The following is a 53,869-nucleotide window of genomic DNA, read 5'->3' as shown; positions in this document are numbered from 1 at the left end:
AAGATGCAGGCGGACTGACGCCGCCGGCAACAAAAAGCCACCCCTTGGGGTGGCTTTTCTTGCATGGGATTCCGGGCTGTCCTGGCCCGGGGCCTCAGAACGATTCCCAGTCGTCGCGGCTGCCGGCCGCCCCGGCGGCCTTGAGCTTGGGCGATTGCAGCTGGGCCGGGGCCTTGGCTGCGGGCTTGTCGGCGCGCCTTTCCGCGCGCCCGGCGGCCGGCTTGGACGTGTGCTTCAGTTCGGGCGCGCGCGGGGCGCGGTCCAGCACGGGTTGCGCCGCCACGTCGATCACGTCCGCGCCCTGGCGAAGTTTGAATACGGAGACGGCCTGGGCCAGCTGCCGGGCCTGCTCTTCCAGCGAGCCGGCCGCCGCGGCGGCTTCTTCCACCAGCGCGGCGTTCTGCTGCGTTACCTCGTCCATCTGCGACACCGCGCGGTTGACCTGGTCGATGCCGCTGGACTGTTCTTCGGACGCCGCCGAAATCTCGCCCATGATGTCGGTCACGCGCTGCACCGAGACGACGATCTCCTGCATGGTGGTGCCGGCGCGCTCCACCTGGCCGGAGCCGACCGCGACCTTGTTGACCGAGTCCTCGATCAGCACCTTGATTTCCTTGGCGGCCTGCGCGCTGCGTTGCGCCAGCGTGCGCACTTCGCCCGCGACCACCGCGAAGCCCTTGCCCTGTTCGCCCGCGCGCGCCGCTTCCACGGCGGCATTCAGCGCCAGGATGTTGGTCTGGAAGGCGATGCCGTCGATCACCGACACGATCTCGGCGATCTTGCTGGAACTGCTTGAAATGGCCTGCATGGTGTCCACGACGTCCGACACGGCGGTTCCGCCGCGCACGGCCACTTCCGACGCGCTGGCCGCCAGCTGGTTGGCCTGCCGGGCGTTGTCGGCGTTTTGCTTCACGGTCGAGGCCAGTTCTTCCATCGAGGCCGCGGTTTCCTCCAGCGAGGCCGCCTGCTGCTCGGTGCGCGACGACAGGTCGGTGTTGCCCGCGGCGATTTCCCGCGATCCCACGTTGATTTCGTCCACGCCGCGCCGCACCGAGGTTACCGTGCGGGTCAGGCCTTCCTGCATGCGATGCATCGCGTAGAGCAGGCTGGATTTGTCTTCGGGCTTGACGGAGATCGTCGCGGTCAGGTCGCCGTCGGCGATGCGCGCGGCGATGCCGGCCGCGTATTCCGGCTCGCCGCCCAGGCTGCGGTGGATGCTGCGCATCGTCCACAGGATGCAGGCCGTGATGGCCAGGCCGACCGCCAGGGTCAGGGCCAGGATGCGCCAGAGCTGGGAATAGAAGGCGGCGTCGATGTCGTCGACGTAGGCGCCCATGAACACGGCCCAGTTCCAGCCCGGGACTTCGAGGCTGTAGGTCAGCTTTTCCTGGGCTTCGGTCTGGCCGGGCTTGGGATACCAGTAGGCGCTGACGTGGCTGGCGGCCGTCGCGCGGGCGTTCTCGATGATGAGTTTGTTGATGTCCAGGCCGTTCACGTCCTTGGTGTCGGGCTTGGTGCCTTCCTTGCTGGGGTCGGGCGGCAGCAGCACCAGCGTGCGGTCCGTGGCGTAGATCCCGATGTAGCCGCTCTTGTCGGCGTTGTAGCGCATGGGGCGGAGTTGGGCGATGGCGGCCTTTTGCGCCTCCTGCGCCGGCATGGCCCCGCTCTCGGCCTTGGCCTTGTAGCTGTCGATCAGGCTGATCGCCATTTCCACCTGTTGCCGCAACGCATTTTCGCGTTCGCGGATCATCTCCGACCGGTTGATCCAGGCGTTGATGAGCACGATGCTCACGATGCCCAGCCACAACAGCGCCACGATGCTCCAAAGCTTCTTGCTTAACGTCATAGATTTACCTTTTGGTACGGCCCTTAATTCGGCGGAACGATTTGCCAGTCGGCGGCGATCCGCCATCGCCTCCATTACGGTACGAGCGGGCTGAAAACTAAGGGCTGGACGCAAGGCGGAGAAAAAAATGCTCGCGCACGGGAAGGGAGGCCGGCCATGGACCGGATCGGTTGGCCGGAATGGCTGGCGGTCCTGACGGCGTCCGGTTTACGCTGGCGCCGCGACGGGTAGAATCCGCCCTGCGTCGGCCGCGTCGCGCGGCGGGCAAGACAGGGGAAAACGAATGAGAATGTGCTTGCTTGGCGTTGCCGCCTTGGTGGCGGGCTGCGCCACGGGTTCCAGCAACCTGATCACCGAAGCCAAGGTGCAGTCGATCAAGCTGAACGTCACCACCTATGACGAGATGGTCCGCGATTACGGGCCGCCCCGCTCGCAGCATTTCGACCGGGAAGGGCTGCTGACCGCGACCTGGTTCTTTTTCTACGACGGCGACTATGGCGCCATGGACAACCAGCAGAAGCTGACCGTCGTATTCAACAAAGACCGCACGGTGAAGGATTACGACAATGCATCGGTCGGATCCGAGGGCGGAAAGGGCAAACCGCGCTAGGGATCGTGCTTGGGGGAACGCTCGGGCCGGTCTTTCACAACACCAGCTTCAGCCCGATGCCGAACATGGCCGCGGCCACGAAGGCGTCCAGGACCTGCCAGGCCCTGGGGTTGGCGAAGAGCGGCCGCAACAGGCGCGCGCCGTAGCCCAGGGTGTAGAAGAAGGTGAACGAAGCGCAGATCGCGCCCAGGGCGAAGCCGGTCTTGTGGCCGTCGTATTGGCTGGACACCGAGCCGAGCAGCACCACCGTGTCCAGGTAGACGTGCGGATTCAGCCAGGTAAACGCGAGGCAGGCTGCCAGCGTGGCCCATCGTCCCGCGGTCGCCTGGGCTGATGGCTTCAGGCTGTCGTGGTTGCGGCGCAGCGCCGATCGCAGGCTACGGGCGGCGTAAACGAACAGAAAGGCCGCGCCGCCATAGCGCAGGGCCGGTTCCAGCCAGGGCAGGGCGGCCACGGCGAGTCCGAATCCGGCCACGCCGGCCATGATCAGGAGGGCATCCGACAGGGCGCAGGTCAGGCAGACGAGGAACACGTGTTCCTGGCGCAATCCCTGGCGCAGCACGAAGGCGTTCTGGGCGCCGATCGCCATGATCAGGCTCAGGCCGAGCAGGAAGCCGGGAAAAAAGGCGGTGGTCATGGGGCACCCTTTTGAGCAGGGCGACAGACTAGCCTTTGCCGGTTAATTAGAAAAACTAAAAAACCTAATCCCTAATTAGATTCACTAATTACTGGCGTGCATACCCCGCTCATCCAGTTCTCATTCGGCCGGCCCCGGCCGACGCGAGTGGCGGCGAGCGGACGGTTGCCAGGCCGCGGCAGCCCGGACAGAGCGGGCGGTATGAGAGGAAGGGTGGTTCGCCGCGGCGGGCCTGGTCTGGCCGCCCGCCGCCGACGTGCGCCGCATCGCTGGCGCTGGGCCGCGCAGTGGATTCACCCGCGGTCAGGCAGCCGATGACGGCCAGGGACAACAAGATCGTGCTGATTGCCGCCTGGGGGACCGCGGCGCATTTCCGTACGGAGATGGCGAATACGCGACGGCCCTGGAACTGGAACGGGCGGGGCGGCGGGCCCTAGCTGCTGCCTTCGTCCGCCGCGCGCAGGATGCCGTACAGCTTGTCCTTCAGTTGCAGCTTTTCCTTCTTGAGGACTTCGACCTGGTTGCCGGAGGCCGGCTGGATGCCTGCCTCCATATTCTTGATCTCCTGGTCCAGGTCATTGTGGCGCTGAAAGAGCGCGGAGAAATGCGCATTCTCGGACTTCAGGCGGGTAATGAGTTGGCGATATTCAGGGAACATAAGGGCCTCTTGAAAGAACCGGGTTGGCGGGTACTGCGGAAGAACGATTAGCCTGATGATCCTGGTCTTGTCGGTTCCATGACACGCCAAGCCCGTGCGCTTGTCAACCGTCCGGCTCGCCGGCCCGGCCAGGCGCGTTGATGCGGCGCAAACGGAAAGCGGCGGGAATCCGCGGGGTAATTCTGTCCCTTTTAGTCACGAGTGATTACATGTGGATCCCGTCCCGGCGATACACTCGCTTCCCTGTGTCAGTCATAAGATCAAAATGAAACCGCGCGCGCCTTTCTATCGGCAAGTTTTCGAGCTTTTCAGGCAGGACGGGCGCATTCGCCCCGGCACGGGGATGATCAGCGGCGTCATCGCGCTCTTTCTGGCGATCCTCGCGGTCCTGGGCGTGCTGGCCTTCCACTTCCCGGCCTACCTCACCACGCCGGAGCTGCGCAGCTTCTATTCCGTGGACGCGATGCGCGCGCTGCTATTCGGCGCGCTGCTGGTGTCCGGCACCATCGCGCTGGCCAATACCGTGCTGGGCCGTCAGCGCTGGCTGAACATTTCCGCCTTCATCCTGGTGTGCGGCGCGGTGGCCGCGGGCGGCAGCGACGTGGTGGTGACCAGCTCCAATACGGGCAATCATCCCTACCTGGGCCTGGACTGGTTCATCCTGGACCTGCTGGCCTCCAGCACCGTGTTCATCATTTTCGAGAAGCTCTTCCCGCTGTATCCCGGCCAGCCGGTGTTCCGCGGGGAATGGCAGGTGGACATGAAGCACTTCCTGTTCAACCACCTGTCGGTGGGCGCGGTGCTGCTGTGCATCAATTTCTTCGTGCACCGCCTGTTCTCCTGGGCCGCCTACGAGCCGCTGCAGCAGGCGATCGTGTCGCTGCCCTATGTGGCCGAGCTGTTCCTGGCGGTGCTGGTGGCGGACCTGGTGCAGTATGCCGCGCACCGCGCCTATCACGAGGTGCCGTTCCTGTGGCGCATCCACGCGGTGCATCACAGCACGCGCACGCTGGACTGGCTGGCCGGATCGCGGCTGCACATCGTCGAATTGCTGATCACGCGGGTGGCGGTGCTGGGCGTGCTGTTCGCACTGGGGTTCTCGAAGTCGGTGCTCGACGCCTACATCATCATCGTGGGCTTCCAGGCGGTGCTGATCCACTCCAACGTGAAACTGCCCTGGGGCTGGCTGCGCTACATCATCGTGACGCCGGACTTCCACCACTGGCACCACTCGTCGGACACCGAGGCGATCGACCGGAACTACGCCGCCCACCTGTCCTTCATCGATTACCTGTTCGGCACCGCCGTGCGCGGCGTGCGCAACCGCCTGCCCGAGAACTACGGCATCCTGGACAACGACATGCCGGGCACCTTCCTGGCGCAGCAGGCCTATCCCTTCGCCCGCAAGAAGTAAGGCGGCGGCGGGGCCCGGCCGGCGCCACCGCCCGGGGGATGCCGGACGCCTATCTGGCGCCCTTGAGGGTGGAATACGCCGCCATCAGGTTGCGGTAGTCCGGGATGTGGTTGGCGAACAGCGTGCCCAGGCCTTCGATGTCGTTGCGCCAGTCGCGGTGCAATTCGCAGGCCACGCCGAACCAGCTCATCATCTGCGCGCCGGCCTGCTCCATGCGGCGCCATGCCGCGTCGCGGGTCACTTCGTTGAAGGTGCCCGATGCGTCCGTGACGACGAACACGTCGAAGCCTTCCTCCAGCGCCGATAGCGCCGGGAAGGCCACGCACACTTCCGTGACCACGCCCGCGATGATCAGCTGCTTCTTGCCCGTGGCCTTGACGGCCTTGACGAAGTCTTCGTTGTCCCAGGCATTGATGTTGCCGGGGCGGGCGATGTAGGGCGCCTTGGGGAATTTGTCTTTCAGTTCCTGCACCAGCGGGCCGTTGGGGCCGTCTTCGAAACTGGTGGTCAGGATGGTGGGCAGCTTGAAGTATTCGGCCAGGTCGGCCAGGGCCAGGACATTGTTCTTGAACTGGTCGGGCTGGAAATCCCGGACCAGCGACAGCAGGCCTACCTGGTGGTCGACCAGCAGCACCGCGGCCTGGGTCTTGTCGAGTTTCACATAGGGCTTGGTCATGACATGCTCCTTGGGAAATGACGGCGCCTCCCCGAAGGGGCGCGCCGGATGACGGCGGGCCTCAGCGTTGCGAGTCGAGGACCTCTCCGTTCTTGATGACGTCCTGGGCCTTGCCGTAGCTTTCGATCAGCAACTGGTAGGCGGGGAATATCTTCGTGTAGACCTCGGCCCATTTGGCGGCGTCTTCACGGTGCCAGGTCCGTTGCAGTTCGGATGCGACGGCGCCCGTGTCCATCGGGACGACGCCGGCCTGGACGACGCGCGCCAGGGTGATTTCCTGGGCCATCTTGCTGTAGGTGCCGGAGGCGTCGACCACCGCGAAGACCTTGTAGCCGTCGGCGACCGCGCTGATGGCGGGAAACGCCATGCACACGCTGGTGATGGTGCCGGCGATGATCAGGGTCTTGCGGCCGGTCGCCTTGACCGCCGCGACGAATTCGGGATTGTCCCAGGCATTGATTTCGCCTTTGCGGGCGACGTATTTCGCGTGCGGGGCGTTTTCGTGGATCTCGGGAATCAACGGCCCGTTGGGGCCCTGGGGCACGGAAGCCGTGGTGATCACGGGCAGTTTCGACAGCGTGGCCATGGTGGCCAGCGCCGCGGCGCGCGAGCGCAACTCGGTCATCGGCATGTCGCCGATGGTCTGGAACAATCCACTCTGGTGGTCGATCAGCAACATGGCGGCGTCGTCCGGATTGATGACGGGACGCTGGCCGTTGAAGTTGGCGGGGACGCTCATGAGGTGCTCCGGTTGAGGGTGGGCTCACCATGCTAGGAGCAACTCATCCCACCGGGTAGGCCCGAAAAATGGGTTTCTGCGTCCCACCCGTCGGACGATGGGCCCCGCCTATTTCGGGACGGAGCGCCCCTGGCGCATCTGCGCCTCATGCTCGCGCCGGGCGACTTCCCGGTACTCCGTGTTCATGAAATCCAGCAGGTCGCGCACGCCGGGCAAGAGGCCCCGGCGGGAGGGGAAGACGGCGTGGACGCTGCCGGACTCCGGCTGCCAGGGGGCGCCAACGTCCACCAGCGTGCCGGCTTCGAGCTCCTCGCGGATCATCAGCAGCGGCAGCGCGACCACGCCCACGCCGCGCAGCGCCGCCTGCTTGAGCGCCAGCATGTCATCCGTCACCAGACGCGGGGTGAACGGCACGATCAGGCGCGCGCCGTCCGGCCCTTCCAGGCGCCAGTGGGATTCCCGTTGCTCCACGCCCAGCGCAAGCGTGGGGTGCTGGCTGAGGGCGTGCGGATCGGCGGGCAGCGCGATGTGGCGCGCCAGCGCCGGGCTGGCCACCAGGCTCTGGCGGCTCATGCCCAGCGGCTTCATGACGAGGTCGCTGCTCTCGATGGGGCCGAACCGCACGCGCACCGCGATATCGAAACCTTCGCGCAGCACATCCACGGGGCGGCTGAAGCTCTTCAGGTAAACATTGACCTTGGGGCACTGCACCATGAAGCGGGCGACCAGGTCGCCCAGGAAGTAATAGATCAGGGCGGGCGGCGCGCTCACGCGGATCGTGCCCTGCGGCTCGGCCCGGGTGCGGTCGATGACTTCCTGGGCGGCTTCGGCGCCCGCCAGCATGGACAGGCACTGCTCGAAGTATTCCTGGCCCAGTTCGGTCACGGCGAAGCTGCGCGTGGAACGCTGGATCAGCCGGACCCCCAGGCGGTCCTCCAGCAGCGCGATGCGCCGGCTGAGCCGGGACTTGGGGATCCCCAGGGCGCGCCCGGCGGGCGCGAAGCCGCCGTTTTTGACGACCTGGACAAAGTAGTAAAGGTCATTCAAATCGTGCATGCGGGCTCCACTCGTTCCGAAAATAGGACGTCAGAGGGAGCATATAACGGCGGTCGCCCGAAAGAACAGCTCCCGGACCCGTGCCATGGAGGGGCTTTGCCCTTACCATCGTTGGAATCTTCCCAGGAGTCACCATGCCAGCTTCCGATCCCGCCGCGCTCGCCCGCGACATCAAGGCGGCGCAGGACCACGCCGCCTGCATCGCCCCGATCACCGCCAGGCTCCCCCGTTTCAGCCTGGACGCGGCCTATGAGGTGGCGGCGCGGGTCCACCGCGCGCGGTTGGCGGAAGGCGCGGCGGCGATCGGGCGCAAGATCGGCTTCACCAATTCCGCGATGTGGGCGTCGCTGGGCGTCGATTTCCCGGTCTGGGGCTACGTCTATGCGCATACGGCCGTCCATGACGATAGCGGCGTCTTCCATTGCCGGCTGGACCGCTACGTCGAGCCGCGCATCGAGCCCGAAATCGTGCTGCATTTCGGCAGCGCGCCCGCGCCGGGGAGCAACCCGGCCGAACTCCTGGCATGCGTGGACTGGATCGCCCACGGCTTTGAACTGGTGCAGTCGCATTACCCGGCCTGGCAATTCCAGGCGGCCGACACCGTGGCGGACAACGCCCTGCACGGGGCGCTCTTCATCGGCGCGCAGCGCGAGCCGGCCGAGCTGGGCCCGGACCTGGCCGAGCGGCTGGCGCGCTTCCAGGTCGCGCTGTCATGCAACGGCGCGCTGCGCGAGACGGGCTGCGGCGCCAATGTGCTGGGCAGTCCGCTGGCGGCGCTGGCGCATCTGCTGGACGTGCTGGCCGACCGCCCCAAGGACGAGGCGATCCAGGCGGGCGAGCTGGTCACCACCGGCACGCTCACGCGGGCCTATCCCGTGCATGCGGGCGAAACCTGGAGCACCGAGCTGGACGGCATCGCGCTGCCCGGCATGCGGATCGTGTTCGAGGAGTGACGCGGGCGCCGGCTAGGTGCTGGCGCGCGCGTTGAGCGTCAGAGGGAAGACTTCTTGCCGGGCGGCGGGCATCTGGCCGTTCAGGCGCTGCAGCAGCAGTTCGCCGGCTCGGGCGCCCAGCTTGCGGCTGTCCACGCCTATCGTGGTCAGGCCCGGCTCGATTTCGCCGGCGATATCGGTGTCGCCGAAGCCCAGGATGGCGACGTCGCGCGGAATGGCGAGCTTGCGGTCGCGGGCTTCGAACAGCGCGCCCACCGCGAGCAGGTCATTGGCGCAGAACACGGCGTCGAAGCCGCGGCCCATGGCTACCAGGCGGGCAAACGCGGCGCGGCCGTCGGCGATGCTCTGGGCGTTGTCCACGGCCAGTTCCGCCACCACTTCCAGCCCGCATTCGGCGGCCGCGGCGTTGAAGCCCTGGCGCCGCAGCTCGCCGCGCCCGCCCTGGCGCGCCACGAAGGCCACGCGGCGGTAGCCGCGTTCGGCCAGATGCCGCGCCGCCATGGCGCCGCCGTCGTAGTTGGAGAAACCCACCAGCATGTCGATCGGGTCGCGGGGATAGGCCCAGGTCTCCATGATGGGGATGCCCAGCTCATGCAGCGACCGGCGGTTCTCTTCCAGTTCGATGACGCCGGTGAACAGCACGGCGGCCGGACGCAGGGCGCGCAGCGACGCGATCATGCTGGTCTCCTTGGCGTAGGAGTAGGACGTCTGCCCCACCATGAGCTGGTAGCCCTGGGGCTCCAGCACTTCGGCGCAGCCCTGCACCGCCAGCGCGAACTGCTGGCTCAGGATGTTGGACACGAAGGCCGCCACCACGCTGGACTGGCCCGAACGCAGGGCCCGCGCGTGCGGGTTGGAGGCATAGCCCGTCTGCGCCACGACCTGCAGGATGCGCTCGCGCTTTTCCTGGGCCACTTTCTCGGGTTGGCGCAGGGCCCGCGACACGGTGATGGGAGAGACTCCCGCCAGTCTGGCCACCTCTTCGATCCGCGGGGGCTTGGCCGGCGCGGCGGCGCGCTCGGGCGTTCCGGCGCCCTTGGGCCGCACGCGCAGCACGTCGTCGAAGGTGGGAGTGGAGGGGGGCGCGGGCCGGTGGGTCATGCGGTTTCTTTTGCTTGTTCCGGGATCAGGCGGCAGCCGTCAGGATATCAGCCTGGGCGACCGGACGCGCGACCTGTATGAGGCTGTCGCCCGATTCGCAGTCGGTATGCAGTCGCCGGGAGATGACGATACCCGACACGCGGAAACGCAGGACTTCCTCGTCCGCGTCCAGCCGGTTGAGATCGTGGTAGTAACCGGCGATATCGCCCGCGCGCACGTGGGCTCCGATGTCGACGGCCGGCTCGAACCAGCCCCGGCGGGTGGCGAAGATGTTCTGCTCGTGGCTGTCCAGTTCCAGCAGCTGCATGTCGCCGGCGCCCGGCGCATGGGGACCCAGCACGGGTGTGTCCGTCACGCCCAGTTTTTGCAGCAGGTTGTCGATGGCGCGCTGGGTGACCGCCAGCGTCGCCGGCGTCAGCGTGCCGCCGCCGCCGAATTCGCCGCTGATGCCGATGGCGCCGGCGCGCGCCGCCGCCGCCATCGAGGTGGGCGCGTCGCGGCCGTTGGCGGCGACGAAGGCATGGGCCATGCCCAGCGACGCCATCAGTTCCAGCGCGCGCGCCGTGCGTTCGGACGACGCCTGCCGTTCGATCAGGGCGGTGGGCAGGTGAGCCATCGAGGTGCCGCCGGAGTGGATGTCGAACACCACGTCATGGCGGGGAAAGAGCTCGTGCTCCAGGAAGTGCGCCAGGCGTTCGGTCGGCGTGCCGCCCGGCTGACCGGGGAAGGCGCGGTTGAGGTTGCCGTCGTCCAGCGGCGAACGCCGACGCGCGGCCATCACCGCGGGTAGGTTGGCCAGCGGCAGGATGGTGACTTCGCCGCGGACGTGGGCGGGAGACAGCCGGCGGATCAGCCGGCCGAGCGCGATCTCGCCTTCGTATTCATCGCCGTGGTTGCCGGCCATGAGCAGCACCCGCGGGCCGCTGCCGTTACGGATGCGGCAGACGGGGGTCTTGATCTGGTAGTAGGGCGAACGGTCCACCGAGTAGGGGGTGCCGAGGAAGCTGAGCGCCTTGCCGTCGGCGTCGAAATCGATTTCGTGAAACAGGCCGGTATGCATGGAGAGGGGCTGCGGCGCCGCGGGCTGCGGCGCGAAAAAGGGGATCGGAAAGCCTTGCGGGCCGGTGTCAGCGCAGCGCGGCCACGGCGGTCATCTCGACCCGCAGGTCGGGATCCGCCAGCCGGGCTTCGACGCAGGCGCGGGCGGGCGGGTTGGCCGGATCGATCCAGGCGTCGTAGACGCGGTTCATGGCGTCGAAATCGCCGATGGCCGGAAGGAACACGTCCACGGCCAGCAGGCGCGATTTGCTGCTGCCGGCTTCGGCCAGCAGCGCGTCGATCTTGGCCAGCACTTCGCGCGTCTGCGATTCCAGCGAGCCCTGGCGGTTGTCCGCGACCTGGCCGGCGATGAACACGAAGCCGTTGTATGACACGGCCTGGCTCATGCGCGAGCCGGATTTGTAGCGTTTGATCATGCGTATCCTCAGTTGGGGCGGCGGGGCGGGCTTACATCAGCGGCAGGGTTTGGGCTTCCTTGAACCACTTTTCCTGCAGCCCCGCCAGCTTGCCGTTCAGGCGGTTGGCGAAGAGAAAGGTATTGATCCAGTTCAGCAGGTTCTGCTGGCCCTGCTGCACGGCGGCGTGCGCCGGCGACTGGCGAATCAGGAACTTCAGCTGGGGCGCCTTGCCGGGGTTGTCCTCGGCGACCTTGAGCGCGATGGCGCTGTTCTCCGCGAACGATTCCGACTGGCCGGCCAGATAGGCCGCCACGGCGGAGGGCGTGTCCTCGAAGCGCACCAGCTTGGCGCCCGGGGCGTTGTCGGTCAGCCAGATGTCCAGCGTGGAGCCCTTGGCGACCGCGATGCTGCGGCCCTTCAGGTCATCCACCGTCTTGGCCTGCGGCAGCCCTTCACCGCCGTAGACGCCCAGGTTCACGGCCGCGTAAGGCTGCGAGAACATCACTTGCTGGGCGCGTTCCGGCGTGGCGCCGGCCGCCGCGATGAGCACGTCGACCTTGCCCGCGAGCAGGCTGGGAATGCGGCTCGCGCCGGTGACCTGCACCAGCTCCAGCTTCACGCCCAGATCGGCGGCCATCAGTTTGGCCATGTCGATGTCCAGGCCGGCGGCCTCGCCCTTGGCATCCTTGAAGCCCCAGGGCGCGGCATCCATCAGGACGCCGACGCGCAGCTTGCCGGCGCCCAGCACGTCCTGCAGTTTGTCGGCGGCCGCGGCGGGCGCGGCCAGGGAGAGACAGACGGCCGCGGCGGCGGCCAGCTTGGCGAACAGTTTCATGCGATGACTCCAGTGGCGGATGCCTTAGTGGGTGGAAGGCGAGCCCGTGCCGATGAACTGGCGCAGCTCGGGGGTCTGGGGATTGGCGAAGAGTTCGGCGGGCGGGCCTTGTTCCCACACGCGTCCCTGGTGCATGAAGACGACCTTGGACGCGACGTTGCGGGCGAATGCCATTTCATGGGTCACCAGCACCATGGTCATGCCCTGGCGCGCCATGTCTTCCATGACCTTCAGCACCTCGCCCACGAGTTCGGGATCCAGCGCCGAGGTGACTTCGTCGAACAGCATCAGCTCGGGGGCCATCGCCAGGCAGCGGGCGATCGCCACGCGCTGCTGCTGGCCGCCCGACAGCAGGGCGGGATAGGCGTCGATCTTATCGGCCAGCCCGACCCGGCGCAGTACCTCCAGCGCCAGCGCGCGGCCTTGCGAGCGGGGGATCTTGCCGTTGAGGGTGGGGGCGAGCGTGATGTTGCGTTCCACGTTCAGGTGCGGAAACAAGTTGAACTGCTGGAACACGATGCCCACGCGCTGGCGGAACTGGCGCAGCCCGGGCATGCCGGCGTGGACGCGCTCGCCGCCGATGCGGATATCGCCGTCATCCACGGTTTCCAGCGCGTTCAGGCAGCGCAGCAGGGTGGACTTGCCCGAGCCGGAGCGGCCGATGATGGTGACGATCTCGCCTTCGTTCACGTCGAGCGAGACGCCATTGAGCACCGCGTTGGCGCCGAAGCGCTTGTGGACATTCGATACTTCAACGAGCGCCATGGATACGGCCCTCCAGGTTACGCGCCCATATCGTCAGGGGCAGGCACGCCGCGAAGTAGAGCAACGCGACGCAGGAATACACCAGCAGGGGCTGGAAGGTGGCGGCGCTGGCGATCTGGCCGGCGCGGGCCAGCTCCACGAAACCCACCACCGACGCCAGTGAAGTGCCCTTGATCAGCTGGACCAGGAAGCCCACGGTGGGCGGCAGCGACAGGCGCAGCGCCTGAGGCGCGATCACGTGGCGGAACTGGTGCCACTTGGACAGGCCGAGGCAGGCAGCCGCCTCCCACTGCTCATGCTTGACCGCCTGGATGCCGCCGTACCAGATCTGGCCCAGGAAAGCCGCCGTATAGATGACGAAGGCGACGCTGACGGCAGTCAGGGCCGGCACCTCCACGCCGAGGAACACCGGCATGCCGAAGTAGAAGAACATCAGCAGGCCCAGCAGCGGAACGCCCTGGACCAGTTGTTGCAGGGCGGCGGCCAGCCAGCGCACCGGCGCGGCGCGGTGGCCGCGCATCAGCGCCAGCCCCAGCCCCAGCGGCGCGCCGATGGCCAGCGCGATCAGCACCAGCGCCACCGTCCATTGCAGCGCGCTCACGAGGGAGGCGAAATCGCTCAGGGAAAACGTACGCATGCTGTCGGCTCCTAGCGGCGCACGGGCCAGGTGAACGCGAGGCTGCCGGCCAGTGCCAGCACGGCCTTGACGATCAGCACCAGCGTGAAATAGATGCCGCAGATCACCGCGTAGACTTCGAAGCTGCGGTAGGTGCGACTTTCGATGAAGCTGCCCGCATGGAACAGGTCCTCGGCGGAAACCTGCGAGGCCAGCGACGTTCCCAGCAGCAGGATGACCAGCTGCGTGCCCAGCGCGGGATAGACGTTGCGCAGGGCGGGCGCCAGCACGATGTGGCGGTACACCTGCCAGCTGCTCAGCCCGAGGCAATGGCCGGCCTCGATCTGACTGCGCGGAATGGAGTCCAGGCCGGCGCGCAGGATCTCAATTGCATAGGCGCCGAAATACAGGCTGAGCGCCACCGCCGCGGCCACGAAGGGCGGCATGCGCAGGCCCAGCCCGGGCAGGATGAAGAACACCATGAAGAGCTGGATCAGCGAGGGCGTGTTGCGGAATACCTCGACGTAGCCGCGCAGGGCCAGCTTGACCGGATTAGGGCCATGGCGGGTGAGGAGGGCGCCGGCCAGCCCGATCGCCAGGCCGGCGATCACGGCGATGGCCGTCAGTTCCAGCGTGACCTGCATGCCTTGCCAGAGCTGTTCGCGATAGCGCCAGATCTGTTGGAAATTCAGCTGCTGCATGGCTTACCCGAAGAACGTGCGGTAGGCGGACTGCACGCGGCCTTCGGCGTCCAGGCCGAAGAACACGCGCCAGCGGTCGAGACAGGTGCAAGGATGGGAAATGCCGAACTCGACCACGTCGCCCGGGGCCAGCGCGCTGTCGGGCGAGATGGCCAGGAAGGCGTGCTGGTCGTTCAGCCGGGTGACGCGACCTTCCGGATCGCAGCCGGGCAGGGGGGCGCCGTCGCGGAAGGCGGCCAGCGGCACGGGCAGGTCCTGGTCGTAGGACACGTCGCGCATGCCGAATCCGCAAATCGCGAGGCCCGGTTCCGGGCGCGACAGCACTTCGCCCCACAGGCGCAGGGCCGGGCGGAAATCGGCTGCGGCGTGGCGCGCCTGGCCGTCGATCTCGAAACCCGAACGGGCGTCCATGGCCCTCAGCGCCCGCTCGTACGTGCCGTGATCGTGGAAGAAGATGGCGCCGCTGCGCAGCACCAGCAGCGCGTTGCCGTCCTGCGCCAGCAGCGGCTTGGCGGCCTGGGTGACCTGGTCGAAGAAGGCGGAGCCGCCGGCGGTGAACACCAGCGGCGCTTGCGGCGCGAGCGCGCGAACCTGCTGGAACGCCCGTGCGGCGCGCTCCATCAGGGCGGCGATCTGCCTGGCCGTGACGGCCGGATCCGAAGTGGCGACCGCGCCTTCGTACGTGGCCACGCCCGCCAGCGCGAGCTTGCCGCCTTGGGCGGCGACGGCCTCCAGGATGGCCTCGACCGCCGCGTCGTCGCGGGCGCCGGCGCGGCCCCCGCCGACTTCCACCAGGACCTCCACCGGGCTTCCGGCATGGCCGGCCGCGGCGGCCAGCGAGCGCACGCTATCGGCCGAATCCGCGAACATCAGCATCCGGGCATCCGGGTAGGCGGCCAGCAGCTTGCCCAGGCGGGCGCCGCTGGCGGCGCCGCCGATCTCGTTGCCCAGCATCAGCCGGCGCACGCCGGCGCGCAGGAGCACGGCAGCCTGCTGCAGGTTGGCGACCGTGGCGCCCCAGGCGCCGGCATCGAGCAGGCGCTGCACGATCTGCGGCGACATGGGCGTCTTGGCGTGGGGCGCCAGCGCCGCCCCGTGGCTGCGCACGTACCCGAAGATCTGTTCGACGTTGTGGGCGAAGGCGGCTTCGTCCATCGTCAGCACGGGCAGGGCCATGTTGCCGCTCCTGGGCTGCCATTGCCGGGTCGCCACGGCGCGCAGCGCAACCGCCGCCTCGCCGGGCGGAACGCCCCGGTAGGTGTCGTCCAGGGGAGTATCGAGCAGGGTTTCCAGGAAGGGATTCATGCGGCCGCCGAATATGAAAACTGGGAGGAAAGCTGGGAAAAAACGGGATATGACAACGTTGTCATATGGAGGTCGCAGTCTAATGGTAACGTTGTCAAAACAAGAATTAGGGCTATCCCTTAGGCGTGGCGCCGGCCTCTCAGGCGGCCGCCAGGGCGGTTTCGTCTTTCCAGCGTTGCTTGTCGCGCAGCGGCGGCGCGCCGAACAGGCGGCTGTATTCCCGGCTGAACTGGGACGAGCTTTCGTAGCCCACGGCATGCGCCGCCAGGGCCACGCCGGCGTCATCGGTCAGCATGAGCCGGCGCGCCTCCTGCAGGCGCAGCTGCTTCTGGTATTGCAGCGGGCTCATCGCCGTGGCCTGTTTGAAATGGTGATGCAGCGACGACACGCTCATGTGCACGTCGCGCGCAATCTCCTCCACCCGCAGCGGCTGGGCGTAGTTGTCGCGCAGGATGCGGATGGCCTTGGCCACCCTGTTGAGCTGGCTGTCCTGTAGTACGGACTGGCGCAGCACCACGCCCTGGCCGTTCATCAGCAGGCGGTACAGCAGTTCGCGCTTGACCATGGGAGCCAGGATGGGAATGTCGCGCGGCGAGTCCAGCAGCCGCAGCAGGCGCAGCACCACGTCCAGCAGCGCGCCGCCCAGCGGGTTCACGCTAAGGGCGCGGGCGGCTTCCACGGGAACCAGTGGCGGCAGGTTCTCGTCGCTGATCAGCTCCGTGATTTCCTCGGGGTTCAGGTCCAGCCGCAGGCCCAGATAGGGCAGGGCCGGGCTGGCGACGGACACCTTGGCCACCACCGGCAGGTCGACCGAGGAAATCAGGTAATGGAAGGGGTCGTACTCGAACGTCTCGTCGCCGATGAGCAGGCGCTTCGATCCTTGCGCGATCACGGCCAGCGCGGCTCGCTGCAATCCGGGCTTGGCGCCGGTCGGCTGCGAGATGCGGTGCAGGAACAGGCCTTCGATGGGCGTGTCCAGGGATCCTTCCAGGTCGCCGGTCATGCGCTCCAGCGTGCAGAGCAGTTCGCGCCGCGCGGGTTCGTAGTCGGCCGGGGCCGGCGGGGCGGCGCGATCGGCGGAAAGGGCGTCGTGGGTCAGTGGCATGGGGGGCACTCCGGGGGCGGGCCGCGCGGCGCGCGGGGGCCGTCGAGGCAGCAGAGGATCAGGCGGTTCCCAGTGTAGGCCCAAGCGAGGCGATGCCGATCGGCGCCGAGCCATGGCGCGGAGAATCGGGCAAAAAAATCGGAGGAATGGGCGCCCCCGCCACGGGGACGGAACATCGCTGCAGGATCAGGCAGAAAGCGGACAGTATCGAGCAGCGCGCGCGCCCTTGCCCGGACGCATACTGTTCCGAACCCGGCAGGCAGACCGCCCGCCGCGGCCTGAAAGGAGCCCATCATGCGGTACAAGAAATTCGGAAGCACCGGCCTGTTCGTTTCGGAACTCTGCCTGGGAACCATGACCTTCGGCGGCGAGGGCGAACTGTGGAGCAAGATCGGCAGCCTGCAGCAGGAAGACGCCAACCGGCTGGTCGGCCGCGCGCTGGACGCCGGCGTCAATTTCATCGATACGGCGGACGTGTATTCCGAAGGCCGTTCCGAGATCATCACCGGCCAGGCGCTGCGCGACCTGAAAGTGGCGCGCGACGACGTGGTCATCGCCACCAAAGTATTCGGCCAGACGGGCGCCGGCGTCAATGCCCGCGGCAATTCGCGCGCGCACATCATGGACGGCGTCAAGAAAAGCCTGTCGCGCCTGCAGCTGGACCATATCGACCTCTACCAGATCCATGGCTTCGATCCGGCCACGCCGGTCGAGGAGACGGTCCGGGCCCTCGATAACCTGGTCCAACAGGGGCACGTGCGCTACGTCGGCGTTTCCAACTGGGCGGCCTGGCAGATCATGAAAGCGCTGGGCATCGCCGAGCGCCTCGGGCTGGCGCGCTTCGAGTCGCTGCAGGCCTATTACACGATCGCCGGCCGCGACCTGGAGCGCGAAATCGTGCCCATGCTGCGAAGCGAGGGCGTCGGGCTGATGGTCTGGAGCCCGCTGGCAGGGGGCTTGCTCAGCGGCAAGTACGCCCGCGACGGCAAGGCCGAGGCCGGAAGCCGCCGCGCCCAGTTCGATTTCCCGCCCGTGGACCAGGACCGCGCCTATGACAGCATCGACGTCCTGCGGCGCATCGCCGAGGCGCGCGGCGTGTCCGTGGCGCAAGTCGCCCTGGCCTGGCTGTTGCACCAGAAGGCCGTAACCAGCGTCATCATCGGCGCCAAGCGCGTGGATCAGCTGGACGACAACCTGGCCGCGGTCGGCATCCGGCTGACGGAGGACGACCTGGCGGCGCTGGACCAGGTCAGCGCCCTGCCGCCGGAATATCCGGGCTGGATGCACGCGCGCCAAGGCGAATACCGGTTGCGCCAGCTGAGCGAATCGGCCGCCGAATAGGACGATTCCGAAGGTCGGCTCCCCGTCCGTCATGGCCGCGGGGCACCGGCCGGCGGCGGCCGCGCGCGGAGGACCTAGAATGTCAGGCTCGTTTCGAGTGCGTGCTGATATTCGAGGACCCGCGTGGCTATTCCCTTCCTGCGCCGGCTGACGGCCGTGAGCCGCAGCCCACAGGCCAACCGGCAGTTGGCCTACTTCCTGACCTTCACCGCCGGCGCCGTCAATGCCGGCGGCTTCCTGGCCGTGCAGCAATACACCTCGCACATGTCCGGCATCGTTTCGATGATGGCCGATCACATGGCGCTGGGCAGCGTGATCGTATTCCTGCAAGGCCTGGCGGCGCTGCTGTCCTTCCTGGCGGGCGCGGCCAGCTCGGCCTTCCTGATCAACTTCGGGCGCCGCTCGCGCCTGGCCAGCGAATACGCGCTGCCCCTGTTGTACGAAGCCGTGCTGCTGGTGGGCTTCGGCCTGCTCGGCGCCAATCTGGAAACCCTGCGGTGGTTCTACGTGCCGGGCACCGTCATGCTGCTTTGCTACATCATGGGCCTGCAGAACGCGATGATCACCAAAGTCTCGCGCTCGGAGATCCGCACTACGCACGTGACCGGCATGGTGACCGACATCGGCATCGAATTGGGCAAGTTGTTCTACTGGAACGTGGCCCAGGCCGGCGCGCACGCTACCCCGCCCGTGAGGGCGGATCGCGGCAAGCTCACCGTGCTGAGCCTGCTGGTCGCGCTGTTCTTCGTCGGCGGCGTCACGGGGGCCTATTCCTTTTTCCATTTCGGCTTCGGTTCCACCTTGCCGCTGGCGATGATGCTGATGCTGTTGGCCGTGGTGCCTATCGTGGACGATATCCGGGCCTTCCTCGGGCGCGCCTAGCGCGCCTCAGCGGCGCGACGGCCGGGCCGGTCCGCGCGCCAGGGAGTGCGCCAGGAAAACCTGCAGCGCGGCCAACGTTTCGCGGTGCAGCCGCTCCAGGCGGGCATCCTTGGCCGGATCCGCAATGGCATAGCCCTTCGCGTCCACCGGATAGGGCTCTCCCAGCAGGCGCGCCATATCGACCTGGTAATAACTGCTGTTGCCATAGGGCCGCTTGCCGTCGATATAGGGCATGGGCCAGTAACGATCGCCTTCGCGCAGCACGGATTCGATCGAATGCCGGTCCACCGTCCGCCAGTTGGCGGCGCGCAGCAGCGTCAGGTGCTCCTGGCGCAGCGTGAAGCGGCCCTCGGCGTCCACGCCGCTTTCCGGGAAGTCGTAGGCCGGCGCCAGCCCCGCGGGCAGGGCGTAGCGGCCCGGCGCCAGCTTGCCCAGGGTCTCGACGTAGCGCGGAACCAGCAGCCCCACCTCCGCCAGGCGCCGGACGGCCAGCGCGTCGTCGGAGGTTTTCAGCGCCGCCCGCGCCACGGATAGGGAATCCGGGCCCAGGGGATCCTCGAACTCGATGCCCGGCGCCCCGGATTCCACGGGCACCCACAGCACCCGCAGCAGGCGCATCAGCGCGGCGTGGTCCGGGCCGTAGGGCACCGCGGCGGGCGGCGTCTTGAAGACCTGGCGGATGATCGCGGCGCGGCCTTCGGGCGCGGCCAGGAGGCGCGGCGGCGCGCACAGCAGCGAAATGGGCAGGATCAGCAGCGAGCGGCGTTTCGGGGACATGGCCGCAACGATATCCGAGTCGCGGCGCAAGGGGAACCCGCGCGCCGGCGGACTACAATGCGGCACACCCGCAAGCGCAAGCCACAGGAACGGGACGAAGGCGCCATGCCGCCGGCCCGAAGAGCGCGGCGCGATGCGGACTCATAGGAGGAGCTGACTAGGTATGGACGCGGAATTCTGGTTGGAGCGTTGGCGCGAAGGTCGCACGCACTTTCATCAATCGCGGGTCACGCCGCTGCTGCAGAAATACTGGCCCACCCTGGGCGTGCCCAAGGAGGGCAGGGTGCTGGTGCCGCTTTGCGGCAAGTCGCTGGACATGATCTGGCTCGCCGCGCAGGGCAACCCCGTGCTGGGCGTGGAACTGTCGCAATTGGCGGTGGAGCAGTTCTTCGACGAAAACGAGCTCAAGCCGCTCACGCACCAGTCCATCTACGGCAAGCATTACGTCGCCGGCAATATCGAGATCATCTGCGGCGACATCTTCAAGCTGGACGCCCAGATCCTGTCGCATTGCGTCGGCGCCTACGACCGCGCGGCCCTCGTGGCGCTGCCCGAGGCCATGCGCGCCGATTACGTGCGCCACGTCTATGGCCAACTGTCGCGCGCCTACCAAGGGCTGCTGATCACGCTGGACTACCCGCAGGAAGAGATGGCGGGGCCCCCGTTCTCGGTCGTCGACGCCGAGGTGCAGGCGGTGTTCGAGGGCGTGTCGCCCGCCAGGATCATCGACCGCCGCGACATCCTGGAAAAGGAACCCAAGTTCCTCGCGGCGGGCGTCAGCCGGCTGGACACGGTGGTCTACCACCTCGGCGTCCAGCCCTGAGGCGTTTCAGGTCATCAGCCAGCCGCCGGCCACGTCCAGCACCTGGCCGGTGACGAAGCGCGCCTGGTCCGACGCGAAGAACAGGCAGGCGTCGGCCACTTCTTCGGGCGTGCCCAGGCGGCGCAGGGCGGTCACCTGCGCCACGGCGTCGTTGATCTCCCTGGGCACGGTCTTCAGCAAGGGCGTGCTGATGCGGCCCGGCGCCAGGGCGTTTACCGTTACCTGGTGTTCGCCCAGTTCGGCCGCCCAGTGGCGGGTCAGGCCGATCAAGCCGGCCTTGGTCGCCGCGTAATGCGCGGCGACGATGTCGCAATACGCCTTGCCGGCCACCGAGGACATATTGATCACGCGGCCCTGGCGCTGCTTGACCATGTGCGGCGCGGCCAGGTGCGTCATGTAGAACACGCTGTTCAGGTTCACCGAGACCACGGTTTCCCATTCCTTCGGCGGCATCTCCCAGACCTTCAGCGCGCGTCCGTCCGTCTTGGGCGAGATGCCGACGTTGTTCACGAGGATGGTGGCGGGGCCCAGGTCGCGGGTGATGCGGTCATAGGCGGCCTGGCACTCCTCGAAGCGCGCAACGTCCGCATGTACGAAGCAGGCCTCGTGGCCGCGCTGGCGCAGCGCCTTCTCGTAGGCCTGGCCGCCTTGCGAATTGAAATCGATGAGGCCCACGCGGCCGCCTTCGGCCAGGAACCCCTCGACGATGGCCGAGCCGATGCCGCCGACCGCCCCGGTCACGATGGCGACCTGATCCTGGAAGCGCGCGCTCATGCGGCCACCTTCAGCATGATCTTGCCGATATGGGCGCTGCTTTCCATCAAGGCGTGCGCCTGGGCGGCCTGCGACAGCGGGAACACTTTATGTATCAGCGGCAGGCATTGCCCCTGCTCCATCAGCGGCACCACTTTCTCGGCCAGGGCCTGGGCGATCTTTCCCTTGTCCTCGTCCGATCTCGGACGCAGCGTCGAGCCGGTGAACTGCAGGCGCTTGGTCATGATGGGCATGGCGTCGATTTCGGCCTTGCTGCCCTCCAGGAAAGCGATCTGCACCAGCCGGCCATTGACGGCGAGCAGCCGCAGGTTCTTGTTGATGTAGGCGCCGCCCACCATGTCCAGGATCACGTCCACGCCGGGGCCGCCGCTGCCCTCGCGCACTTCGGCCTCGAAGTCGGCCTCGCGGTAGAGCACGGCGTGGTGCGCGCCCGCCGCCAGGCAGGCCTGCGCCTTGGCCTGGTTGCCGACGGTGGTCCAGACCTCGGCGCCGAACGCGCGGGCCAGCTGGATGGCGGTCAGGCCGATGCCGCTGGAACCGCCGTGCACCAGGAACCGTTCGCCGGCGGACAGGCGCGCGCGGTCGAACACATTGGTCCAGACCGTGAAGTAGTTTTCCGGGATGGCCGCGGCGGACAGCAGGTCCAGGCCGCGCGGCACCGGCAGGCAATGGCGCTCGTCGGCCAGGCAGTACTGGGCATAGCCGCCGCCCGGGGTCAGCGCGCAGACCTGGTCGCCCACTTTCCAGGCGGTGGCCTCGGGGCCGGTGGCGATGATGGTGCCGGATACTTCCAGCCCCAGGTAGGGCGAGGCGCCGGGAGGCGGCGGGTAGGAGCCCGAGCGTTGCAGCACGTCCGGGCGGTTGACGCCGGCATAGGCCACTTCGATCAACACCTGGCGGCCGACAGGCGACTCCATGTCGCGCTCGGCGATGCCCATGCAATCGGGCGGGCCGCCCTTGCCGTGGTCGATGAATGTGCAGCGTAAAGACATAAACAATCGTTCCTTGGTAATCAATGGCCCAGGTAGGCTTTTTTCACGTGAGGGTCGCTCAGCAGTTCGGCGCCGGTGCCGGTGCGCACGATGGCGCCGTTTTCCAGCACGTATCCTCTATCGGCCAGACGCAGCGTGCGGAACACGTTCTGCTCCACCAGCAGCACGGTCACGCCGTGCGAGGTGACGTCGCGGATGATGTCGAACATCTGCTGCACCAGCAGCGGCGACAGGCCCAGCGAAGGCTCGTCGAACACCAGCAGCTTGGGGTCGGCCATCATGCCGCGCGCGATCGCCACCATCTGCTGCTCGCCGCCGGAAAGCGAGCCGGCGTACTGGCTCAGGCGTTCCCGGACGCGCGGGAAGATGCCCAGCACCTCGTCCAGCTTGCGCTGCACGATGGGGCGGGCGGCGCGCTTGTACGAGCCCATCAGCAGGTTGTCGCGCACGGTGAAATGCGGGAACAGCTGGCGGCCTTCCGGGATCATGGTGATGCCGGCGTCCACGATGTCGTAGGGCTTGCGGTTGGTGAGGTCCCGGCCTTCGAATTCGACCTTGCCCTCCATCGCGCCGATCACGCCGCAAAGGGCCTTCAGGGTGGTGGTCTTGCCGGCGCCGTTGGCGCCGATCAGTGTGACGATCTCGCCGGCATTGACCTCGAAGTTCAGGCCGTTGAGCACTTGGCTCTTGCCGTAGCCGGCCGACAGGTTCGAAACCTTAAGCATCCTGGTACTCCTTGCCCAAATAGGCCTCGATGACGGCGGGGTTCTCGACCACGTCCTTGGGCGCGCCGCTGACCAGCACGGCACCTTCGTTCAGCACGATGATGCGGTCCGAAAGCGCCATGGTGGCCTGCATCATGTGTTCGATCAGCAGCACCGACACGCCCGAGTCGCGGATGCGGCGGATCATCTGGATGGATTTTTCGATGTCGGTGGGGTTCAGGCCCGCCATGACTTCGTCCAGCAGCAGGATGCGCGGCTTGATGGCCAGCGCGCGCGCGACTTCCAGGCGCTTCATCCCGCCCACCGTGAGGCTGCGCGCCTCGGTGTTCAGGTACTTCACCAGGTCGGTCTGTTCCGCGACCTTGAGCGCGATCTGCTCGGCCTCGTCGCGGTCGGACGTGCGGATGAACGCGCCCAGCATGATGTTCTCCAGCACGGTCAGGCCGGTGAAGGGCTTGGCGATCTGGAACGTGCGGCCCAGGCCCTGGTGCGCGAACTCGTCGGGCGTCTTGCAGGTGACCCAGTTGCCCTCGGCGTCCAGCATCGAGATGCCGCCCTTGTCCGGCGACAGGAAGCCCGACAGCAGGTTGAACACCGTGGTCTTGCCGGCGCCGTTGGGCCCGATCATGCCCAGGATCTCGTTCTTGTTCAGCGTCAGCGATACGTCGTTGGTCGCGCGCAGGCCGCCGAAGCTCTTGAACAGCTTGTCGGCCTTCAGCACCGGCTGTTCGGAACGGACGGCGCTGTGCAGGCGCACTTCGTCGGCGAGCTTGCGCTTGGCGCGCGGCGTGCCCAGGTAGGGCAGGCGCGACAGCCAGCGCTCGATGGTCGGGCCGAAGGCGCCGGCCAGGCCGCGCGGGATGGTCAGCACCACCGCCACCAGGATCAGGCCGTAGATCAGCCCGTGCATGCCATTGCCCACGCTGCTGAGCCAGCCGCGCGCCAGTTCGGCGATGGGCAGCACCAGGAAGGTGCCGGCGATCGGGCCGGCCACCGTGCCCAGGCCGCCGATCAGGGCGAACATGGCGATCTGGATGGATAGTTCCAGCGAGAACGCCGAGCTGGGGTCCACGAAGGTCAGGTAGGTGATGTGGAACGTGCCGATGATGCTGGTCAGCATGGCCGACACCACGGCGGCGATGATCTTCATGCGGACGGTGTGGATGCCGACCGCCAGCGCCGCGTCCTCGCGTTCCCGGATGGCGATCAGGTAGTGGCCGATGCGCGACTTGCGCATGTACCAGGAGGCCCACGTCACCAGCAGGAACAGGCCGAACGCGATGATCACGTAGTTGATCTTTTCGCGGAACACGATCCAGGTCCAGCCGATGTTCAGCGGCAGGCTGATGCCGCTGGAGCCGCCGGTCCAGCTTTCTTCGTGGATGACCAGCAGGCGCACCACTTCGAGGATCGCGATGGTGGCCAGCGCGAAGAAGGGGCCGCGCAGGCGCAGGGTGGGATAGCTGATCAGGATGGCGACCGCCGCCGAGATCGCCGCGCCCACCAGCATGCCGAACCACGGCGAAATGCCGAAGTTCTGCGTCAGCAGCGTGGCCGTATAGCCGCCGATGCCGTAGAACACCGCGTGGCCCAGGGACAACTGGCCGGCATAGCCGCCCACGATGTTCCAGGCCACCGACAGGGCCGAGAACACGAACAGCAGGACGAAAAGGTTGGTCCAGAAGGGCGTGCCCATGACCACGGGCACGAGGAACATCACGATCAGCAGGATGAGGCTGACGTAGGCTTTGGGATGTCGAAAATCGGGAAACACGTCTCGCTCCTTGTTGCTCTGATCACTCGGTGCCGACGCCGAACAGGCCGTTCGGACGCAGGACAAGGATCAAGAGGAAGATCCCGAAATACACGACCTCTTTCAGGTCGGGGGCGATGTAGAAGCCGGCCAGCGTATCGACGATGCCGATGATCATCGACCCCGCCACGGCGCCGTACAGGCTGCCGAGCCCGCCCAGCACCACGATCACGAACGCCGTCAGCACGAAATACGTGCCCACCGTGGGGAACACCGGATACTGCGGCGCCAGCAGGCCCGCGGCGATGCCGACGAAGGCGGTGCCCAGGCCGAAGGCGATGGCGTAGACGTTATTGACGTTCACGCCCATCAGGGTGGCGGCGTAGCGGTGCTGCGCCACCGCGCGCAGCGCGCGGCCCAGGTAGGTGCGGTGCATGAAGATGTGCAGCAGCACCGCCAGGCTCAGGCCGATCGCGAAAGTGATGAGCTGTCCCGTCACCATGGTGAACGGGCCGACGTCGATGGCGCTGGTGCCCAGTTCCACCGGCGCGCGGTAGACGTTGGCGCCGAAGATCACCAGGGCGAGATTCAGGAGGATGGTGGATACGCCCACCGTGGCGAAGATCTGGATGTGCTGGTCGGCGTTGAGCAGCGGCTGGATGATGCCCTTCTGCGTCAGCGCGCCCAGCGCGAACAGGATGATGGCGACCGGCACCAGCCCCGCGTAGGGATGGACGCCGAATTGCGCGGCGATCAGATAGACCATGTACATGCCTATCATCAGGAACTCGCCGTGCGCGAAGTTCACGACGCGCACCACGCCGAAGATCAGCGTCAGCCCCAGGCTGATGATGGTGTATGCGCCGCCCAGCAACAGGCCGTTGATGACCAGTTGAATGAATAGTTCCATGTTGCAACCTCTTAGAGCGGGTAGCGGCCCCGGCCTCGCCGTGTTGTCGGCGGGGCCGGGGCGCATGAACCCCGGGATAAGCCGGACGCCCCCGAGCGCCCGGGCACTGCCAGCCTGGGTTTATTTTTTGAATACGGGCTTGCCGAGTGCGAGGTTGCTGGGAGCGATGGTGACCAGCTTGCCGTCCTGCCACTGCATCACATAGAACGTGGAGGCGTTGTTCTGGCCGTCTTCGCCGAAGTCGAAGGCCCAGCCGTTGGCCGTCTGCCCAGCCGGTTTCTTGTAGGCCAGCACCGCGGCGCGGATCTTGTCCTTGTCCGTGGACTTGGCGTTGCCGATGGCTTCGAAGAAAGCCTTGGCGCCGACGTAGTTGGTCAGGCTGTGGCCCGATTGCGGATCGCTCTTGTAGGTTGCCTTGTAGGCGTCGAGGAACTTATCCAGACCCGGCGCGCCGGCCGGATTGATGGACGCCTGCGGGAAGTCCAGATCGAACACGCCGTTCATATCCGCGCCCACCGCCTTGGCCGTGTCGGCCAGCGAGTAGCCGCCGCCCGCGCCGATCACGACCTTGGGCTTGAAGCCCGCGGCGCGCGCCTGGCTGAAGAACAGGATGGCGTCGTTCTGGTAGGCCGTCTGCAGCACCACGTCGACCTTCGCGCCCTTCAGGCGCAGGATCAGCGAGGACAGGTCGACCGCCTTGGCGGAGTAGGGCAGCACTTCGGCCACGGTGTAGCCCAGTTCCTGCGCGCGCTTCTTCTCGGTCGCCGCCACGTCCGTGCCGTAGGGGCCGTCCTCGTGGATGATGCCGATCTTGATTTCCTTGGGGTTCAGCCCCATGCCCGGCGCGATGGTGTCGTGCAACGCATTGACCACCGACACGCCGTAGAGCGCCGTGTTGGGGTTGCTGCGGAACAGGTACTTGTAGCCGCGCGTGGTGATCTTGTGCGCCGTGGCGCCCAGCTCGAAGTACGGCACGCCGGCCAGCTCGGTGACGGGCGAGGCCGCGTACGAGATGCCGGAAGCGTAGCTGCCGAACACGCCGACCACGTTGGAGGAGATCAGGCGCTTGGTTTCCGACACGGCCTGCGTCGGGTCCACGGCATCGGCCTTGATGATCTCGATCTTTTCGCCGTTCACGCCTCCCGCGGCATTGATCTCATTGACGGCCAGCTCCAGGCCGCGATAGCTCTCCTGGCCCAGGAGCGCGAGCGCGCCGCTGAACGGAAAGAGGGCGCCCACCTTCATGTCTGCCGCCGCGTTGCCGGCCGCCAGCGCGCCGCACACACCCAGCGCCAAAACAATTTTGTTGAACTTGAACACTGTCTACGCTCCTTTGTCGGTATGGGATGCGGACTTTTTGTGATGCCCGTCTTTTTTTAAATATATGATATATCTGCCGGCCGGGTATGGAATCCCGCCTTGGATTCTAGTTGGGGTCGTAACCCTCCGAATCGGGGAATTCCCTAAAGCCGCATGAATAAAGACTTAGCGGGCAATGATCAGGGTTTACGGCCAGCCGGAGCCCCTATCGGATAGCAATTTCCGATGGACGAAATCATCGCCAGGAATCTTGCATAACCGCTGTTTTTTTCATATATCGTATATCATCAAACGCGCGCTTTTCAGAAGAATCTAGGAGACAGACGCATGTTCGAGGAAGTGGATTTCGCCGGGAAAAGGGTGCTGATCACCGCCGGCGCCGATGGGCTGGGCCTGGAAATGGCCAAGGTGTTCCACCACGCGGGCGCCACGGTGTTCGTGTGCGACGTCAACGAAGCGCGCCTGGCCGCGCTGCCGGCGGAACTGCCGGGCGTGCATACGGCGGTCGCCGACGTTTCCGACGAGGACAGCGTGTCCGCCCTGTTCGCGGCGGTGAAGCAGCGGCTGGGCGGCCTGGACATCCTCGTCAACAACGCCGGCGTGGCCGGCCCCACCGGGTACGTGGAGACCCTGTCCAAGGCCGATTGGGACCGCACCCTGGCCGTCAACATCACCGGGCAGTTCCTATGCGCGCGGCAGGCGATCGCCCTGCTCAAGGAATCCAAGGCGGGCGTGATGATCAACCTGTCCTCGGCCGCGGGCCATCTGGGATTCGCCGGGCGTTCGGTGTATTCGGCGTCGAAGTGGGCGGTGATCGGATTCACCAAGTCGCTGGCGATCGAACTGGGCGGCTACGGCATCCGGGTCAACGCCATTCTTCCCGGCGCCGTCGAAGGCCCCCGCATCCGCGCGGTGATCGCGGCGAAGGCCGAGACGCTGGGCCGTCCGGTGGAAGAGATCGCCGCGCAGTACGAGAACCAGGCCGTGCTCGGCCGCATGGTCACGGCGCGCGACATCGCCAACATGGTGCTGTTCAATGCCAGCGAGGCCGCCCGCAGCGTCACGGGCCAGGCCATCGTGGTGGACGGCTTCACGCAGAAGCTCTACTGATGGGCGCCGCCGAACCGGCGCATTGCGCCGCCATCGTCGGCACGGGCCTGATCGGCCAGGGCTGGGCCATCGTCTTCGCGCGCATGGGCTGGGACGTCCGCCTGTACGACGTCCATGCGGCGATGCTGGCCGAGGCCCGCGGCCTGATACTGCAGCAGTTGAACGAGCTCGAACGGCACGGCCTGCTGACCGGCGCCGACGCCATCATCGAGCGCGTCCACGTCGCCGACAACCTGCGCGATGCCTTGAAGGGCGCCAGCTACATCCAGGAGAACTCGCCCGAGAAGCTGGAGATCAAACGCGCGCTGTTTTCGGAGCTGGATGCCGCGGCCGAGCCGCAGGCGATCATCGGCAGTTCCACCTCCAGCATCCCGGCCAGCCAGTTCACCGAGCACTTGCCGGGCCGGCACCGTTGCCTGGTGGCGCATCCGGTCAACCCGCCTTACCTCATCCCGGTCGTGGAGCTATGCCCGGCCCCCTGGACCCGCCAGGACGCGCTGGACGGCGCCCGCGCCGTCATGACGGCCATCGGCCAGAAACCGGTGCTGGTCAAGCGCGAAATCGAGGGCTTCGTCCTCAATCGGCTGCAGGGCGCGCTGTTGCACGAGGCCTTCCGCCTCGTCAGCGCGGGCGTCGCCAGCGCAGAGGAAATCGACACGACCGTGAAGGACGGCCTCGGCTTGCGCTGGTCGTTCATGGGGCCGTTCGAAACCATAGACCTGAACGCGCCCGGCGGCATCGCCGACTATTGCGCGCGCTACGGCGGCCTGTACCAGTCCATCGGCGCGACCCAGGGCGATTGCGTTGCCTGGGAAGGCACACTGGTGGATACGCTGTCCGACGAACGGCGCTCCCTGCTGTCCACGGAAGATCTTGCCAAGCGCCGCTTCTGGCGCGATGAAAAGCTGATGCGCCTGATGCGCCACAAGCAAAACAACGGAGACGACAATGGCTAAGCCCAAACAGAAAGTCATCATCACCTGCGCCGTGACGGGCGCCATCCATACGCCCAGCATGTCGCCGTACCTGCCGGTCACGGCCGACGAGATCGCGGAAGCCGCCATCGGCGCGGCCAGGGCGGGCGCGGCGGTGCTGCACCTGCACGCGCGCGACCCCGAGACCGGCAAACCGTCGCAGGACCCGGCCCTGTTCAAGCCCTTCCTGGAGCGGATCAAGAACGAAACGGACGCCATCATCAACATCACCACCGGCGGAAGCCCGCACATGACGGTGGAAGAACGCATGCGTCCGGCCACCACCTTCAAGCCGGAAGTGGCCTCCCTGAACATGGGATCGATGAATTTCGGCCTCTTTCCCATGCTGGGCCGCTTCAAGGAGTTCAAGCACGACTGGGAGCGCGAGCACCTGGAAAACAGCCGCTCGCTGATTTTCCGCAACACGTACCAGGACATCGAATCCATCCTGACGCTGGGCAACGCCAACGGCACCCGTTTCGAGTTCGAGTGCTACGACATCAGCCACCTGTACAACCTGGCGCATTTCGTCGATCGAGGCCTGGTGAAGTCGCCGCCGTTCATCCAGTCGGTCTTCGGCATCCTCGGCGGCATCGGGCCGCATCCGGAAGACCTGATGCACATGAAGCGCACGGCCGACCGCCTCTTCGGCGACGAGTATGAATGGTCGATCCTGGGCGCGGGCCGCGCGCAGATGCAGCTGGCGACCATCGGCGCCGCCATGGGATCCAACGTGCGGGTGGGGCTGGAGGATTCCCTGTGGATCGGCCCGGGCCAGATGGCCGAGTCCAATCGCGTGCAGGTGGAGCGCATCCGCACGATCCTGGAAGCCTTGAACCTGGAGATCGCCACGCCGGACGAAGCGCGCCAGAAGCTGGGCCTCAAGGGCAAGGACAACGTCGCGTTCTGATGCCGCCGCGGCCGGCCGGGGCGGTAAGCCCCGCCGGCGTGCGCGGGTTCAGGCGTGGCGGCGCAGGGCGTCGGCCAGGGTGGCGGTATCCAGCGGGCGGTCGAAGTTGGCGGCGTGGCGGGCCTTCAGGCTCAGTTCGGCGGCCAGCGTGAGTTCCGCGTCGGAAGGCGAGCCGGTCGCGCCCAACTCGCTCAGGGTGGCGGGCAGCCCGACCTGGGCATACCACTGTTTCAGGTCCGCCAGCATGCCGTCGGCGCGTTGTTCCAGGTCCAGCTGCACCAGCAGGCCGACCGCGACCTGCAGGCCATGAGGCGAGCTGGCCACGCCGCTGATCTTCGGCAAGCCGCGAGTCAGCGCGTGGGCGATGGACAGGCCGCCGCTTTCGAAACCGAGACCGCTCATGAGGATCATCGCTTCCACCACGCGCTCGAACGCGGGCGTAGGCTGGCCGGTGCCGGCCGCGGCCACCGCGTCCACGCCGTCGGCCAGCAGCGTGCGCAGGCAGCCGTCGGCGATGAATTGGGCCGACAGCGGCGGCGCCGCGTCGTACATGTTCAGGCCGCCGTTGCGCCGGCATTGCTCGGCCTCGAATTTCTTGGAAACGGCGTCGCCCAGGCCCGCGAGGAAGAACGGCTGGGGCGCGGTGGCGATGACGGCGGTATCCACCAGCACGATAGTGGGGTTGAACAGCATGTGCTCCACCGCCAGGAGATTGTGATGGGCGTCGTACAGCACGTAGTTCTTGCTGGTCGGCGCGTCGTTGGACGCGACGGTCGGCACGGTGATGAGGTGGCAGTGCGCGGACTTCGCCACGGCCTTGCCGGCGTCCAGCGATTTGCCGCCGCCCACCGCGATCACCATGTCCACGCCGGCCGGCGCGGCCTGCGCGCGCAATTGCGCGATCACGTCGGGCGTCAGGTCGCCCTCGACCAGCAACGGCACGAGCGCCACCTGGTGCGCCGCGCAGAGCGCTTCGATTCTTGGCCCCAGCACGCCATGGACATAGCTGTCGATGACGAGCGCGGCGCGGCGCCCGAACAGGGCCGCGTACTGCCCCAGGGAGTCGAGGGCGCCGGGCCCCTGGATGTAGCGGCTGGGCGCGCCAAAAATCTTCAGCATCGGATCTTCCTATTTGCGGGACTGGGGAGGGCGGTAGTCGAGTTCCTTTTCGCGCTCGACCAGCCAATCGATCATGATCTTGCCGCCCCAGACCAGGTCGGCCTGGATGGCTTGCCTGGCCGCTTCGGAATCGCGCGCTTCCAGGGCCTGGATGACGGCCTCGTGGCGGTGTTCGTCTTGCGAATAGTCCAATCCCGACGTCTTGACGTGGAACACCTTGAGGATCGGGCCGGTGATGACCCAGAACGATTCCACGGTGTTGCGCAGGATGGGCTTGTTGCTGGCTTCCAGGATGGCGAAGTGGAACTTGCGGTTCAGGTAGCTGGCGCGCTTGGGATCGGTGGCCGTGCAGGAGATGAAATCCCGCTGCAGCGCGATCAGGTTGTCCAGCTGCTTGCGCGTGATGTTCTGGGCGGCCTCGGCCGCGCCCATGCCTTCCAGGTGGAAGCGGATTTGCTGGATTTCCCGCAGCTTTTCCGAATTGACGTAGGGCACGTACACCGCGGTGGCCGCCTGCATTTCCAGGCCCTGTTCGCTGATGAGCCGGAAAATGGCTTCGCGCACGGGCGTGATGGAAACCCCCATTTCCTGGGCAAGTTCGCCAATGATGAGGCGCTCTCCGGGTTCGTACTGCCCGTTGATCAGGGCATTGCGGATTTCGTTGTAGACCCTGACGGAGAGATTCTCTTTCTTTACCGGTTTAAGGCTCGACATAAAGGTTGCGGGCTTGCTGTATTGATGGATCGGGTGGATTCGGGATGAATTCTAGCCCGCCATGGCCAATTCAAGCTCAATGGGTATATTATATATCATATATCCTAACGGCAACAGGAGACGCCATGCGCCAGGAAAAGGAGGCTCCCTCGGAAGAGGAGATCCGGCTACTGCGGGAAAAGGCCCGCTTTATCCGGTTGGAGACAATCAGGTTGATCGAGATCGCCAAGGTCGGGCACTACAGTTCGGTGTTCTCGTGCGCGGAGATATTCGCCGCGCTCTACTACGACGTGATGCGCCTGCGCCCCGGCGAACCGCAGTGGCCCGACCGGGACCGCTTCCTCATGGGCAAGGGGCACGCGGCCGTGGGCCTGTTCCCGGTACTGGCCGACCATGGCTTCATCGACCGCGAACTGCTCGACGGCTACACCCGCCTGGGCAGCCCGCTGGGCGACCACCCGGACATGAGCAAGGTGCCCGGCGTGGATTTCAGTTCGGGTTCCATCGGCCACGCCCTGTCCAACGGCGTCGGCATGGCGGTGGGCGGCCGCATGAACCAGCGCGACTTCAACGTGTTCGTCATGCTGGGCGACGGCGAGATGCAGGAAGGCCAGGTCTGGGAAGCGGCCCTGTTCGCCGCGCACAACCGCCTGTCGCGCCTGATCGCGATCGTCGACCGCAACGGCTATCAGCTCGACGGCAAGGTGGACGACGTGATGGGCGTGGAATCGCTGCGGGAGAAATGGCAGGCGTTCGGCTGGGAAGTGCACGAGGTGGACGGCCATGACCTCCAGGCATTGACCGCGCTGCTGCGCGGCCTGCGCGCCGACGACGGGCGCGAAAGGCCGGCCTGCGTGATCGCCAGGACGGTCAAGGGCAAAGGCGTTTCCTTCATGGAGACGGAGCCCGGCTGGCACCTGGGCTATCTGGCGCCGCAAGACGCGCAAGGCGCCATCGACGAAATCATGTCCCGCGAGATCTGAATGGCTAACTCATCGACGCTTTCCCCCGACTCCTGGCAGTATCGCGCGCTGAACGCGGTGAACCCCGGGCTCTCCTATCTCTCGGACGCGCTGATCGCGCTGGCCGCCGAGGGGCACCCCGTGGTGGCCGGGTCGGCCGACCTGCAGTACTCCAACGGCCTGAACCGCTTTGCCCAGGCCTACCCGGACCGCTACATCCAGTTCGGCATCTCCGAACAGAACATGGTCTCGGCCGCGGCCGGCCTGGCGACCACCGGCATGATGCCTTTCGTCGCCACCTTCGCCTCCTTCCTGGGCCTGCTGTGCTGCGAACAGATCCGCATGGACGTGGCCTACACCAAGCTGCCCGTGCGGCTGATCGGCCATCACACCGGCATCAGCCTGGGTTTCTATGGCACCTCGCACCACGCCACGGAAGACATTTCCACCATGCGCGCCCTGGCCGGGCTGACCGTGGTGTCGCCCGCCGACGGCCCGCAGCTGGCTTCCGCCATCAAGGCCTCGGTGGACTGGCCCGAACCCATTTACTTCCGCATCGGCCGCGGGCGCGACCCGCAGGTCTATGAAGACGGCAGGCCTTTCGAGTTCGGCCGCGCCATCGTCCACTCCACCGGCAGCGACCTGAACATCATCGCCTGCGGCATCACCCTGCATGCCGCCCTGGCGGCCGCCGAGCAGCTCGGGCAGGAAGGCCTGTCCGTGGGCGTGATCGACATGCCCACCATCAAGCCCCTGGACCGCGAGGCCGTGCTGGCCGCGGCCGGCCGGTCGGGCGTGCTGATGACGGTGGAAGAACACAACGTGCTGGGCGGGCTGGGTTCGGCGGTGGCCGAAGTGCTGGCCGACGCCGGCTCCGGCACGCGCCTGCGCCGCCACGGTATCTATGACGAATACAGCCTGATCGCGCCGCCCACCACCCTGTACGCGCACTACAAGCTGGATGCCGCGGGCATCGGCGAGGTCGCCCGCGAATTGCTCAAGGCCTGAACGAGGGAGAAAGAAATGAAGGAAATCAGCGGAAACACGCGCCTGTTCGGCATCCTGGCCGACCCGATCCATCATGTGAAGACGCCCCAGCGCATGAACGAGCACTTCGCCCGGATCGGTTACGACGGCGTGTGCGTGCCGTTCCATGCTCGCCCGGACGACCTGGCGGCCGTGGTCGAAGGGCTGCGCCGGCTGGAAAACCTGGGCGGTGTCATCGTCACCATCCCCCACAAGACGGCGATCCTGGACCTGGTCGACGAGGCGACCCCGGTGGCGCGCAAGATCGGCGCGGCCAACGTGGTGCGCCGCGAGGCCGATGGGCGGCTGGTGGCGCACATGCTGGACGGGGAGGGTTTCGTGCGCGGCCTGCAGACGGCCGGCGTTTCGCTGGAAGGCAAAAGCGCCTACCTGGCGGGCGCGGGCGGCGCGGCGAATGCGATCGGCTTCGCGCTGGTGCAGGCCGGTGTGTCCCGCCTGACCATCGCCAATCGCACCGTGGCCAAGGCCGAAGACCTGAAGGCGCGCATCCTGTCCCTGCATCCGGACGCCGTCATCGCCATCGGCACGCCCGACCCGTCGGGGCATGACCTGGTCGTCAACGGCACCTCGCTCGGCATGAAGCCGGACGACGCGTTGCCGCTGGACGCGAGCCGCCTCACGCCCGACCAGCTGGTCTGCGAAGTCATCATGCAGCCGCGCGATACCGCGCTGCTGCTGGCGGCGCAGGCCCGCGGCTGCAAGGTGCACTACGGCGCGCCGATGCTCGCCTGCCAGATCGAGCTGATGGCGCGGATGCTGGGCGTGGCGGATGCCAAGTAAGGCCGCGGGGCCTTTATCCGGACTTTGAAAAAAATGGGCGATTACGATTTCATCATCGCGGGCGGCGGAACCGCCGGCTGCATCCTGGCCAACCGCCTGAGCGCGGACGGCAAGTACAAGGTGCTCATGCTCGAAGCCGGGCACGAAGCGCGCAGCATGTGGATTTCGATCCCGGCCGGCTTTTCGAAGCTGCTGGTGAACCCGGACTACAACTGGCGCTTCGCGACCGAGCCGGAGGACAACGTCTACGGCCGGACCATCGCGGTGCCGCGGGGCAAGGGCGTGGGCGGGTCGACGCTGATCAACGGCATGATCTATGTGCGCGGGCAGCCCCGGGACTACGACGGCTGGGAAGCCGCCGGCGCCACTGGCTGGGGCGCGGGCCAGGCCGAGCGCGTGTTCCGCAAGATCGAGCACTACGAGCGCGGCGGAGAAGGGCGCGGCAAGGAGGGCCCCATGCGCCTCGAAGAGGTGGCGGAGCGCTTTCCGATTTCGGATGCGTTCCTGCGCGCCGCGCAGGAAGACGGCCAGCCCTTGAACCCGGACTACAACAGCGGCGACCAGGAGGGCGTGGGCTACTACCAGGTGCTCCAGCATCGAGGGCGCCGCTGGAGCGTGGTGGACGGCTATCTGCGGCCCGCGTCCGGGCGCAAGAACCTGCGTGTGGAATGCGGGGCGCACGTGACGCGCCTGGTATTCGAGGGCAAGCGCTGTGTGGGCGTGGTCTATCGCCAGAACGGGCAGGAACATACGGTGCGGGCGGCGCGCGAGACGCTGCTGTGCCTGGGGGCGGTGCAGTCGCCGCAGCTGTTGGAGCTGTCCGGCGTCGGCGACCCGGCCCGCCTGCAATCCCACGGGATTGCGCTGGTGCATGCGCAGCCGCAGGTGGGCGAGAACTACATCGACCACTTCGCGACCCGCATGAACTGGCGCGTGAAGGGGACGGTGACGCTGAACGAGATGTCGCGCGGTTGGCGGCTGGCCCGGCAGGTGGCGCGCTACTACGCGAGTCGCAAGGGCATCCTCACCCTGGGCACGGGGCTGGTGCACGGTTTCGTAAAAAGCGCGCCGGACCTGCCCGCGCCCGACGTGCAGTATTTCTTCGTGCATGCCAGCTACGCGAACGCGGCCGAACGCATCCTGGACCGCCATCCGGGCATGACGATAGGCGTGGCGCAGCTGCGGCCGGAGTCGGTGGGGTCCATCCACATCAAATCCGCCGATCCCCTGGCCGGCCCGGCGATCCGCCCTAACTTCCTGGCGGCCCAGGTGGACCGGGACAGCCTGGTGGGCGGCATGCAGGCGGCGCGGCGCATTGTCGGCCAGCCGGCCTTGCGACCCTACATCGAGGCGGAAGTCAGCCCCGGCGCGGGCGTGGAAACCTACGACGAGTGGCTGGACTTCGCGCGCCGCAACGGCCAGACGATCTATCACCCCATCGGCACCTGCCGCATGGGCTCGGACGCCGCCGCGGTGACCGACGCGCGCCTGCGCGTGAACGGGTTGTCGGGCCTGCGGGTGGTGGACGCCTCCGTCATGCCGAAGATGGTCTCCGGCAACACCCAGGCCGCCGTCATGATGGTGGCCGAGCGCGGCGCCGAGTTGATCCTGGAGGATGCCGCGCGGCCCTAGCCGCGCAGCGTGGGGGACTACACCCCCGCCCTCACGCGTTAGCGGATCAGGAAGCCCGCGCCCACCGGGTCGTTCTTGTCGATGACCCAGCGCGCCGTGCCCAGGATGCTGGCCGTGCCCTTCACCGTGGGGCGCACGGCCCGCGTGCCGTTGAGATCCACCTCTCCCAGCAGGCAGCCCTCGAACACGCCGCTGCCCAGCAGGCCTTCCGATTTGATCGGCTGGTTCATTCCCATTTTCCCGCGCGCCTCGAACATGGCCATCATCGCGCTGGTGCCGGTGCCGCCGGGGGAGCGGTCCAGCTGGCCGGCGCTGAACACGTGCACGTTCTTGTAGAACGCGCCCTCGATGGTCGGCTGGTGCCAGAAGGTGATGAAGTTCAGGTTGTTGATGTGCGCCTCGGTGGGGTGCTGGATGCGCTGGCGGGCATTGAGCTGGTCGCGCACGATCATGCCCATGCGGGACAGCTCGGTGCCGTTGTCCGGCGAGATCCGCAGGTCGCAGCCGGACAGGTCCACGATGCCGAAGTAGTTGCCTCCCCAGACGATGTCGGCCGACAGCTTGCCGTAGCCGGGCAGTTCCACGGGGATGTCCTGCGCCGCGACGTAGGCCGGCACGTTCTCGAAGCGCGTCCACAGCACGTTGTCGCCTTCGGACGCTACCTCCGACACGACCAGGCCGGCGGTGGTTTCAAAGCGGATCTTGGTGATGCCGTCCTTGCCGCGGGCCACCAGACCGTTGGCGACCATGGCCATGCTGACGGCGATCGTGCCGTGGCCGCACATGTGGGAATACTCCGTGCCGTCGATGTAGATCAGGCCGGCGTCGTATTCGGGGCTGGACGGCGGGGTGAGGAACACGCCGAACATGTCCTTGTGCCCGCGGGGCTCGCGCATCAGGGCCTTGCGCAGCCAATCGTAGTTCTGTTCCAGGAACGCCCGCTTCTCCAGGATGGTGGATCCGGCGGGGTAGGGAATGCCGCTGTGCACGATGCACAGGGGCTCGCCTTCGGTATGGGTATAGATGACATCGAACGCGTCTTGCTTGCGCATGACTGTGGCTCCAGACAAGTAGGGAAGAGAAGAAAGGTTATTTGCCGCGTTCGGACAGCATGTCCAGCCCGACGGTCAAATCCAGGATGACGATGGCGATCACCGCGGCCACGATCGTGGCGCCCGATACGGCCGCGATGGTCGGATCTATCGTGTATTGCACGTAGTTGAAGAGCTTTACGGGGATGGTGTTCAGGTCCGCCGTGGTGTTGAAGATGGACAGCTCCACGTTGATCCAGGAGGAGATGAACGCGAAGATCGAACCGGTGACGATGCCGGGCCGGATCTGGGGCAGCACCACCAGGAAGAACGTGGTCCAGGGGTTGGCGCCCAGGTCCGCGGACGCTTCCTCCAGCGCCCGCTGCTCCGGCGTCAGCAGGGTCAGCGTGGACCGGAGCACGAAGGGCGCGATGATGACGATGTGCCCGATCAGAAGGGACAGGAAGCTGCGCGTCAGGCCGAAGTAGGCGCCGTATTGCAGCAGCGCCGCGCCCAGCACGATGTGCGGCAGCACCAGCGGCGACATCAGCACGGAGGTCAGCGCGGCCTTGCCCGGGAACGCGTAGCGCGCCAGCGCCAGGGCTGCCGGCACCGTCAGCAGCACCGCCGCGACGGTTGCCGTCAACGCCAGCACGGTGCTGGTCGTGAACGCGGCGACGTAGCCGGCTTCGACCAACAGCGTGCGGTACCACTCCAGCGTCCAGCCCTGTGGCGGGAAAGCCAGGTAGGGCGTGGCGGTGAACGAGGAGCCCAGGATGACCACGAGCGGCAGGGCCAGGTAGGCGAGCACGCCGAGCGCGAATAGGCGGATCAGGTGGCGCAGGATCATCGCGCGGCTCCAGGCAGGACGGCGGCGCGGTTCGCCAGCGCGACCAGGATCAGGGTGAACACCAGCAGCACCATGCTTAGCGCGCCGCCGTAGTGGAAGTCGAATACCGTGCTGTACTGCTGGAAGATCAGCATCGACAGCACCGACACGCGTCCGCCCGAAAGCAGGGCCGGCGTGACGTAGGCGCTGACGGCCAGGGTGAAGACGATGATGGCGCCCGATACCACGCCGGGCAGCGTGAGCGGCCAGGTGATGTGGAAGAACGTGGCCGCCGGGCTGGCGCCCAGGTCGGAGGACGCCTGTTCGCAGGCGGGGTCGACCCGGGCCAGCGCATTGCCCACCGCCAGTACCACGAAGGGCAGCAGCACGTAGACCATGCCGATCAGGATGCCGGTTTCCGTGCCGATGAAGCGCACGGGGCGGTCCGCGGCGCCGACGCCGACCAGGGCCTGGTTGACCAGGCCGTTGCGGCCCAGCAGCACCATCCAGCCGAAGGCCCGCACGATGTTGCTGGTGAACAGCGGCACCACCAGCAGGATCACGCAGAAGCGGCGCCAGGCTTTCCAGCGCACCACGCGCACCAGGTACCAGGCCAGCGGGTAGCCCAGGATCACGCAGGCGACCGTGGTGAAGAAGGCGAGCCGGAAGGTCACCAGGATCACGTCCCAGTGGTATTGGTCCGCCAGCACGCGCAGGTATTGCTGCGCGGTCAGGGTCAGGCCGTCGGGGCCGCCCGTGATGCTGGCCAGCGCCACCACCGCGAGCGGGGCGAGAAAGAAGGCCGCGAAGAACAGGACGGGGGCCGCCAGCAGCAGGCCGGGCGAACGCCAGGCGCGCGCGGTCATGGCCGTTCACCGATCAGGTGCAGGCTTTCCGGCGCAAAGGCCAGTTCGGCCACGCTGCCCGGGCCGAGCCCGGCGGGCGCGATGCCCCCGTGGCGCGCCACCACCGTCTGGCCACCGATGTCTACGTGGATCATGCTATGGCTGCCCACGTTGATCACGTCGGTGACCGTGCCGGTCAGCCGTGCCGCCGTGGCGTCGCCGCCCAGGCGCAGGTCTTCGGGACGAAGCACGGCGATCCCGCGTTCGGGCGCGCCCCGCCCGCGCAAGGGCACGCGCAAGCCCTGGGCGTCCAGCAGCAGCGTGCCGTCGCCGGACGCGGAATACGGCATGAAGTTGGCGTCGCCGATGAATTCGGCCACGAAGCGCGTGGCGGGCTGCCGGTAGATGTCGGTGCCCGTGCCCACCTGCTCGATTTTGCCCGCATGCATGACGACCACGCGGTCGGCCATGGTCATGGCTTCTTCCTGGTCGTGCGTGACGAAGATGAAGGCGATACCCAGTTTGGCCTGCAGGTGCTTGAGCTCCAGCTGCATCCGCTTGCGCAGCTTCAGGTCCAGCGCGGACAGGGGTTCGTCCAGCAGCAGCAATTTGGGCCGGTTCACGATGGCGCGGGCCAGGGCCACGCGCTGTTGCTGGCCGCCGGACATTTCGCGGGGATAACGCGGGCCGAAGTCGGCCAGGCCGACCATATCCAGCGCCGCGCGGGCGCGCTCGGCCGCCTCGGTCCGCGAGGCGCCTTGGCGGCGCGGGCCGTAGGCCACGTTTTCCAGCACGGTCATGTGCGGGAACAGCGCGTAGTTCTGGAAGACGGTATTCAGCGGCCGGTGGTGCGCGGCCAGGCGGCTGATGTCCTGGCCCTCGATCAGGATGCGGCCGGATTCGGGCTGGAGGAATCCGGCGATCGAGCGCAGCAGGGTGGTCTTGCCGCAGCCGCTGGGGCCCAGCAGCGCCACGAATTCGCCCTGTTGGATTTCCAGGTCGATGCGGTCTAGCGCCTGGTAGGCGCCGAAACGCATCGATACGCCGTCGATGGTAAGCAAAGCGGACATGTTCGGCCCCGGTCTAGCGCTTGCGGGCAACCTGGCGGTTCCAGGCGTCCGTGACCTCGGCGCGGCGGTTGTTGATGACGTTCCAGTCGAACAGGCTGAGGTTCTTCACCGAACCGTCCGCGCCCCACGGCAGCTTGCGGGCGACGTCCTTGGGCAACTGCACGTCCTTGACGGCGGGGCCCAGATAGAGGCGGGTGGCGAGGCAGGCGGCGGCGTCCTGCGTCAGCGCGGTATCGATGAATTTCTGCGCGGCGGCGCGGTTCGGCGCGCCCTTGACCAGGTGCAGGCGGGCATCCGTGGCCCAGGCTCCCTCCTTGGGCACCGCGAAGCCGATGGGCAGGCCCTTGTCGATCAGATCCCAGGCGCCGACGTTGAAATGCGCGCCGATGATGGCTTCGCCGCTCTGGTAGGCGTTCGTGGCGGCACCGGAGCTGTCGAAGAACAGCGCCGTGTCGAGACTGGCCAGCTTGGCGTACAGCGGCGCCAGATTGGACGGATCGATGGAGAAGACCCGGGCCAGGAAGAAGACGAAAGGCACGCCGGACGAGTTTGCCGGCGAGGGAATGGCGACGGCGCCGGCGTACTCGGGCTTCCAGAGGTCTTTCCAGCTGGTCGGCGGCTGCGGCACTTCCTTGGTGTTGTAGGCGATGCCCAGCGAGTAATAGCCGGTGCTGACGGCGTAGGCCGCGTCGCCGTTGCGATACACGCCCTGGTCGATGACGTTCTTCAGGTTGGGAATCGCGGCGGGATCGAGTCCGTCCAGCACGCCGGCCTCGGCGGCCAGTTCGCTGATGCCGCCATCCATCCAGGCGACGTCGATCGTCGGCGAGCCCTTCTGCTGCTGGAGCTTGGCCAGCGTGGTGGTGGAGGTGCCGACTTCCGGCACGACGGCCACGCCGGTGGCCTTGGTGTAGGGTTCGGCGACGCAGGCGCGGAAGGCGTCGCCCCAGTTGCCGCCGTACCAGGCGACGGTGATCTTCTGCTGTTGCGCCAGCGCCTGGCCGGCCACCAGCAGTCCGGCGCCCAGCAGGGCGGCGCGGACGGCGCTGCGGGTAAGTGTTGCCATATTGGATTCCCCTTGTGAATTTGTCGGCCCGTTCCCGCGCTTTCCAGCGGACGCGGCGGCGGTGCCACAAGCGCATCTTGGGCGATCCCAGGGAAAACCAGCTTGAAGGCGCGGGACATAAACTTGAATAATTGCGACATGGATACCGCAACACCCGCCGCACCCGCTTCTCTCTCCTATGAAGAGGGCAGCCTGGAGCCCTCTCAGGGGAAACCCGCACTCACCGTCGGCATCATCCTGCTGGACCAGTTCACGCTGGCCGCCTTCGCCGGCCTGGTGGACGTGCTGCGGCTGGCCGGCGACCATGGCGGGCGCAGCCGCCAGATCCACACGGCATGGCGGGTGATGAGCTGGGACGGCAAGCCGCGCCGTTCCAGCGCGGGGCTGACGATCGACGTGGCCGACAGCCTGCCGGACGACCTGTCCCAGTTCGATTACGTGGCCGTCTGCGGCGGCAACGACTACTTCAACGAACGGATGCCCGAGCGTCTGCGCAGCTGGCTGCGGCAGGCGGCCGCGCAGCGCGTGCGGCTGCTGGGCATCTGCACCGGCACTTTCGCGCTGGCGCAGGCGGATGTCATCGGGCCGCGCACGGTCTGCGTGCACTGGAACGTGCTGGATACGTTCCGCGAGCGGTTCCCGCAGACCCGCGCCGTGGTGGACCGGCTGTTCGTGGACGAAGGCGACCTGATTTCCTGCGCGGGTTCCACCGCCGCCATCGATCTGGCGCTGTATCTGGTGGCCCGGCACTGCGGGCGCGACAAGGCCCAGCAGGCCATGCGGCACATGATGCTCCAGGGCGTGCGACCAGGCCGCGTGCCCCAGGCCCATTTCCACACCGACCTGTCCGGCATCCAGGACCTGCGCGTGCGGCAAGCGGCGCACTTCATGGAGCAGCGCATCGACAGCCCGCCGCCGCTCGATGCGATCGCGCGCTACGTCGGCGTCGGGCGCCGGCAGCTGGAGCGCGCGTTCCGCGTGGCTACCGGCATGTCGCCCATGGCGTTCCAGCGCCAGCTCCGGCTGGAATACGGAAGTTGGCTGCTGCTGAACAATCCTTGCAGCATTACCCAGATCGCGCTGGATTGCGGCTTCGCGGACGGCGCGCATTTTTCGCGCGACTTCCGCGCGCATTTCGGCCTTTCCCCCAGGCAGTATCAACAGGCCCGCGGCGTGCAGGCGGCCGGGGCCGAAGGCGAGGTCAGCGTATTCCCGGCTTAGCCTTCATCGACACGAAGGAGACGGCATGATTTATGACCTTTGGTATTGGGACGGCATACCCGGACGCGGGGAGTTCGTGCGGCTGGCGCTGGAGGCGGGCGGCATTCCGTACCGCGAGTGCGCGCGCGAGCCCGGCGCGGACGAAAGCTCGCTGGTGGAAGACCTGAGCGCTCCTCGGAAGCACCCGCCGTTCGCGCCGCCTTATCTGGTCGCCGGGAAAATGACCTTGGGGCAGACCGCCAACATCCTGTTGTTCCTGGGCGAAAAGCACGGGCTCGCGCCGGAGTCCGTGGAGGGGCGCCTATGGGTGAACCAGCTGCAGCTCACCATCGCGGACATGGTGGCCGAAGCGCACGACACGCATCACCCGATCTCCGCCAGCGAGTATTACGAAGACCAGAAGGAAGAGGCGGCCCGGCGCGCGCGCTGCTTCCGCGAAGAGCGGATGCCCAAGTTCCTGGGATATTTCGAGCGGGTGCTGGAGGGGCCGCGGGCCTGGCTGGCGGGCGGCAAGGGCTGGACTTATGTCGACCTGTCCCTGTTCCATCTGGTCGACGGGCTGCTTTACGCCTTCCCGAAGCGCATGGCCACGCTGGCCGCGACCTACCCGAACGTCATGGCGCTGCATGCGCGCGTGGCGGGGCTGGCGGAACTGCAGCCTTACTTCGGAAGCGGCAGGCGCCTGCCTTTCGGGGAAGGCATATTCCGCCGCTACCGCGAACTGGATGCGGCTTGATCCGGGTCCCTGAAGGCCGGCAACCCGGGCGCGATGCGCTATAAAGGCGGTATCGTCTGATCCCGCAGGCCCGGGCAGGAGCCATTCCGCCCGGGCCGCGCCATTTGCGGCAATGCCATATGACCGAATCCGAAGCCCTCGCTCTTGCCTCGCACCGCCACTACAAGGGCGGCCTGTATCTCTATCTGGGCACCGCCCGCCATTCCGAAACCGAGGAATCCATGGTGGTGTACGAACACTTGTGGCCGCACGAGCGCGGCCTGTGGGTGCGCCCGGCGGCGCTGTTCTTCGGGCAACTGGCCGACGGCTCGCCCCGGTTCGCGCCGTTGCAGCCCGCGGAGTAACGCCGTGACGTTCTTCTACCGGCGGCCGCGGATAAGCGGCGCGGCGCCCGCCCGTCCGGCGGCGGGGCGCAAGACGGGGGCCGCGGGCGTGGCCGAAGCGCTGCAAGCCTTGCGCGGCCCCTTCATCGTGGCCGACCTGGAAACGACCGGGCTGTCCACCTCCAGTTGCGAAATCCTGGAATTCGCCGCCGTGCGCGTGGGCGAGGCCGGCGTGCTGGAGCGGGAGTACACGCAGGTGGTGCGCACCCGCGGTCCGGTGCCGTCTTTCATCACCCGCCTGACCGGCATCACGCAGGCCGAAGTCGACCGCCACGGCGTGCCGGTGATGCAGGCGTTTTCCGCGTTCCTGGAGTTCGTGGAAGACCTGCCCGTGTTTTTCCACAATGCGTCTTTCGACCGGCGCTTCCTGGGGGCGGCGGCGGACCAGACCGGGCTGCCGTTTCCCAATCCCACCCATTGCACGCTGGCCTTGGCGCGGCGGGCGTGGCCCGAGCTGCCGTCGCACAAGCTGGAGATCCTGGCGCGCCACGTCGGCGCGTCCAATCCCACCCACCGGGCGCTCGCCGACGTGCGCACCACGGTCGCCGTGGCCTTGGCGGCCAGCTCGCGGCTTGCCGCGGGCTGAGGCGCCCGTGCCACATCAGGAGCCGCAAATGTCCGACCTGGAGCAGATCAGGCTTGCCGTCCGCCGATTCACCGCGGAGCGGGAATGGGAGCCCTATCATTCGCCGAAGAACCTGGCCATGGCGCTGGCGGGCGAGGCCGGCGAACTGGTGTCGCTGTTCCAGTGGCTGAGCGAGTCGGAGTCGCGCCGCATGCCGCCCGAACGGCTGGCCGACGCGGCCGACGAGATCGCGGATGTGCAGATGTACCTGGTCGCGCTGGCGGACCAGCTGGGTATCGATATTGCCGATGCGGTGTCGGCCAAGATGGTGAAGAACGCGCGCAAGTATCCGGCGGACCAGTTCCGGGGCAGTGCGCGCAAATACGACGAGCCGCGCTAGGCGCGGACGCCGCTTTCTTCAAGCCGCTCTGCGCCCGCGGGCGGCGAGCGGCTTTCCCTCAGAGCACTTTCTGTTCGTGATGCACCTGGGGCGGCTCGACGAAGAAGCCCGCCACCAGCTTGCGCCATTCCTGGAAATCGGTGGACTCGCGGAAATCCACCATGTGGTTTTCCACGGTTTCCCAGTCCACGACCAGCGTATAGCGCTGCGGCTGCTCGATGCTGCGGTACAACTCCATGCCGTGGCATCCGCGGGCCCGCAAGAACAGCGGCTTCGCTTGCGCGACGCCCGCTTCAAACAGCGCTTCCTGTCCTTCGCGGACATGGATGCTGGCAATCTCCTGGATCATGATTTTGTCTCCGTGCGACGAGTGAGGCCGGGTAGCGCCCGGCAGCCGGGATAGTATGGCCGAAAAATCGGGATTCAGCCTTTCGACAGGTGCCTTCGCCTGCCTTGCGGCCCCGTCGGTCGACGTCGGCCGGACGCGCTAGGGAAGCTGCCCGAGCCGCCGGCGCGCATTCTCCTCCACACAGCCGAGTTCCGCGCGGCGCGCCCGCGCCGCCGCGCTTTCCGTGTCGTCCATACGCATGGTTCGGCGGGCGCCGTTCGCGCCCATGGCCGAGCCGGGCCTCGCCCGGCTTGATCGCGGTCGCCTGTTTAGCCGATATCGATATGCCTAGGACGGCGCAATCATTCCGTACCAATACGAAAGTCCCAGGCCTTTCGTCATTGTCCGGAGGACTGGGAGGTATCGGTCCGCGCCGGTCGGTCACCGGCAACCGCGTATCCGCGCAGGTCGCGGATCAGGAGGAGCTCAAATGAAAAAGCTCGCAGCAGTCGCCGCGTTGTCCTTGCTTGCCGCGGCAGCCCAGGCCAGCGGCCAGGCAGGCGGGTCCGTGACGGGCCACGCCGGCGCCATCAACGGCACGGCATCATCCATTTCCACCGGCAGTTCCGTGGTGGCAACCCAGATCAACGGCTACGGGTCTTCCAGCCAAACCTCGTTCGGCAGCACCGGCGGCATCGCGGAGGTCGGGGGAACCTTCAGCCGCGACGGCACGCAGGTGGTCACCAGCACGCGCCAGTACGCCAATAGCGAGTCATACGGCAACGTGACGGGCAATGCGCCCATCATGGTGGGCGACAGCATCGCCAACGGCGGCGCGACGTTCGGGAAGACCGAAACCAGCGCGTCGGCCACGGGTTCGTTCCATGCGGTGAATGTGGGCGCGTTCGGGGCGATACACGGCATCGGCGGGGTAGGCCATGTCGTGGGGTTCAGTCACTGACCCAATTATCCGGACGGCTCCGGCCGTCCGGGCGAGGGAACATCATGAAGACTATAGTGCTTGCCATTTCCTTGTCGCTGGCGGCCTGCTCCGCCGTCGCCCAGACCAGCAGTTCCAGCGCCACCACCTCGGCATCGTCGGGCTCGACCAATGCCGGCAACAACCAGGGCATTACGTTCAATTCCAGCACCGGCGGATCCAGCAGCCTGCGCACGGTGCCGCCGGTGGGTGGCCAGAGTTTCTACGGTTCCTTTTCTTCCGACAGCTGCATGGTCTCCGCCGGCGGCGGCGGCGCCGTGGTCGGCTTCGGCATGAATATCGCGATCCCGATCGAGGACCAGAAGTGCAGCCTGCGGCGCAACTTCGAACGCACGATGCAGGCCGCCGCCTCGACCCGGGACGCCGACCGGGCGCGTCGCCTGGAGACCGCCGCCATCGACATCCTGTGCCAGACGGACGACCGCACCAAGGCCGCGCTGGTGGCGCAGGGGCTGTGCACCAATCCCGCGTTGACCACGGCCGACCACCGCTTCGATGGCGAGGCGGTGGCGCAGGTCGCGCCGCCGTCGTCGCCTCCGCCGGTCCTGGCCGGCCGACAGCCGCAAGCGGCGCCGGCCATGCCCGCGGCGCAAGCCTTTCCCTTGCAGTCCGCGCGCAGCGCCGCGCTGGCCTCGCCGCCCCTGCGCAACCCGAGGCTCGACAGCAAAAGCTTCGCCGACCTTTATACGCCGGGCTGAGGCCGGACGCCTGGCCCGGCCCGGGAACCGGCCGCGCGCTAGCGCGCGGCCGGCGGCGGCACGGCTGCCGGCCCGGTCTCCGGCATCGCCGGCAACTGCGGCGCCGAAGCAAGCAGCATGGTGGGCGGCGACGACACCTCCAGCCCCGCCTCGTGCAGCCGCTTCAGCACCGTGAACAGCAGCGCGCTGCGCACGCCATAGGCGGCCCGGGGCGAAGACACGTAGCCCTTGGCATTGAAGATCAGGTGGCCGCCTTCGATGCCGTCGAGGAACACATTGGGCGCGGGCGCATCCAGCACGTCCTCGTGGTCCGCGAAGGCCTGCAGGATCAGTTCGCGCACGTGCTCCGCGTCGGTGGACAGCGGCAGCGGCATCTTGATCTGCACCAGCCCCAGCGGATTGGAGCGGGTGACGTTGCGCACGGTCTTGGTGACGAACTCCGAGTTCGGAACGATGACTGTCGAACGGTCTCCCATCTGGATTTCCGTTGCGCGGACGTTGATGCGCAGGATGTCGCCTTCCACGCCGCCCAGGGACACCCAGTCTCCCACTTTGACGGGACGCTCGGCCAGCAGGATCAGGCCGGAAACGAAGTTCTGGACGACCGCCTGGAGGCCGAAACCGATACCGACGGACAGCGCGCTGGCGATCCACGCCACACGCTCCAGCCCGATGCCCGCGGCCGACAGCGACAGGGCCACCGCGATCACGAAACCGGCATAGCCGAACAGCGTGGCTGCCGACAGCTGCATGCCCGGATCCAGTTCGGTCGTGGGCAGATAGCGGTTGGACAGCCAGCGCTTCAGCATCTTCACGCTGAGCAGCGACAGCCCCAGCACCAGCAAGGCTTGCAGGACGGCGCCCGGACGGATCTGCGCCTCGCCGATGGCCAGGCCCTTGCGCAGCTGGTCGAAGCGCTGCAGCAGGTCCATCGGCGCTTCGCCGAAGGGCGCCAGCAGCAAGGTGATGGCCAGCAGGCCGACCGCGACCCGTCCGACCCCCGATAGCAGCACCGCAGCCTGGTCGCGCATGCTGGGCGCCTCGTGCTCGCCGCCGCCATCGCGATGCGAGCTGCTCAGCAGCGTGCTGAAGCCGTCCTCGATCAGCGTGGAGGCCAGGTAGGCGGAAGCCAGGACGATCAGCACCCACAGCATCTGCTTGACGAGGAAGCTGCCGAACGCGACATACCCGGCCAGCAGGCTGGCGAGGCTGAGCACCAGCACGGTCCAGACCGCCGTCAACAGCAGCGACACCCAGAACGGGATGGGCGTGTCGGTTTCCTGCATCGCCTGCCGCCGCAACCGGCGGCTGATGGCCAGCACCGCGCCTATCATCGCCATCGTCATGACGGCAACGATGCCGGTCAGCGTGATCGTCGTGGTCAGGCTCGCGTTGAGCAGCACGGGCAGGCGCTCGGCCAGCCAGATCATCACGACCAGCACGCCCAGCACGCCGGGCAGCCAGCGCAGCCGCGTCGCCACGACATCGCTGATGGGAGGCAGGCGCCAGGATGGGCGGTTCGACGACAGCAGGGCATAGCCCAGCCCGGACACGTAGCCGCCGAAACAGACCGTCGCCACCAGGTTCGCGAGCAGGGACGAAGTGTTGTCGCTCAGCTGCGAGTTCCAGTCCAGCCCGATATGGATCAGCAGCGCGATGACGCCGGGCGTGGCCACCGCCAGCACCACGTGGGCGACCGCCAGGAAGGAACGTCGCAAGCGGCCGGGCGGCACGCGGGTGGCGGTTAGGCGCAGCAGGATGCGGCCGATCCACACGCGCAGCACGATGGCCAGCGCGGCGGCCGCGGCCAGCAGCAGCCAACCCCATTTCGGCGTCTGCCCGACGGCTGCCGCCAGGTCCTTGCCCAGGGCTTTCAGGCGTTCGAGATCGCCCGGGAATTCTTCCCGGAACTCGGTCCAGAACGGGTCGGACAGGAAGGAGTCCCGCCGCTCGCCCAGGCGCGCCTGGAATTGCGTGCGCCGCTGGGCCGATATCTGTTCGGCCGTCTGGCCCGCATCCACCGACAGCAGGCGGGCCAGCTTGATCTGCGCATCCAGCGCGCGGTTGCTCTTTTCGAGCTGCGTGCGTTGCGCGGCGACGTCGGGGGCTTCCTTGGCGCCTTCCGGCGGCGTGCCCAGTTCGGTCAGCTTGGCCGCTACGCTGGCCAGTTGGGGCGCCAGCGCTTCCGCCGCCGCGTCGGCCTTGGACTGGATGTCCAGCGCGTCGCCGCGCTGTTTCATCAGGCTGGCGTCGTCGGTTTCGTCGACGACGCGCTTGCGGATGTCGTCGATCTGCTTGCGCGCCGCGGTGAGCATCGTTTCCGTCTCGGCCGGCGTGGGCGGCGGCGCGGCGAAGGCGGGCGCCAGGAATAGCGCCAGCAGCAGGGCCGCGATCAGCGCCGCGAAGGAAGAAGGGCGGGAAGACGCGCGCGCGAGGCGGGCTCGCGAGGGTTGGGGGTGGGGTATCGGTGTCATGTTATTGGGCGAGTTGGCTCGCATCGAGGCGGCAGCATAACAAGCCGCCGTCCCGCCCGTTGCAACAAAAACTGGTGCTATGGCCCCATTTGATTCGGGGCCGGATTCCCGCCTGGATGTCATCCCCGCCCGCGTTGGAAACGGGGTCATATCGGGGGAGGGGCGGAGAGGCGACCCGGATGGCGCCCTTGCCCGCAATCCAAGTTTACGAGGCCAACGTTTGGATTCAACTCAGCCTGGCGCGAGGCCGGCGTTCGGATTCAATTCGGCCTAGCGCGAGGCCGGGCGGAGGGGCGCTTTCTTGGGTTTTCCGAGCACCTCGTCGCACACCTCCAGCCAGGCGCGCGCGGCGAAGGAAAGATAGCCGGATTGCTGCCAGATATGGCCCACTTCCCATTGCATGCCGGATTTGGCCAGCTTGGCGGTGCTGAGTCCGCGCGTCTTCATCCGTTGCATCAGCGGCTCGGGCAGCAGCGCCACGCCGAGGCCGGCGGAGGCCATGGCCACCAGGAAGTCCCAGTGGGCGCTCTGGGCGGCGATGCCTGGCTGGAAGCCGGCATCGGCGAAGGCCTGGCGCAGGCGCCGCGTGATGGCGAAGTCGTCCGTGGGAATCAGGAGCCGCGCGTCGCGCAGCGCGCTCAGCGGCAGGGAGGTCTTTCCCGCCCAGGGCGCGTCGGGCGGTCCGATGACCCAGATGGGGTAGCTGCCGAAGGGCTGGGCGATCAGCCCGCCGTCGGGCGCGATCGGCAGGATGGTGGCGCCGACTTCCAGCTCGCCGCTCGCGACCAGGCCCTCTACCGCCTGCCCCGTGCCTTCGCGCAGGGTCAGGTGGATGCCGGGGTGGCGTTCGCGGAAGCGCTTCACCACCGGCGTGAACAGCAGGTTGATCATGGGCGGGATGCCGACTTCCAATTCGCCGCGGCGCAAGTCCGTGGTCTGGCGCAGCTCCTCGGACAGCTGGCGCATCGTCTCCAGCACCTGCAGGCCGCGCTGGTACATGACCCGGCCGGTATCGGTGGGACGGGCCGTGTGGCCGTCGCGGATCAGCAGCGGCGTGCCGGCCTCTTCCTCCAGCTGGCGAATCATCTTGCTCACGGTGGATTGCGTCACGAACAGCGCCTTGGCCGCCTGCGTGAAGCTGGCGTGCCTGACGGTTTCCACGAAATACCGCAGTGCGCGCACGTCCATGGCCCCGGGCCTCCCCCCGCGCGATGCGCGATAAACAAGCAAACGATGAAAAAAACGACTGGTTTGGATGATTTTAAGTCATTACGAGATTTCAGCCGGCCTTCCTATACTGCCGAAAATTCGTCCCCGCGCCGGCAGGATCCGGCGGTGGGACCTCGGGAAACGCCGCGTCAGACGGTGCCTGGGCGCAGAGGCGGCATCGCCGCGCCCCGCCGCAAGCCGTTGGCCCTTAAATCTGGAGACACCATGCATCTCGACCGTATCCGCCACCCTGGGCTGCGCGCCAAGATCACGTCCGCCGAACAGGCGGCCTTGCTGGTTCAGGACGGCATGACCGTCGGAATGAGCGGCTTTACCCGCGCCGGCGACTGTAAGTCGGTGCCGGCCGCGCTGGCGGCCCGCGCCGAGCGCGAGCCGCTCTCCATCACGCTGATCACCGGCGCCTCGCTGGGCCACGACACCGACAAGATGCTCGCCCAGGCCAACGCCCTGGCGCGCCGCATGCCCTTCCAGGTCGACACCACGCTGCGCCGCAAGATCAACCAGGGCGAGATCGCCTTCATCGATCAGCACCTGTCCGAAACCGTCGAACAATTGCGCGCCGGCCATATCGGCCCGATCAACGTGGCCATCATCGAGGCCGCGGCGATCACCGAGAGCGGCGCGATCGTGCCGACGATGTCGGTGGGGAACTCCGCCTCGTTCGCGCAGCAGGCGGACAAGATCATTATCGAACTGAACCTGAGCGTGCCCGCCGCCATCGAAGGCCTGCACGACATCTATGTGCCCGGCGACCGGCCGCAGCGGCAGCCCATCGGGCTCGTCTCCGCGGACCAGCGCATCGGCCTGCCTTTCATCGAAGTGAATCCCGCCCGGATCGCGGCCATCGTCATTACGCAGGAGCCGGACAGCCCCTCCAACGCCTTGCCGCCCGATGAAGAGACCAATGCCATCGCGGGCCATATCAATGACTTCCTGCGGCGCGAAGTCGACGCCGGCCGCCTGACCAACTCCCTGTTGCCGCTGCAGGCCGGCATCGGCACCATCGCCAACGCCGTGCTGCACGGTTTCGAGTCGTCCAGCTTCGACAACCTGACGATGTACTCGGAAGTGCTGCAGGACAGCGCCATTGAATTGCTGGACCAGGGCAAGCTCGCGTTCGCGTCGGCCTCGTCCATCACGGTGTCCAAGCCCGTCTACGAGAAGATCCTGGCCAATATGGAGCACTACCGCCAGCGCATCGTGCTGCGTCCGCAGGAAATCAGCAATGCGCCGGAAATCGTCCGCCGCCTGGGCATCATCGCGATCAACACCGCGCTGGAGTTCGACATCTACGGCAACGTGAACTCCACACACGTGGGCGGCACCCATATGATGAACGGCATCGGCGGGTCGGGCGACTTCGCGCGCAACGCGCACCTGGCGATCTTCGTATCGAAATCCATGGCCAAGGGCGGCGACATTTCGAGCGTCGTGCCCATGGTGTCCCACGTCGATCACACCGAGCATGACGTGGACGTGCTGGTCACCGAGTGCGGGCTGGCGGACTTGCGCGGCCTGGCGCCCCGCGAACGCGCGCGCGCCGTCATCCAGCATTGCGTGCATCCGTCCTACCGCGACGCCTTGCAGGATTATTTCGACCGCGCCTGCGAACGCGGTGGCCAGACGCCGCACCTGCTGGAGGAAGCCTTCTCCTGGCACCAGCGCTTCAACGAAACTGATTCGATGCAGCCGTCGAAGCCGGCTGCGCGCAAGGTCGCCTGACGTCCGGCGCGACGGCGGCTCGGGCCGCCGTCATTCGCCTGAGAGCGTCCGTCCAGCCCGGGCTTCCGTCATTTCGTCTGACTGCGCTCGTCCGGCCCGGGGTCGGGAATGGCGAGGTTGCGGCGCGACATCTCCAGCTCTTCGCGCAGCCATTGCTTCAGCGCGACCAGCGGCGCCCAGTCGCGCAAGCTGGGCCGGTAGACCAGGTGATACGTCTGGGCCTGCTCATAATGGACGCTCACCGGGGACACCTGGACCAGCCGCCCGGCGCACAGCGCGTCCGCGGCCAGCAGCTCGCGCCCCAGCGTAATGCCCAGGCCCTGTTCGGCGGCCTGCAACATCATGCCCGCGTCATTGAACGAAGCGACCGGCGTGATTGCCGTGCGCAACCCGGCCGCATTGAACCAGTGCTGCCAGATTTCGCGATCGCCCAGCAGAGGCTGGCGCGCGAGGGTTTGCGGCGTGCGGTCGGGCAGGGCGGCGGCGGTTTCTGGCGATGCCAGGACGATCAGCGGCAACGGCGTGTCGAAGAGCGGTTCGGATTCGACACCGGCCCAAGGCCCCCGCCCGAAGCGCAGCGCGGCGTGGAACCCGTCGCGCAGCAGGTCCACCACCTGTTGGGAGGAATCGATCTCCAGCGCCAGGCTGGGGTGACGGGCGCGCCATCGCGCCATGCGGGGCAGCAGCCAGCGCTGGGCGAAGGAGGGCAGCACGGACACGCGCAGGCGCTGTTCGTCGCCGGCGGCGGCCGCGGAGGCGGCGAGCACCCCCTCATCCAATTGCGTCAAGGCTCCCTGGACGGCGCACAGCAGGGCCGCGCCGGCGGTGTTCAGCACGATGCCGCGTCCGCTGCGTTCAAACAGGGGGAAACCCAATTGTTCTTCCAGACCCTTGATCTGCTGGCTCACGGCACTATGAGTCAGGTGCAGTCGTTCGGCGGCCGCGCGCAAGTTCTGCAATTCGGCGACGGCGCGGAAGGCGGGGAGGGTATTCAGGGGAAGGCGCATGGCAAGCGACCCGGGAGATTTGATTGGTCATCATAGCTTACCGATAACCCCAGAACAATTCGATTTTCATCGGTATGTTGGGCTATTACGCTTACCAAAAGCGTATCCCTTATGGAGTCCAGCATGTCAGCGCAAACCTGCTCTTCCTCTTCCGTTCCATTTGTGCCGCCGGCCGTGGCGTCGGTGGACGCGGCCCCCGCCGCAGTGCGCTCCCCCCTGGCGGTGGCAAAGCCCTCGGTCCCCGGTCTGTGGGCCTGGGCCCGGTCGGTCTGGCGCCAGCACCGCAACAAGGCGCGGCTGCGCAGCCTGGGGGCTGAGTTGGACGAACACATGCTGAAGGACGTGGGGGCGCCCAATTGGCTAGTCAACGAAGTTTTGGTGAGGCGCGAACTGACACGGCTGCGCGACGTGAACTACCTGCGTTGGTAGGCGGGATCCCGAAACCCTCACGCGGGGCTCGTTCGCCCGGCCGGCAATGCCCGCCGTTCACCGCTCTATATACAGAGGACACCTTATGGGACAGCCTATAGGGCACGGTTCCGCCTATCGAGAGCACGGCCTTGCCTATAGAGCGTTCCCCGCCGCGCCAGATCCTCTCTATATAGAACGCCGCCTCACCACCTGATCCTATCTTTCTATGTAGCCCCGTCGTCTGCTCTTCTCTATGGAGAAAGAGGAAGCAGGCGGCGGGGCAGTCATGCGCGCGAAAAGTTGTGCTATAGTCTCGCTCCTTCGCGGTTCGGGCAGTTTTCGAAGCGCGGGGCCAGGCAAGCGTTCATTGCATGGATAGCGCGAATTAGGCAGAAGTCAGTTGCGCCATCCGAAACAATATGCTATAGTCTTGGGCTTGGCTGGTGAAACGAATTCAGGGTTTACCCTGATTGTTGATTCAGCCACCTGAAGTGGTAGCCAACCCCTGTTGTTCAGGGTGCGGGCGAAGCGGAATCCGCAGTGCCGCAGGTTGCAGGATGGGGTGCAAATCAGGCAGAAGCCGGTTGCGTAATCTGCAAAAGTTGTGTTATAGTTTCGGGCTTGGCAGTTGTCGAAAACTTAGGGTTTACCCTGGTGTTTCGATAGCTGCTAAAGAGGGCAGGATCTTGAGGAAGGTCTGGCAAGAAAGCGAAGCGAAACTAGCGATGCTGACTTGACAAACGATAAAAACTTCTTCATAATCTCGTTTCTCTGCTGCTGATACGGCAGGCGACGCGAAAGCGAAGCAAGTGGCAGCAAGCAGTAAAGAATTTG

General features: G+C 66.9%; 55 protein-coding genes and 1 pseudogene. 22 read left to right on the top strand and 34 right to left on the bottom strand.

Features of this window, described 5'->3' with window-relative positions:
- Positions 1-94: 94 nt before the first annotated feature.
- Positions 95-1,846: a methyl-accepting chemotaxis protein gene (locus ADE01S_RS16945; protein ID WP_062682900.1), complete on the bottom strand. Its 1,752-nt coding sequence runs from the start codon at positions 1,844-1,846 to the stop codon at positions 95-97.
- 289 nt (positions 1,847-2,135) lie between these two features.
- Between ADE01S_RS16945 and ADE01S_RS16940 the strand changes: the two genes are divergently transcribed.
- Entirely contained in the window at positions 2,136-2,456 is a 321-nt protein-coding gene (locus ADE01S_RS16940) for a hypothetical protein (RefSeq protein WP_242663446.1), read from the top strand.
- 34 nt (positions 2,457-2,490) lie between these two features.
- On the opposite strand, the gene ADE01S_RS16935 is transcribed toward ADE01S_RS16940, so the two are convergent.
- Both ADE01S_RS16935 and ADE01S_RS16930 read right to left on the bottom strand, forming a co-directional pair.
- Positions 2,491-3,093 carry a LysE/ArgO family amino acid transporter gene (locus ADE01S_RS16935; protein ID WP_062682898.1) on the bottom strand — a complete coding sequence of 201 codons (603 nt, stop codon included), beginning with the start codon at positions 3,091-3,093 and terminating at the stop codon, positions 2,491-2,493.
- A 433-nt stretch (positions 3,094-3,526) separates the two neighbouring features.
- Positions 3,527-3,751 carry an HP1242/YdcH family protein gene (locus ADE01S_RS16930; RefSeq protein WP_062682897.1) on the bottom strand — a complete coding sequence of 75 codons (225 nt, stop codon included), beginning with the start codon at positions 3,749-3,751 and terminating at the stop codon, positions 3,527-3,529.
- Between the two features lie 265 nt (positions 3,752-4,016).
- Between ADE01S_RS16930 and ADE01S_RS16925 the strand changes: the two genes are divergently transcribed.
- Positions 4,017-5,165, top strand: coding sequence for a sterol desaturase family protein (locus ADE01S_RS16925; RefSeq protein ID WP_062682896.1), 1,149 nt, complete (start codon positions 4,017-4,019; stop codon positions 5,163-5,165).
- A gap of 49 nt (positions 5,166-5,214) precedes the next feature.
- Here ADE01S_RS16925 and ycaC read toward each other — a convergent pair whose 3' ends face one another.
- The 3 genes from ycaC to ADE01S_RS16910 form a co-directional block, all read right to left on the bottom strand.
- Positions 5,215-5,841, bottom strand: a complete 627-nt coding sequence (gene ycaC / locus ADE01S_RS16920; protein WP_062682895.1) for an isochorismate family cysteine hydrolase YcaC — start codon at positions 5,839-5,841, stop codon at positions 5,215-5,217.
- A 61-nt stretch (positions 5,842-5,902) separates the two neighbouring features.
- Complete coding sequence (locus ADE01S_RS16915; protein WP_062682894.1) at positions 5,903-6,580, bottom strand: isochorismatase family protein; 678 nt, start codon at positions 6,578-6,580, stop codon at positions 5,903-5,905.
- Positions 6,581-6,688: 108 nt separating this feature from the next.
- On the bottom strand, positions 6,689-7,636 hold the full coding sequence (locus ADE01S_RS16910) for a LysR substrate-binding domain-containing protein (protein WP_062682893.1): 948 nt from the start codon (positions 7,634-7,636) through the stop codon (positions 6,689-6,691).
- Positions 7,637-7,770: 134 nt separating this feature from the next.
- Here ADE01S_RS16910 and ADE01S_RS16905 point away from each other — a divergent pair, with 134 nt between their 5' ends.
- Positions 7,771-8,589 (top strand): 2-keto-4-pentenoate hydratase, encoded by an 819-nt coding sequence (locus tag ADE01S_RS16905; RefSeq protein WP_062682892.1) that lies wholly within the window; start codon positions 7,771-7,773, stop codon positions 8,587-8,589.
- Positions 8,590-8,601: 12 nt separating this feature from the next.
- Here the strand turns inward: ADE01S_RS16905 and ADE01S_RS16900 are convergent, their stop codons facing one another.
- The 9 genes from ADE01S_RS16900 to ADE01S_RS16860 form a co-directional block, all read right to left on the bottom strand.
- The gene (locus tag ADE01S_RS16900) at positions 8,602-9,690 is read right to left on the bottom strand and encodes a LacI family DNA-binding transcriptional regulator (RefSeq protein ID WP_062682891.1); all 1,089 of its coding nucleotides are present in this window, start codon (positions 9,688-9,690) and stop codon (positions 8,602-8,604) included.
- Positions 9,691-9,715: 25 nt separating this feature from the next.
- Positions 9,716-10,750 (bottom strand): M14 family metallopeptidase, encoded by a 1,035-nt coding sequence (locus tag ADE01S_RS16895; protein ID WP_062682890.1) that lies wholly within the window; start codon positions 10,748-10,750, stop codon positions 9,716-9,718.
- Between the two features lie 67 nt (positions 10,751-10,817).
- Positions 10,818-11,165, bottom strand: a complete 348-nt coding sequence (locus ADE01S_RS16890) for a RidA family protein (RefSeq protein WP_062682889.1) — start codon at positions 11,163-11,165, stop codon at positions 10,818-10,820.
- Positions 11,166-11,196: 31 nt separating this feature from the next.
- Positions 11,197-11,982: a transporter substrate-binding domain-containing protein gene (locus ADE01S_RS16885; protein WP_062682888.1), complete on the bottom strand. Its 786-nt coding sequence runs from the start codon at positions 11,980-11,982 to the stop codon at positions 11,197-11,199.
- A gap of 24 nt (positions 11,983-12,006) precedes the next feature.
- On the bottom strand, positions 12,007-12,747 hold the full coding sequence (locus ADE01S_RS16880; RefSeq protein ID WP_062682887.1) for an amino acid ABC transporter ATP-binding protein: 741 nt from the start codon (positions 12,745-12,747) through the stop codon (positions 12,007-12,009).
- Positions 12,734-13,384, bottom strand: coding sequence for an amino acid ABC transporter permease (locus ADE01S_RS16875; RefSeq protein WP_062682886.1), 651 nt, complete (start codon positions 13,382-13,384; stop codon positions 12,734-12,736). Before ADE01S_RS16875 ends, ADE01S_RS16880 begins: the two co-directional genes overlap by 14 nt.
- An 11-nt stretch (positions 13,385-13,395) precedes the next feature.
- Positions 13,396-14,064, bottom strand: coding sequence for an amino acid ABC transporter permease (locus tag ADE01S_RS16870; protein WP_087881445.1), 669 nt, complete (start codon positions 14,062-14,064; stop codon positions 13,396-13,398).
- Between the two features lie 3 nt (positions 14,065-14,067).
- The gene (locus tag ADE01S_RS16865) at positions 14,068-15,369 is read right to left on the bottom strand and encodes an alanine racemase (protein ID WP_062682885.1); all 1,302 of its coding nucleotides are present in this window, start codon (positions 15,367-15,369) and stop codon (positions 14,068-14,070) included.
- A gap of 139 nt (positions 15,370-15,508) precedes the next feature.
- On the bottom strand, positions 15,509-16,474 hold the full coding sequence (locus ADE01S_RS16860) for an AraC family transcriptional regulator (protein ID WP_062682884.1): 966 nt from the start codon (positions 16,472-16,474) through the stop codon (positions 15,509-15,511).
- Positions 16,475-16,768: 294 nt separating this feature from the next.
- On the opposite strand from ADE01S_RS16860, the gene ADE01S_RS16855 reads away from it, so the two are divergent.
- Together ADE01S_RS16855 and ADE01S_RS16850 are read left to right on the top strand one after the other, a co-directional pair.
- On the top strand, positions 16,769-17,815 hold the full coding sequence (locus ADE01S_RS16855; protein ID WP_062682883.1) for an aldo/keto reductase: 1,047 nt from the start codon (positions 16,769-16,771) through the stop codon (positions 17,813-17,815).
- A 123-nt stretch (positions 17,816-17,938) separates the two neighbouring features.
- Positions 17,939-18,691: pseudogene (locus tag ADE01S_RS16850) on the top strand (YoaK family protein); the annotation flags it as partial.
- Positions 18,692-18,703: 12 nt separating this feature from the next.
- On the opposite strand, the gene ADE01S_RS16845 reads toward ADE01S_RS16850, so the two are convergent.
- A complete protein-coding gene (locus ADE01S_RS16845) occupies positions 18,704-19,474 on the bottom strand; it encodes a hypothetical protein (protein ID WP_062682881.1) in 771 nt (256 codons plus the stop codon).
- Between the two features lie 163 nt (positions 19,475-19,637).
- Here ADE01S_RS16845 and ADE01S_RS16840 point away from each other — a divergent pair, with 163 nt between their 5' ends.
- Entirely contained in the window at positions 19,638-20,297 is a 660-nt protein-coding gene (locus ADE01S_RS16840; protein ID WP_062682880.1) for a thiopurine S-methyltransferase, read from the top strand.
- Positions 20,298-20,303: 6 nt separating this feature from the next.
- On the opposite strand, the gene ADE01S_RS16835 is transcribed toward ADE01S_RS16840, so the two are convergent.
- From ADE01S_RS16835 to ADE01S_RS16810, 6 genes are all read right to left on the bottom strand, one after another.
- Complete coding sequence (locus ADE01S_RS16835; protein WP_062682879.1) at positions 20,304-21,071, bottom strand: SDR family oxidoreductase; 768 nt, start codon at positions 21,069-21,071, stop codon at positions 20,304-20,306.
- A complete protein-coding gene (locus ADE01S_RS16830; RefSeq protein WP_062682878.1) occupies positions 21,068-22,063 on the bottom strand; it encodes an NAD(P)H-quinone oxidoreductase in 996 nt (331 codons plus the stop codon). The genes ADE01S_RS16835 and ADE01S_RS16830 overlap by 4 nt, the downstream gene beginning before the upstream one ends.
- Before the next feature lie 20 nt (positions 22,064-22,083).
- Positions 22,084-22,788: an ABC transporter ATP-binding protein gene (locus tag ADE01S_RS16825; protein WP_062682877.1), complete on the bottom strand. Its 705-nt coding sequence runs from the start codon at positions 22,786-22,788 to the stop codon at positions 22,084-22,086.
- Positions 22,781-24,562, bottom strand: coding sequence for a branched-chain amino acid ABC transporter ATP-binding protein/permease (locus ADE01S_RS16820; protein ID WP_062682876.1), 1,782 nt, complete (start codon positions 24,560-24,562; stop codon positions 22,781-22,783). The genes ADE01S_RS16825 and ADE01S_RS16820 overlap by 8 nt, the downstream gene beginning before the upstream one ends.
- Positions 24,563-24,584: 22 nt before the next feature.
- Positions 24,585-25,451 carry a branched-chain amino acid ABC transporter permease gene (locus ADE01S_RS16815; RefSeq protein ID WP_062682875.1) on the bottom strand — a complete coding sequence of 289 codons (867 nt, stop codon included), beginning with the start codon at positions 25,449-25,451 and terminating at the stop codon, positions 24,585-24,587.
- Between the two features lie 120 nt (positions 25,452-25,571).
- A complete protein-coding gene (locus ADE01S_RS16810; protein ID WP_062682874.1) occupies positions 25,572-26,771 on the bottom strand; it encodes an ABC transporter substrate-binding protein in 1,200 nt (399 codons plus the stop codon).
- A gap of 327 nt (positions 26,772-27,098) precedes the next feature.
- Here ADE01S_RS16810 and ADE01S_RS16805 point away from each other — a divergent pair, with 327 nt between their 5' ends.
- Genes ADE01S_RS16805 through kce form a run of 3 tightly spaced genes read left to right on the top strand, consistent with a single transcriptional unit; the run spans position 27,099 to position 29,765 of the window.
- Positions 27,099-27,881, top strand: coding sequence for an SDR family oxidoreductase (locus ADE01S_RS16805; protein WP_062682873.1), 783 nt, complete (start codon positions 27,099-27,101; stop codon positions 27,879-27,881).
- Complete coding sequence (locus tag ADE01S_RS16800) at positions 27,881-28,837, top strand: 3-hydroxyacyl-CoA dehydrogenase (protein WP_062682872.1); 957 nt, start codon at positions 27,881-27,883, stop codon at positions 28,835-28,837. Before ADE01S_RS16805 ends, ADE01S_RS16800 begins: the two co-directional genes overlap by 1 nt.
- Entirely contained in the window at positions 28,830-29,765 is a 936-nt protein-coding gene (gene kce, locus ADE01S_RS16795) for a 3,5-dioxohexanoate:acetyl-CoA acetone transferase (RefSeq protein WP_062682871.1), read from the top strand. Before ADE01S_RS16800 ends, kce begins: the two co-directional genes overlap by 8 nt.
- A 48-nt stretch (positions 29,766-29,813) precedes the next feature.
- On the opposite strand, the gene ADE01S_RS16790 is transcribed toward kce, so the two are convergent.
- Positions 29,814-30,884: a glycerol dehydrogenase gene (locus tag ADE01S_RS16790; RefSeq protein ID WP_062682870.1), complete on the bottom strand. Its 1,071-nt coding sequence runs from the start codon at positions 30,882-30,884 to the stop codon at positions 29,814-29,816.
- 9 nt (positions 30,885-30,893) lie between these two features.
- On the bottom strand, positions 30,894-31,598 hold the full coding sequence (locus ADE01S_RS16785) for a GntR family transcriptional regulator (RefSeq protein ID WP_062682869.1): 705 nt from the start codon (positions 31,596-31,598) through the stop codon (positions 30,894-30,896).
- A gap of 125 nt (positions 31,599-31,723) precedes the next feature.
- Between ADE01S_RS16785 and ADE01S_RS16780 the strand changes: the two genes are divergently transcribed.
- The 4 genes from ADE01S_RS16780 to ADE01S_RS16765 are packed head-to-tail and all read left to right on the top strand — an operon-like array spanning position 31,724 to position 36,019.
- Positions 31,724-32,581 carry a transketolase gene (locus tag ADE01S_RS16780; protein ID WP_062682868.1) on the top strand — a complete coding sequence of 286 codons (858 nt, stop codon included), beginning with the start codon at positions 31,724-31,726 and terminating at the stop codon, positions 32,579-32,581.
- Positions 32,582-33,568 carry a transketolase family protein gene (locus tag ADE01S_RS16775; RefSeq protein ID WP_062682867.1) on the top strand — a complete coding sequence of 329 codons (987 nt, stop codon included), beginning with the start codon at positions 32,582-32,584 and terminating at the stop codon, positions 33,566-33,568. It begins immediately after the preceding gene.
- A 15-nt stretch (positions 33,569-33,583) separates the two neighbouring features.
- A complete protein-coding gene (locus tag ADE01S_RS16770; protein ID WP_062682866.1) occupies positions 33,584-34,387 on the top strand; it encodes a shikimate dehydrogenase family protein in 804 nt (267 codons plus the stop codon).
- 33 nt (positions 34,388-34,420) lie between these two features.
- Positions 34,421-36,019 (top strand): GMC family oxidoreductase, encoded by a 1,599-nt coding sequence (locus ADE01S_RS16765; RefSeq protein WP_062682865.1) that lies wholly within the window; start codon positions 34,421-34,423, stop codon positions 36,017-36,019.
- A gap of 38 nt (positions 36,020-36,057) precedes the next feature.
- Here the strand turns inward: ADE01S_RS16765 and ADE01S_RS16760 are convergent, their stop codons facing one another.
- Genes ADE01S_RS16760 through ADE01S_RS16740 form a run of 5 tightly spaced genes read right to left on the bottom strand, consistent with a single transcriptional unit; the run spans position 36,058 to position 40,860 of the window.
- On the bottom strand, positions 36,058-37,071 hold the full coding sequence (locus ADE01S_RS16760) for a proline racemase family protein (RefSeq protein WP_062682864.1): 1,014 nt from the start codon (positions 37,069-37,071) through the stop codon (positions 36,058-36,060).
- A gap of 37 nt (positions 37,072-37,108) precedes the next feature.
- On the bottom strand, positions 37,109-37,900 hold the full coding sequence (locus ADE01S_RS16755) for an ABC transporter permease (protein WP_062682863.1): 792 nt from the start codon (positions 37,898-37,900) through the stop codon (positions 37,109-37,111).
- Positions 37,897-38,745 carry an ABC transporter permease gene (locus ADE01S_RS16750; RefSeq protein WP_062682862.1) on the bottom strand — a complete coding sequence of 283 codons (849 nt, stop codon included), beginning with the start codon at positions 38,743-38,745 and terminating at the stop codon, positions 37,897-37,899. Before ADE01S_RS16750 ends, ADE01S_RS16755 begins: the two co-directional genes overlap by 4 nt.
- Positions 38,742-39,794: an ABC transporter ATP-binding protein gene (locus tag ADE01S_RS16745; protein WP_062682861.1), complete on the bottom strand. Its 1,053-nt coding sequence runs from the start codon at positions 39,792-39,794 to the stop codon at positions 38,742-38,744. Before ADE01S_RS16745 ends, ADE01S_RS16750 begins: the two co-directional genes overlap by 4 nt.
- Positions 39,795-39,807: 13 nt before the next feature.
- Positions 39,808-40,860: an ABC transporter substrate-binding protein gene (locus ADE01S_RS16740; RefSeq protein WP_062682860.1), complete on the bottom strand. Its 1,053-nt coding sequence runs from the start codon at positions 40,858-40,860 to the stop codon at positions 39,808-39,810.
- A 138-nt stretch (positions 40,861-40,998) separates the two neighbouring features.
- Here ADE01S_RS16740 and ADE01S_RS16735 point away from each other — a divergent pair, with 138 nt between their 5' ends.
- From ADE01S_RS16735 to ADE01S_RS16715, 5 genes are all read left to right on the top strand, one after another.
- Positions 40,999-42,081, top strand: a complete 1,083-nt coding sequence (locus tag ADE01S_RS16735; RefSeq protein WP_062682859.1) for a GlxA family transcriptional regulator — start codon at positions 40,999-41,001, stop codon at positions 42,079-42,081.
- Between the two features lie 25 nt (positions 42,082-42,106).
- Entirely contained in the window at positions 42,107-42,817 is a 711-nt protein-coding gene (locus ADE01S_RS16730) for a glutathione S-transferase (RefSeq protein ID WP_062682858.1), read from the top strand.
- Positions 42,818-42,936: 119 nt separating this feature from the next.
- A complete protein-coding gene (locus tag ADE01S_RS16725) occupies positions 42,937-43,161 on the top strand; it encodes a DUF1653 domain-containing protein (protein WP_062682857.1) in 225 nt (74 codons plus the stop codon).
- A 4-nt stretch (positions 43,162-43,165) separates the two neighbouring features.
- Positions 43,166-43,786: a 3'-5' exonuclease gene (locus ADE01S_RS16720; RefSeq protein WP_082775824.1), complete on the top strand. Its 621-nt coding sequence runs from the start codon at positions 43,166-43,168 to the stop codon at positions 43,784-43,786.
- A gap of 28 nt (positions 43,787-43,814) precedes the next feature.
- A complete protein-coding gene (locus ADE01S_RS16715) occupies positions 43,815-44,165 on the top strand; it encodes a nucleotide pyrophosphohydrolase (RefSeq protein WP_062682856.1) in 351 nt (116 codons plus the stop codon).
- A gap of 58 nt (positions 44,166-44,223) precedes the next feature.
- Here the strand turns inward: ADE01S_RS16715 and ADE01S_RS16710 are convergent, their stop codons facing one another.
- On the bottom strand, positions 44,224-44,514 hold the full coding sequence (locus tag ADE01S_RS16710) for an antibiotic biosynthesis monooxygenase family protein (protein ID WP_043543930.1): 291 nt from the start codon (positions 44,512-44,514) through the stop codon (positions 44,224-44,226).
- A 469-nt stretch (positions 44,515-44,983) separates the two neighbouring features.
- Here ADE01S_RS16710 and ADE01S_RS16705 point away from each other — a divergent pair, with 469 nt between their 5' ends.
- A complete protein-coding gene (locus ADE01S_RS16705) occupies positions 44,984-45,454 on the top strand; it encodes a hypothetical protein (protein WP_062682855.1) in 471 nt (156 codons plus the stop codon).
- 44 nt (positions 45,455-45,498) lie between these two features.
- A complete protein-coding gene (locus ADE01S_RS16700) occupies positions 45,499-46,191 on the top strand; it encodes a hypothetical protein (RefSeq protein WP_062682854.1) in 693 nt (230 codons plus the stop codon).
- A 38-nt stretch (positions 46,192-46,229) separates the two neighbouring features.
- Here the strand turns inward: ADE01S_RS16700 and ADE01S_RS16695 are convergent, their stop codons facing one another.
- Both ADE01S_RS16695 and ADE01S_RS16690 read right to left on the bottom strand, forming a co-directional pair.
- Positions 46,230-48,665, bottom strand: a complete 2,436-nt coding sequence (locus ADE01S_RS16695; RefSeq protein ID WP_062682853.1) for a DUF3772 domain-containing protein — start codon at positions 48,663-48,665, stop codon at positions 46,230-46,232.
- Between the two features lie 270 nt (positions 48,666-48,935).
- Positions 48,936-49,853: a LysR family transcriptional regulator gene (locus tag ADE01S_RS16690; RefSeq protein WP_062682852.1), complete on the bottom strand. Its 918-nt coding sequence runs from the start codon at positions 49,851-49,853 to the stop codon at positions 48,936-48,938.
- 246 nt (positions 49,854-50,099) lie between these two features.
- Here ADE01S_RS16690 and scpC point away from each other — a divergent pair, with 246 nt between their 5' ends.
- Positions 50,100-51,617 (top strand): succinyl-CoA:acetate CoA-transferase ScpC, encoded by a 1,518-nt coding sequence (gene scpC / locus ADE01S_RS16685; protein ID WP_062682851.1) that lies wholly within the window; start codon positions 50,100-50,102, stop codon positions 51,615-51,617.
- Between the two features lie 68 nt (positions 51,618-51,685).
- Here scpC and ADE01S_RS16680 read toward each other — a convergent pair whose 3' ends face one another.
- Positions 51,686-52,624 (bottom strand): LysR substrate-binding domain-containing protein, encoded by a 939-nt coding sequence (locus ADE01S_RS16680; protein ID WP_062682850.1) that lies wholly within the window; start codon positions 52,622-52,624, stop codon positions 51,686-51,688.
- 123 nt (positions 52,625-52,747) lie between these two features.
- Here ADE01S_RS16680 and ADE01S_RS32120 point away from each other — a divergent pair, with 123 nt between their 5' ends.
- A complete protein-coding gene (locus tag ADE01S_RS32120) occupies positions 52,748-53,053 on the top strand; it encodes a hypothetical protein (RefSeq protein WP_242663444.1) in 306 nt (101 codons plus the stop codon).
- A 628-nt stretch (positions 53,054-53,681) separates the two neighbouring features.
- Here the strand turns inward: ADE01S_RS32120 and ADE01S_RS31960 are convergent.
- A partial coding sequence (locus ADE01S_RS31960) for a hypothetical protein (protein ID WP_218010724.1) occupies positions 53,682-53,869 on the bottom strand: 188 nt, incomplete at its 5' end.

It is taken from the genome of Achromobacter denitrificans NBRC 15125, assembly GCF_001571365.1.
Taxonomy (GTDB): domain Bacteria; phylum Pseudomonadota; class Gammaproteobacteria; order Burkholderiales; family Burkholderiaceae_B; genus Achromobacter; species Achromobacter denitrificans.
This window is presented reverse-complemented; position numbering and strand designations above follow the sequence as displayed.

Excerpts from the sequence above, each read along its gene's own strand:
- ADE01S_RS16945 (WP_062682900.1), bottom strand. The coding sequence starts at position 1,846 with ATGACGTTAAGCAAGAAGCTTTGGAGCATCGTGGCGCTGTTGTGGCTG.
- ADE01S_RS16940 (WP_242663446.1), top strand. The coding sequence starts at position 2,136 with ATGTGCTTGCTTGGCGTTGCCGCCTTGGTGGCGGGCTGCGCCACGGGT.
- ADE01S_RS16935 (WP_062682898.1), bottom strand. The coding sequence starts at position 3,093 with ATGACCACCGCCTTTTTTCCCGGCTTCCTGCTCGGCCTGAGCCTGATC.
- ADE01S_RS16930 (WP_062682897.1), bottom strand. The coding sequence starts at position 3,751 with ATGTTCCCTGAATATCGCCAACTCATTACCCGCCTGAAGTCCGAGAAT.
- ADE01S_RS16925 (WP_062682896.1), top strand. The coding sequence starts at position 4,017 with ATGAAACCGCGCGCGCCTTTCTATCGGCAAGTTTTCGAGCTTTTCAGG.
- ycaC (WP_062682895.1), bottom strand. The coding sequence starts at position 5,841 with ATGACCAAGCCCTATGTGAAACTCGACAAGACCCAGGCCGCGGTGCTG.
- ADE01S_RS16915 (WP_062682894.1), bottom strand. The coding sequence starts at position 6,580 with ATGAGCGTCCCCGCCAACTTCAACGGCCAGCGTCCCGTCATCAATCCG.
- ADE01S_RS16910 (WP_062682893.1), bottom strand. The coding sequence starts at position 7,636 with ATGCACGATTTGAATGACCTTTACTACTTTGTCCAGGTCGTCAAAAAC.
- ADE01S_RS16905 (WP_062682892.1), top strand. The coding sequence starts at position 7,771 with ATGCCAGCTTCCGATCCCGCCGCGCTCGCCCGCGACATCAAGGCGGCG.
- ADE01S_RS16900 (WP_062682891.1), bottom strand. The coding sequence starts at position 9,690 with ATGACCCACCGGCCCGCGCCCCCCTCCACTCCCACCTTCGACGACGTG.
- ADE01S_RS16895 (WP_062682890.1), bottom strand. The coding sequence starts at position 10,750 with ATGCATACCGGCCTGTTTCACGAAATCGATTTCGACGCCGACGGCAAG.
- ADE01S_RS16890 (WP_062682889.1), bottom strand. The coding sequence starts at position 11,165 with ATGATCAAACGCTACAAATCCGGCTCGCGCATGAGCCAGGCCGTGTCA.
- ADE01S_RS16885 (WP_062682888.1), bottom strand. The coding sequence starts at position 11,982 with ATGAAACTGTTCGCCAAGCTGGCCGCCGCCGCGGCCGTCTGTCTCTCC.
- ADE01S_RS16880 (WP_062682887.1), bottom strand. The coding sequence starts at position 12,747 with ATGGCGCTCGTTGAAGTATCGAATGTCCACAAGCGCTTCGGCGCCAAC.
- ADE01S_RS16875 (WP_062682886.1), bottom strand. The coding sequence starts at position 13,384 with ATGCGTACGTTTTCCCTGAGCGATTTCGCCTCCCTCGTGAGCGCGCTG.
- ADE01S_RS16870 (WP_087881445.1), bottom strand. The coding sequence starts at position 14,064 with ATGCAGCAGCTGAATTTCCAACAGATCTGGCGCTATCGCGAACAGCTC.
- ADE01S_RS16865 (WP_062682885.1), bottom strand. The coding sequence starts at position 15,369 with ATGAATCCCTTCCTGGAAACCCTGCTCGATACTCCCCTGGACGACACC.
- ADE01S_RS16860 (WP_062682884.1), bottom strand. The coding sequence starts at position 16,474 with ATGCCACTGACCCACGACGCCCTTTCCGCCGATCGCGCCGCCCCGCCG.
- ADE01S_RS16855 (WP_062682883.1), top strand. The coding sequence starts at position 16,769 with ATGCGGTACAAGAAATTCGGAAGCACCGGCCTGTTCGTTTCGGAACTC.
- ADE01S_RS16845 (WP_062682881.1), bottom strand. The coding sequence starts at position 19,474 with ATGTCCCCGAAACGCCGCTCGCTGCTGATCCTGCCCATTTCGCTGCTG.
- ADE01S_RS16840 (WP_062682880.1), top strand. The coding sequence starts at position 19,638 with ATGGACGCGGAATTCTGGTTGGAGCGTTGGCGCGAAGGTCGCACGCAC.
- ADE01S_RS16835 (WP_062682879.1), bottom strand. The coding sequence starts at position 21,071 with ATGAGCGCGCGCTTCCAGGATCAGGTCGCCATCGTGACCGGGGCGGTC.
- ADE01S_RS16830 (WP_062682878.1), bottom strand. The coding sequence starts at position 22,063 with ATGTCTTTACGCTGCACATTCATCGACCACGGCAAGGGCGGCCCGCCC.
- ADE01S_RS16825 (WP_062682877.1), bottom strand. The coding sequence starts at position 22,788 with ATGCTTAAGGTTTCGAACCTGTCGGCCGGCTACGGCAAGAGCCAAGTG.
- ADE01S_RS16815 (WP_062682875.1), bottom strand. The coding sequence starts at position 25,451 with ATGGAACTATTCATTCAACTGGTCATCAACGGCCTGTTGCTGGGCGGC.
- ADE01S_RS16805 (WP_062682873.1), top strand. The coding sequence starts at position 27,099 with ATGTTCGAGGAAGTGGATTTCGCCGGGAAAAGGGTGCTGATCACCGCC.
- ADE01S_RS16800 (WP_062682872.1), top strand. The coding sequence starts at position 27,881 with ATGGGCGCCGCCGAACCGGCGCATTGCGCCGCCATCGTCGGCACGGGC.
- kce (WP_062682871.1), top strand. The coding sequence starts at position 28,830 with ATGGCTAAGCCCAAACAGAAAGTCATCATCACCTGCGCCGTGACGGGC.
- ADE01S_RS16790 (WP_062682870.1), bottom strand. The coding sequence starts at position 30,884 with ATGCTGAAGATTTTTGGCGCGCCCAGCCGCTACATCCAGGGGCCCGGC.
- ADE01S_RS16785 (WP_062682869.1), bottom strand. The coding sequence starts at position 31,598 with ATGTCGAGCCTTAAACCGGTAAAGAAAGAGAATCTCTCCGTCAGGGTC.
- ADE01S_RS16780 (WP_062682868.1), top strand. The coding sequence starts at position 31,724 with ATGCGCCAGGAAAAGGAGGCTCCCTCGGAAGAGGAGATCCGGCTACTG.
- ADE01S_RS16775 (WP_062682867.1), top strand. The coding sequence starts at position 32,582 with ATGGCTAACTCATCGACGCTTTCCCCCGACTCCTGGCAGTATCGCGCG.
- ADE01S_RS16770 (WP_062682866.1), top strand. The coding sequence starts at position 33,584 with ATGAAGGAAATCAGCGGAAACACGCGCCTGTTCGGCATCCTGGCCGAC.
- ADE01S_RS16765 (WP_062682865.1), top strand. The coding sequence starts at position 34,421 with ATGGGCGATTACGATTTCATCATCGCGGGCGGCGGAACCGCCGGCTGC.
- ADE01S_RS16760 (WP_062682864.1), bottom strand. The coding sequence starts at position 37,071 with ATGCGCAAGCAAGACGCGTTCGATGTCATCTATACCCATACCGAAGGC.
- ADE01S_RS16755 (WP_062682863.1), bottom strand. The coding sequence starts at position 37,900 with ATGATCCTGCGCCACCTGATCCGCCTATTCGCGCTCGGCGTGCTCGCC.
- ADE01S_RS16750 (WP_062682862.1), bottom strand. The coding sequence starts at position 38,745 with ATGACCGCGCGCGCCTGGCGTTCGCCCGGCCTGCTGCTGGCGGCCCCC.
- ADE01S_RS16745 (WP_062682861.1), bottom strand. The coding sequence starts at position 39,794 with ATGTCCGCTTTGCTTACCATCGACGGCGTATCGATGCGTTTCGGCGCC.
- ADE01S_RS16740 (WP_062682860.1), bottom strand. The coding sequence starts at position 40,860 with ATGGCAACACTTACCCGCAGCGCCGTCCGCGCCGCCCTGCTGGGCGCC.
- ADE01S_RS16735 (WP_062682859.1), top strand. The coding sequence starts at position 40,999 with ATGGATACCGCAACACCCGCCGCACCCGCTTCTCTCTCCTATGAAGAG.
- ADE01S_RS16730 (WP_062682858.1), top strand. The coding sequence starts at position 42,107 with ATGATTTATGACCTTTGGTATTGGGACGGCATACCCGGACGCGGGGAG.
- ADE01S_RS16725 (WP_062682857.1), top strand. The coding sequence starts at position 42,937 with ATGACCGAATCCGAAGCCCTCGCTCTTGCCTCGCACCGCCACTACAAG.
- ADE01S_RS16715 (WP_062682856.1), top strand. The coding sequence starts at position 43,815 with ATGTCCGACCTGGAGCAGATCAGGCTTGCCGTCCGCCGATTCACCGCG.
- ADE01S_RS16710 (WP_043543930.1), bottom strand. The coding sequence starts at position 44,514 with ATGATCCAGGAGATTGCCAGCATCCATGTCCGCGAAGGACAGGAAGCG.
- ADE01S_RS16705 (WP_062682855.1), top strand. The coding sequence starts at position 44,984 with ATGAAAAAGCTCGCAGCAGTCGCCGCGTTGTCCTTGCTTGCCGCGGCA.
- ADE01S_RS16700 (WP_062682854.1), top strand. The coding sequence starts at position 45,499 with ATGAAGACTATAGTGCTTGCCATTTCCTTGTCGCTGGCGGCCTGCTCC.
- ADE01S_RS16695 (WP_062682853.1), bottom strand. The coding sequence starts at position 48,665 with ATGACACCGATACCCCACCCCCAACCCTCGCGAGCCCGCCTCGCGCGC.
- ADE01S_RS16690 (WP_062682852.1), bottom strand. The coding sequence starts at position 49,853 with ATGGACGTGCGCGCACTGCGGTATTTCGTGGAAACCGTCAGGCACGCC.
- scpC (WP_062682851.1), top strand. The coding sequence starts at position 50,100 with ATGCATCTCGACCGTATCCGCCACCCTGGGCTGCGCGCCAAGATCACG.
- ADE01S_RS16680 (WP_062682850.1), bottom strand. The coding sequence starts at position 52,624 with ATGCGCCTTCCCCTGAATACCCTCCCCGCCTTCCGCGCCGTCGCCGAA.
- ADE01S_RS32120 (WP_242663444.1), top strand. The coding sequence starts at position 52,748 with ATGTCAGCGCAAACCTGCTCTTCCTCTTCCGTTCCATTTGTGCCGCCG.